This is a genomic window from Pseudoalteromonas sp. S558, from assembly GCF_005886635.1.
Classification (GTDB): Bacteria; Pseudomonadota; Gammaproteobacteria; order Enterobacterales; family Alteromonadaceae; genus Pseudoalteromonas; species Pseudoalteromonas aliena.
Genome location: NZ_PNDU01000027.1, coordinates 1 through 57,671, shown reverse-complemented (window position 1 = coordinate 57,671; position 57,671 = coordinate 1). Strand labels below are relative to the sequence as shown.

The following is a 57,671-nucleotide window of genomic DNA, read 5'->3' as shown; positions in this document are numbered from 1 at the left end:
GGCAATAAGCATATGAAAGCTATTTGAACCCAAATCAATAACTGCGTACACATTTTTTTGCGGTTTAAGTTGCCCCACCGTTCAAAAACCTCTAGTTACTACTACTTATACAAACGGTCGCTTACGACCGTCCTTTTTGGTAACTATTATTTGGACGACGTCCGCTGTTGTTACTGCGGTTACGTGGACCTGTTGAATAGTTGCGCTTTCTTTGAATAATAGGCTGTGTTAAATCATCTAACAATGCTGTTTTATCGTAATGCGATAAAGGAATGCTGTGCTCTATATATTCTTCAATTTCATGAAGATTGTATGCATACTGCTCACACGCAAAACTAATTGCATGCCCAGATGCACCAGCGCGGCCAGTACGACCAATACGGTGTACGTAATCTTCGCAATCGTCAGGTAAATCAAAGTTAAATACATGGCTCACTTCTGGAATATGTAAACCACGTGCTGCAACGTCAGTTGCCACTAAAAAGTCTAATTCGCCTTTACTGAACTGCGCTAATATACTTTGACGTTTTTTCTGATTTACATCACCAGTTAACATACCAACACGATGGCCATCAGACTTTAACCACGCATATACTGTTTCACAGCTGTGCTTGGTATTTGCAAACACGATTGCTTTCTCTGGCCATTCTTCTTCAATTAAGGTTAACAACAACTTAATTTTATCTTCTTGCGAAGGATGAAATAGCTCTTCTTGAATACGTTTACCCGTTTTAACGTCAGGTTCAATTTGAACGTGCTCTGGGTTTGTCATATGCTCAAACGCTAGTTCTTGCACACGATATGAAAGCGTGGCAGAAAATAATAAGTTTAAACGCTTCGATGTATCTGGCATACGATCGAACATATAGCGAATATCTTTAATAAAGCCTAAATCGAACATACGATCAGCTTCGTCAAGCACGACTACCTCAATTTCATTAAGGGTGTAACAGCCTTGCTTATACAGATCAATTAGGCGACCTGTAGTACCAATTAAAATATCAACGCCTTTTTCTAGTTGTGCACGTTGTTTTTCGTAATCTTCGCCACCATATACTAAACCTAAGTTAAGATTACAGTGCGGCGCTAAAATTTTAGCATCTTTGTGTATCTGAATCGCAAGCTCCCGAGTCGGGGCCATGATCAGGGCTCTTGGATGTTTACTAGGTGCTTTGCTAGATTGTAATAACCGATGGCACGTGGCAGTTAAAAACGCCAACGTTTTGCCTGTACCAGTTTGAGCTTGGCCCGCGATATCGCGTCCATCACAAATAAAAGGTAGGCATTTTGCTTGAATAGGTGTGCAATATTCAAACCCATTCTCGGTTAAACCGGCAACCACTTCCGGTGCGATAGCAAAGTCTGAAAACTTTTTATCGGTTAAATGTGTCTTAGTCATAGCGTTTAAGCATAACGTTTAAACTTGCAATAAGAAACAAGAGTGTTTAAATACGCACTAAATATTTCGCCTAACTAAATCGGAGAGCGCAATGAGCGAGAAAATAATCCAAATTACTGACGATAGCTTTGAAGCTGACGTATTACAATCAGACAAACCAGTACTAGTAGATTTCTGGGCTGAATGGTGTGGACCTTGTAAAATGATCGCCCCTATTCTTCACGAAGTTGCTGATGAATACGACAGCCGTGTGACTGTTGCTAAATTGAACATTGACCAAAATGCGGGCACACCGCCAAAATTTGGTATTCGTGGCATCCCTACTTTGCTTCTTTTTAAAGATGGCCAAGTAGCTGCAACAAAAGTAGGTGCACTTTCAAAAACTCAACTTATCGAGTTTTTAGAAAACAACATCTAATTGTAAGCTAGAACTATAAAAAAGGGTTTTTTTACCCTTTTTTAAATTTATTTTGTATAAAGACTGGACGCTTTGCCAGTGAACTGCTAGTTTATAAAGCCAACTAATCCTTAGTTATATTCAACAAACCTCACTCAACTATCAAAGCGATTTTGAGTATGACAACTGTAATAAAGAACCCACCAATATGCATTTACGCGAATTAAAAGACAAGTCCATTAAAGAGCTTGTAGACTTAGCTGAGTCCATGGGGCTCGAAAACGTAGCCCGCTTAAGAAAGCAAGATATCATTTTTGCCATTCTTAAATCCCATGCCAAAGGCGGAGAAAATATCTTCGGCGGCGGTGTATTAGAGATTTTACAAGATGGTTTTGGTTTCTTAAGATCATCAGAAGCCTCTTACTTAGCTGGGCCAGATGACATTTATGTTTCACCTAGCCAAATTCGCCGTTTCAGCATGCGTACTGGCGATTCAATATCAGGTCTTATTCGTCCACCTAAAGACGGTGAACGTTACTTTGCTTTACTTAAAGTAAATGAAGTTAACTTTGATAAACCTGAAAACTCTCGAACTAAAATTCTTTTTGAAAACCTTACCCCACTACATGCAAACGAACGTTTTCGTATGGAACGTGGTAACGGCAGTAAAGAAGATATTACAGCCCGCGTACTTGATTTAGCCTCACCTATTGGCCGCGGCCAACGTGGTTTGTTAGTAGCACCGCCAAAAGCGGGTAAAACAATGCTATTACAAAATATTGCACAATCAATTACACACAACCACCCAGATGCAACATTAATGGTATTACTAATTGATGAGCGTCCGGAAGAAGTAACAGAAATGCAGCGCCTAGTTAAAGGTGAAGTTATTGCATCAACGTTTGATGAGCCAGCTTCTCGTCACGTACAAGTTGCCGAAATGGTTATCGAAAAGGCAAAACGTTTAGTTGAGCATAAAAAAGATGTTGTTATCTTATTAGATTCAATCACTCGTTTAGCACGTGCTTATAACACCGTTATTCCTTCATCTGGAAAAGTACTAACTGGTGGTGTTGATGCCAATGCATTACACAAACCTAAGCGTTTCTTTGGCGCAGCACGTAATGTTGAAGAAGGTGGTAGTTTAACAATTATTGCGACAGCACTTATCGATACTGGCTCTAAAATGGATGAAGTTATCTACGAAGAGTTTAAAGGTACTGGTAATATGGAATTACATCTTAACCGTAAAATTGCGGAAAGACGTGTATTTCCAGCTATTGACTTTAACCGCTCAGGCACTCGTCGTGAAGAGCTACTTACTAAACCAGATGAGCTACAGAAGCTTTGGATTTTACGTAAGATTGTTCACGATATGTCAGAAATCGATGCTATGGAATTCTTAATCGATAAATTATCGATGAGTAAGACTAACGATGAATTTTTTGATTCGATGAAGCGCCAATAAGCACTCAAATCTAAAAAAGCGCCAATTGGCGCTTTTTTATTATCTAAGGTGTTTTATAAATACTTAACCTGATCTTAGGTTACTTATAAACTAACTTTCATTATATTTTTTAAGTACCGCTTGTAAGCTATACACCAGTTCTTCAACTTCCAATAAATTACGACTATTTGGCATTTTTAAAAGTGCTCTATCAAGATTTTTAGCAGCATGTGCTATTTCATCTAATCCAAACATTTGTGCCGCACCGAGTATTCGGTGGCTGTCTTTTTGAAGCGCATCTAAATCTTTATTTATGAAATGCTGTGTTATGGTTTTATTTTCTAAAGTAAAACTTTGTTTAAAGCTAACCACTAAATCACTGACATCAATATCACTTGGTATATCAGATTCATCGCTATCCACTAAGTCTAAATTTTCTGATAAGGCTTTATAAAATAAATCTTTATCTATGGGTTTTGCAAGATAGCCATCAAATCCTAGTGTGAGGTAATCGTCAATCTCATGACTCATCGCGTTCGCTGTTAATGCAAAAGTTGGCCGCTCAAAACCGCATTTTTTTAATAGCTCAAATGCTGCTCGCCCATCCATTATTGGCATTTGAATATCAAGTAAAACTAAATCAGGATACTCTTGCAAACATTGCTCTACGGCTTGCTCTCCGTTTTCTACTGCAATAACATCAAGTCCTAAAGAACGTAAATAGCGACTAATAAACCTACGGTTATCTGCATGATCTTCTGCAAGTAACACCTTGCCACTTAGCTGTTTATTAATCGTGTCAGTTTGCTGACTCTCATTTGTCTCTTTAGGTACTTGTATACAAGGCAAGAAAAACGAAAATTGACTGCCTTTTTTATATTCGCTCTGCACACTAATATATCCGCCCATCATGGAAGCGAGTTGCTGCGATAAGCTAAGACCCAAACCTGTTCCACCAAAACGACGACTTATACTATTATCTGCTTGGCTGAAGCATTCAAATATGAACTTTAATTGTGATGAGCTCATACCTATACCTGTATCTTTAACGCTCAGCACTAACCCTTGCTCTGTTTTATTTAACGCGACAATTACCTGTCCTGAGTGAGTAAATTTAATTGCATTTGCACACAAGTTAATAAGAATTTGCTTTAAACGGGTTGAATCAAGCTTGGTATAAAACTCATCCCCTATTTGATTGTCTAAAACTAAGTGTAAATCTTTTGCTTTAGCTTGCATGCTAAACATAGTGTGCACAGCACTAACTAATTGAACAATATCAAAACAAGAAATACTTAACTCTAATCTATTGGCTTCAATTTTACTCAAATCGAGCACATCATTAATTAAGCTTTTTAGATGATCGCTATGACGCTGTATTATTTTTAGTTCATCTTGAAGCTGCTCGGGCTCATAAAGCCCATTAATCAAGTCATCAGTTTGACCTAAAATGGCCGTCAATGGCGTTCTAATTTCATGGCTAATATTGGCTAAAAATTGACTTTTAACATCGTTCGCCTCTCTTAACTCTTGAGCTACCGCTTTTAACTCTGAAGTCCGCTGTTCAACCTGCTCAGCAAGATACTGCTTTGCACGCTTTTCTGAACCACGTCGATACAAGGCAACACCGGTCACGACCACCAAAAATAATAAGACAAAAATAAATACCGTCAACTGCGAACGTTGGTTCATTTTTAGCTCTTGCACTTTGCGGTCTTGTTTTAATTCTTTAATTTCTTGGTTTAATTGCGTAGCCTTAAATTGCTTTTCTAACACAGCCAAAGCTTGAATAATGGACTCACTTCTTAATTTACGCTGCTCAATCTTATACCTTTCGTGCTGCTGCATAGCATTTTCGTAATTTCCAAGCGCTCCCTCTATTAAAGCATAAGTACCAAGCCCTTCTCGCATAATACGATCATTACTATGCTCTTTAAGCAACTCAAAAACGCGCTCAATGTTAATTTTTGCATCATCTAACATCCCTTTTACAAACAAAACTTTTGCTAAGGCATGCAGCGCACTTAGCTCTAAATTATGGTTATCAATTTTTAATGCATACTCTATCGCTAAGTTTGCTTGCTCATACGCTACGTCTACCTTGTTTAAAGCAATATTTACATTTGCAAGGTTAATATACTGATTAGCTAACTTATTAAAGTCATCAGCAGATAAATAATAACGCAATGCTAATTGATAATAATGCAGCGCTAAATCTAGCTGATTACTCTCAAAATACGCCACCCCTATATTGTTATGAACGATGGCAATACCGAGATCATCCCCTATTTTTCGAAATATTTTTACGACATCCTGATAGATATTCATTGCATTTTCATAACGAGATAAGCGCATATAAACACCCGCTATGTTGAGTAAAATATCACTCTGATCTTGCTCACTACCACCTGCCTCATAGAGCGCTTTTGCCTTTAAATAGTATTCAAGGGTCATTACCAATTTGTGCATTTCAAAATAAGCTAACCCTATATTATTTAATAAGTTAGCTTGTTCTAATAATTTATTTTTTAGTTCTGCAATATCAAGTGCACGATCGTATTCAGCAATAGCGCGCTGAAACAAGCCTTGGTAAAATAGCGCAACACCTTGCATTTTTATTGCACGGAAGTGTTCATTAGGGAGAAATGAATCGGATGTTTGTAGCTCAAGTAATTGAAAGTAATTTAACGCATCGCCGTATTTACCAATAGAAAGCGCAGTATCGGCAAGCTCTGCATATACTACAACACGTTCTTGCGGTGTAACTTTTTGCTCATTGAGTAGCGTACTTCCTAATTGAAGCTTTGCATCCCATTGCTTTTGTTCCTTCAATTCCTCTAAGATTGAAGTAACTTGTTGACCATAACTTGGTATAAAGAGCAAACTGCATACAATGAATAAGAGGCATTTAAGCTTGCCTTGCATAGTTTCAATCCTTCAAATTGTTACTTATAACAATGTAATATCCATCGAAGATACACTAATAACTAGGGCGTAAACAATGCTTAACCCTCTGATAGACAAAATTTTTGACATAATATTAACAAAGAAGGTCTGGCAAGTTCATATTCTAGCATCAGAACTAATAAACTGCGGTGCAGTAAAATCATTGGATGAGAACCCTCAACGTGATTTATTTAAGCGTAACTTTTTAATCATGAATGCTTTATATCAGTTACAGGAGCAACTACTCCCACAAATTCTGTTAATCTCAACTTTACATATAGAACTCTTAGAAAAAAGTGTAACAAACCCAATTTCACACAGAACCAGTTTGAGAGACTACTATTTAGATTGGCAAAATTATGACACTTCAACACAAGAAGTTGATGCACTATTAAATGATTTTTGGGGACAATTTGAACGTGAATATACTAGACCAACTTTAACGCAAGAAGATTATCACGCACTTACAAGCAAGTGGCAATTACCAAACAACTACACATTAAAAGAGTTACAAAAATGCTGGAGACAACAGGCATTGAAGCACCATCCCGATAAGCCCGATGGCTGCGCCATAAAGTTTAAGCAAATAAAAGAGGAATACGAGCAGCTAAAAAACACTGCCCGTTAATGTCCTATTTAAGAATGTACTAGCGAGTAAGGCGGCGAGCGCGTATTTTACGCCCTTTAATATTGCCTTCGGTTAGTTTACGAAGTGCCGGCTTTGATGAGTTACGTTCAACAGCAACAAACGCTACATTATCAAGTACGTTAATTTTTCCCACTTGACGACCTGCAACCCCATCTTTACCTGTTAAAGCACCTAAAATATCCCCAGCGCGCACTTTCTGCTTTTTACCTGAATCTATCATTAAAGTAACCATTTCAGGGCGGTAAGGCGGCTTGTCTAATAAATTAAACGGAGGCATTTGCTCAGGCGTAATATCGCGTTCGTAATGTTCGCCAATTTGTGCAATTTTAAACGCTTCTGCTTCACCGTAAATCGAACATGCAATGCCCTTTTTACCAGCGCGACCAGTACGACCAACACGATGTACATGTGTTTGCGTGTCATGTGCTAAATGGTAGTTAATAACCATATCCATGTCATCAATATCTAAACCACGTGCTGCAACATCGGTGGCAACAAGTATTGAAGCACTCTTGTTTGAAAAGTGAATTAACGTACGTTCACGATCGCGTTGTTCTAAATCACCGTGCAGCGCAACTGCGCTAAAGCCCTCGTCGGCTAAATCATCACATACTTGTTGTGTTTCTACTTTGGTATTACAAAATACAACACAGCTTTGTGGCGTAAATTTAAGTAGCAATAATTTAAGCGTTGGATAACGCTGCTTATTATTATCCATTTTGTAGAAGTACTGCTTAATTGTGCTCTTGGCTTGCTCTTCTTCTACTTTAACCATTTCTGGATTTTTAAGTACACGCTTAGCAATTGCTTCAATAGCGCGTGGGAATGTTGCACTAAATAACAATGTTTGACGATTTTGTGGAATACGCTCAATAATTGCATCTAATGTGTCTTGAAAACCCATATCAAGCATTTGATCGGCTTCATCAAGTACCAACGTTTCAACATCATCTAAACGTAAAGTACCTTTACGAATATGATCATCAACACGCCCAGGGGTGCCAACGATAATGTGTGCGCCATGTTCAAGTGAGCCTATTTGTGGACCAATTGAAACGCCTCCACATAATGTCAATATTTTAATGTTATGAATGCCGCGTGCTAATTTACGCATTTCAACCGCAACCTGCTCGGCAAGCTCACGAGTCGGACACAACACTAAAGATTGAATACGAAAGCGTTTTACGTTTAATTTAGCTAATACACCCAAGCTAAACGCAGCAGTTTTACCTGAACCGGTTTTTGCCTGAGCAATGATGTCTTTACCAGCAAGTACAGGCGGCAAACTTTGCGCTTGTACAGGTGTCATGTGGGCATAGCCAAGTGTTGATAAGTTATCAACGAGTCCAGCTGGTAAAGCCAAAGATGAAAAAGCAGTTGAAGTCACAATAAATTCCATAGCAATAAAAATAACATGGGAGAAAACCCCACTGGATATGCCGCTAATAATAGCAGAATTCGTAATTGGCAACCATGAGCAAACACATTATAAATGTAGGTTAATAATAGTAGTTGAAAATGATAGTAGTTTTCATTAAGATCCCGATTATTTTTTACATAACAGCTCTGGAAGCAATAAATGAAACTGAATCCTCTTTACATAGCACTATTGGCAAGCATTACAACAAACGTATCTGCAACCACTACCGATCTTGAACACATAGAAGTAAAAGGTAGTTACTTTAATGACTACAAAGTAGATAACGCTAATGGTGCAATGAGAACATCAGCCTCATTACTTGAAACTGCACAATCTGTCACTGTAATAACGGATACTATTGTTAACGAGCAACTTGCCACAACCCTTGGCGAAGTGCTTACCAATGACGCAAGCTTAACTGCAGGCTCGCAACAACGTAACCGCGAAGTATTTAATTTACGTGGCTTTGAGTTAAGCTCATCAACAGGCTATTTACGCGACGGGCATCAGCATTGGTCACACTACCAACAACCAATCGAAATCCTGCAGCAAGTAGAGGTTATTAAGGGTCCATCAAGCATTTTATATGGTCAATCAGGCCCTGGTGGCTTGGTAAATATGGTAACCAAAAAACCAACTGCACAAACATTATTTAATGCCAGTGCCGATGTAGATCAGCATGGTTCTACTCGCTTTATGGTAGATGCTGCAGGCGCATTAACTGAATCGGAAGATTTACGTGCTCGCGGGATTTTAGTAAAGCAAGATGTTGACTACTGGCGTGAGTACCAAAACGGTGAAAACCGTGAACGCGACCGCTTTTTAGGTGCATTAGTTGTAGATTACGATATTAGCGACAACGCATTAGTACGTGTGCATTATGACCGCACAGATGATAAAGCAGGGTTAGATACTGGCGCTTGGATTGATGAAAATGCTAACGTAATTGGCGATGACAAAACAATTCGCGATATGTCTTGGGCATTTACCGATATAACGGTAGAAAACCTAGGTGTAGACCTAGAAGTATTTTTAACCGATAACTGGCAAGTAAAGCTTGGCTATAACGAACAAACGTTTGAACGCCAGCGTTTTGAATCAGCACCTCGTAAACCGTCTTCTTTTACTCAAGGTGATAGCTATGAATCTCGCCCTTATGATCGTTTTGATGACTGGCAGTTTACCACTGCATTTATTGACTTTATCGGTGAATTTGAAACCGCAGGCGTCCAACACCAACTATTGATTGGTGCAAATTCGCTTGATTATTACTATGGTCAATTACGCACTTCTAGTGACTCTATTACCTACTCTGCAGGCCAAATTGAGCCAGCTCGCCCAGACGTGAGTTACACAACGGATACAACCAAACGAGAATCTAAATATGACTTCTATGGCGTTTATTTTCAAGATTTGATGACATTCACACCAGAGTGGCAAGTATCTGTCGGTGGTCGATTTGACAAACAAAATAAAGAAGGCGCAGACAATGAGTCATTCGTGCCTAAGTTTGGCGTGTTATACCACCCGAATGCTTCAGCAACTATATATGGTAGTTATTCTGAAGGCTTTGAACCACAAAGTAGTGATACCTTAATCAATGAAAATGATGCTAATAACGGTATGAAACTTGATGCTGTTACTTCTGAGCAAAAAGAAATAGGCATTAAATGGCAATTATTTGATGATCGCTTAATGCTTAGCAGTGCACTTTTCGACATTAGCAAAACAGGCACCTTGATCACTGAGCAGTTAGATAATCCAGCAGGTAATATTGAAACAATTACAACACAGGCCGGTGAGCAACGCCACAAAGGTTTTGAACTAGGTGCACAAGGCGCAGCCACTGATCGTTTATTTGTCATGGCATCAACAATGTACATTGATGCTGAATATGTTCAAGGCAACGCACGTCCAACAGATACACCAAAATGGTCTGCATCTCTTTGGACTCGCTATGAGTTAAACGACGCCATTGCATTTAATGCCGGTGCTTTTTATGAAGGCGAACGTTTTGCTAATAGTAATAACACCATTACTAAGGACGCGTATACCCGCGTTGATATTGGTGCAACTTACAAATTTAATATAAACAATACTGATATCAACCTACGTTTAAACGTTAAAAACTTATTTGATAAAAACTACCTAGGTGGTGGCGGTACTAATAACGTAACTGTTGGAGAAGGTACAAATCTTCGTTTGGCTGCGCAATTTAGCTTTTAATTAAACGCTTAAAATATAGTTTTAAAATATAGCCCGCCTAAATTACGCGGGCTTTTTTATATCTAAACTTTTTATATATAACCTTATTAAACCTATAACAAAGTCTATTCATCTCATCTATTTTTTATCGTGTTTATTACATGCTCTAATAGTGTTAATTATTAAAAAGGCCTTCCAATATGAAAAAATTGATTACCGCACTCCTTCTTACCAGCAGTATGGCTGCAAACGCTAACAGCGCCGAATTTACCCAAAAACAACTACAACAAGTAGACGAAGTACGCAACTCAGCGCTCAACAGTGACTTAAGCTATCAATTACTGGAATCTCTTACCACTGAGATAGGCCCACGCCTTCCTGGTACAGAAAATGATAAAAAAGCCGTTGCATGGGCACAAGAAAAATTTAATGAACTGGGTTTTGATAAGGTATGGCTAGAAGAAGCAACTTTCCCTGAATGGCGCCGCTTCAGTGAAAGCGGTAAAATTCTTACCCCGAGTGAACAAACACTAAATTTAACCGCACTTGGTCATAGTGTGAGCACACCAAAAGACGGTATTACTGCTGAAGTTATATTATTTGAAACCCTTGATGAGTTGATCGCAGCCCCAGCAAACAGTTTAAAGGGTAAAATTGCCTATATTAACTACCGTATGAACCGCGACATTGATGGTAATGGTTATGGCCCTGCCGTTCGTGCACGTTCAACTGGTTCTGTGGAAGCCGCTAAAAAAGGTGCAATTGGTTATATGATGCGCTCAGTCAGTACTGCGCATCACCGTTTTGCACATACTGGTGGTAGCCACTATAAAGACGGTGTAACAAAAATCCCTAACGTAACAATTGCCAACCCTGATGCCGACCAAATTGCTCGCCTGATTGCGCTGGGCAAAAGCGTTACTGTAAATATTAATGTGCAAAATGAAGATCGTGGTCAAGGCACTGGTTATAACGTTATTGGCCAATTTAATGGTACCGAAAATCCCGAGCAATATGTGTTAATTGGCGGGCATTTAGATTCTTGGGACTTAGGGACTGGCGCATTAGATGATGGTGCAGGCGTTGCATTAACGATGGCAGCCGCTAAGCATATTAGCGATGTAAAACGCACTAAACGTAGTATTCGCGTGGTGCTTTTTGCCGCTGAAGAACTCGGCCTTTGGGGTGCTAAAGCTTACTTTGCACAGCACAAGGATGAGCTAAACAATATAGTTGCGGCCGCTGAGTCTGATTTTGGTGCCGATGTAGTCTATGGTTTTGAATCGAATGTAAGCGCAGAGTCATTACCAGTAGTACGTGCTATAGCAAAAGAGCTTGCGCCATTAAATATTGAACACATTGGCCAAAATGAAGCAAAAGGCGGACCTGATTTAATCCCTCTTAAAAATGCAACGTCAGCGCCTATTTTTGAACTTGCGCAAGATGGAACAGATTACTTTGATTACCATCACACAGCCGACGATACGCTTGATAAAGTAACACCCGCTAAGCTTCGTCAAAATACCGCTGCATACGCTGTATTTGCTTTAATGGCTGCCGATGCTAAAACAACGATTAAGCCTAAAGCTCAAAATAAATAACCTGAACTCTGGTTAAATAATAACAGACATACTTACTTACAGTTTGTAGCTTTAACTAACACGCTTCTTGTTTTACCTTTAGGTAATTAAACAAGGAGCGTGCTTTATGTTGCTTTTCAATACCAGCGAATCATTTCCACATTTTACACAACCAATACGCTGCCCCGACTGTCAAAGCGATACCTACCATTTAGTGAATAAAAGCCGCTACCTACGCTTTATTATTTTACCTATGCTTACCTTAAAATTGAGTTATAAACGCGAGTGCTATCAATGCGGAAAAAGCGAACCAGTTAAAATAACGCAACTACCGTTAATAGAAAAGATCAGCCTACCTAAATACTTTATTGGTGTATTTTTATTACTTTGGATTGTTTTATTTTTTTATCAGCAGCACCTTAATAGCGAGACTCGAAAGAAAAGCTATTTAAATACGCCTAAAATATATGATACCTACTTAGTACACGCCGACAAATTTACACACGAGCCCTGGACCCTAACCAACTTAAAAATTGCTCAAGTGTTAAATTTTGACGAACAATTTATTACCTTTCAGATAAGTAACTACAGCTATAAACGTAATAATAGTATTACTTTGGCAATGCGAACTAGCCAACTAATTCAAGACAATTACTTTTCCACTAAAACAATCACTCTCCCTCGTGATGAAGTAAAGCGTTTGTATAAAGACGAAGCTATTTACGACGTGTTGCGCCCTTATGCTAACATTCTTTATGGTGGGTTTGTGATGCATCCACCTAAACCTAAGCCACTATATAAAGGCTTAAAGCTCGATAAAAACAATCAACAAGGCATTATTTATTTTAAAGATGGATTATTTAACGAAGCACTTGATAGTTTTAAACTCGCCGCTGAATCAGGCTCTCAGTGGGGACAATTGAATTTAGCGCAAATGTATCGCGATGGACAAGGAACTGATCAAAGCTATCAGCAGGCTATTTATTGGTATAAGAAAGCAATTGAACAGAAAAATACTAAAGCACAATTTGAGTTAGAATCTCTTTGTGAAACAGTAAAATGTTAAGCTGTAGACCATAGTGATACCAATTTTATCAAAAACATGATCATTCTAGCGTATTAAATAACTCACTAATTCAATGCAATTGGTATGAAATGATAGATTTTAATAAGCTGGCGTACATAATACGCCAGCTTATTAGTTATTTTTTAAATAGCTTTGTGTAAGCTACATGTATAAGCACAACAACTAAACCAGCAGCAACACCTAGCAAACCATCAAATATTAGTGGCGCTAATATTTCTCCAGTGCCGCCAGCGACCGATTGAGCATAGCTTGTTACATCCAACTGTGTATGATGCAATACTTTAATACCGTGCACCAAAATACCGCCACCCACTAAAAACATCGCAACTGTGCCAGCAAACGCTAAAAACTGCATTAGCCTAGGTGCGGCAGCGAGCAAACCTTTACCTAGTAACTCTTTAAATTTATTAGCTTTTACCTTAGATTGGTTGAGTAAATAAAGCCCTGCATCATCCAATTTAACAATACCTGCAACTAAACCATACACACCAATAGTCATTACAATCGCAATCACGCATAGCACTAATGCTTGATTTATTAATGTCGCACCAGCCACTGTACCAAGTGTAATAACAATAATTTCAGCAGAAAGAATAAAGTCAGTTCTAATTGCGCCTTTTACTTTTTGTTTTTCATACTCAACTAAATCTAATTTTTCATCTTCATCTACTGCTTCATCATGATCAGGTAAAAACTTAGCAAATACTTTTTCCGCTCCTTCAAAACACAAAAATAAGCCGCCAATGATTAAAAGCGGCGTTATTAACCACGGTAACCACACACTGATTAGTAGTGCAGCTGGAACGAGTATCGCTTTATTTAAAAATGAGCCCTTCGCCACAGCCCAAACAACCGGTAACTCACGCTCAGCGGCAACACCTGTAACTTGCTGTGCATTAAGTGCTAGATCATCGCCCAATACACCAGCCGTTTTTTTAGTTGCCACTTTACTCATAGTCGCAATGTCATCGAGTAAGGTTGTAATATCATCTAGTAATGTTAAAAGATTAGTGCCAGCCATACAGCTTCCTAGCTCAAAAAATATTGCTGTAAACATAGCGTAAAGCGCTGCTTTCACCAACGGTTAATTTTATTTTGTTATTCCCTTATTAGAATTTAGGGGGAGACCAGTTAAAGGCGTTTATTTTAAAAATCACAGGAGGTAAAAATGAAACTGCACTTAGCATTTGTAATAAGCTTGCTTAGCTTAATTGCATGCAGTGACAAACAACTAAGTACACTCTATTCTTGCGATGTAAACACACTCGTTATCAAGCCTATCAACGATGAAAAAGCAAAACTCACTTTTAATCATCAAACACACTCTCTCGACTATGAAAAAAGCGCTTCAGGCAATAAATATATAAACGAAGATGTATTATTTTGAGGTAAAGGAGATAATGCAATGTTGATAATTGCAGGGAAAAAGCATCAGTGGAGCATTAATTAGTGGCGAACTAACAACCTATTAAAAATACTGCTACACTCAATAAAGTCTTAATTTTGCTGATGAAGTTATGCGTTCTATTGCCATAAAACATAAAATAATCTTAGCCTTTTCCGCCATTGGGCTATTAATGCTGACCAGTAGTTTGTTTTTTTACTGGTCGTTAAATCAAATTAGTACAACTACTTTGCGAATAGAAACCCTCGCAGTTCCTACGCAGCAAGTAAGTAAAGATTTAAGATTATCGCTCCTTTCAATTACCAAGTTTAATGCACTCGCTTATAGTCAAACTAAACCTGACTTACTATTACTAAATAAAACTCAAGCGCTCGCAGAACAAAAACAATTTTTAGTAATGCTAAATACGCTTAAACCTCAACTAGTGCAGCAGCAAAGCATGCAAACTCTGCTGGCTACAACAACTGGTAACTTTAATAAGTTAAATGCAATAAGTGCAGCAATGTTTACTGCCAAAGAGCAACGCTTTAAAGCACAAAGTACCACAGCAACACTTATTAAAAAGTTTGGCGATCAACTAAGTAACTTGAGTAATAACTTACTTGATATAGAGCTATTAACCGTTCCTGAAAAGCAACAACCTCTACTTAATTCTATGTTTGGCACAGCAACGCGTATTGATGATTTACTCTTTAACTTAAGTAACAACATTAAAAACATTACACAAACAACCAGCACTGACGAGCTAAACAACCTCCAGCAAGATACCTCTTTTTTACTAGATAATATTGAGCCTAACTTTAATTATTTAGAGCAACAGAGCACACCTTTTATAAATGATCTAAATGTCGCCCAGCTAATCACTCAGTTTAAAGATTTAAGAACCTTATTAAATGGATCAAGCGGTATTTACACCGAACAAAATAAAACACTCGAAAACAAAACTGCAGCACAACAAAGCTTTGAACGTTTTCAGCAGGAGTTTATAAATATTGAGAACCAGCTGCTTAAACTAAATGAGCTTGCCGATGAACGCTTTAATCTTCTTCAAGATAATGCTAAGTCAGCGATTAGTGTGGGGTCAAAATCAGTCATCATCACAGCCCTAATACTCATTGCTTTGCTAATTATAATTTCTATTTTTACAACCAACGCGATGCTTAAACCTCTTAAAAAAGTAAATCGTGACTTAACACGTATTGCCTCAGGAGATTTTTCTAAACGCAGCCATCCCCGTAGTAAAGATGAATTTGGTACTTTATTTAACAATATAAATAAGCTTAGTGATGACCTAAGTCATTTAATAAAAGCTATTAGTAACGATGCGCATGAACTGGATAAATCGGCCATTCAAACCAGTGAAAAAGGCCAACAAATGACCATAGTTGCACAACAACAATTAGAACGTAGCGCACAAGCCACCGCCCTTGCACAAAACATGTTAACCAACTCACAAGCGGTTTATGAACAAGCCGATAACACATCAAGTGAAATAACTAACGCCTCACAGTTTGCTAATGACGTAAACCAAATTGCAAATCAAAATAGCCTGAGTATTGAGGCACTATTGAGCCGTTTAGATAAAGCAGTTAGTAGCACAGAAGAGCTTGCTGAATTTACCGATCTCATTGGTGCCATTGTCGAGACAATTAGTAGTATTGCTGAGCAAACAAACTTACTTGCGCTCAATGCTGCAATAGAAGCAGCAAGAGCTGGTGAAAACGGACGAGGATTTGCAGTTGTCGCTGATGAAGTTCGATCACTAGCTGCGCGTACACAAAGCTCAACGAGCGAAATAAATACCATGATCCAAACATTACAACAACATACTAAAACAACACAAAGTGAAATTAACGATGGTCAACAACAGGCTAAACAATGTGTTGAAAACAGTACTGAACTAAACCAGGCCGTGGAGCGTATCAAGAGTACATTACTATCGGTTAATCAAATGAGTGAGCAAATTGCAAACGCCTCGCATGAACAATTGACTAATAGTAACGATATTCAAAAAATAATGGCAAAGGTAACAGAGCAAGCCACCTTAAATGCCAACAACGCAACAACCCTAGCAAGCGAAAGTGAAGACGTAAATCAACTTGCACACTCCTTAACAAGTGCCGTAGAGCGCTTTAAGTTTTAAGTGCAAGTAATGACTTGCCTTGCATGAAATGGGTATAATACTTTAACTCTTTTGCTTAATAGCGGCCCACAATGAAATATAAAGATCTACGTGATTTTATCGATTTGCTTGAAAAAAAAGGCGAACTTAAACGCATCACCCAAGAAATCGACCCGTATCTTGAAATGACTGAAATATCTGATCGCACATTACGTGCTAAAGGCCCTGCGTTATTATTCGAAAATCCAAAAGGCTACGATATGCCGGTGCTTACCAACTTATTTGGTACACCAAAACGCGTAGCAATGGGAATGGGCCAAACAGAGGTTAGCGAGCTACGTGAAGTAGGTAAATTACTCGCTTTTCTAAAAGAGCCTGAACCGCCAAAAGGTATTAAAGAAGCACTGGGCGCTATACCTATATTTAAGCAAGTGCTTAATATGCCTGCAAAAGAAGTAAAAAAAGCACCTTGCCAACAAGTGATTTTAGAAGGTGATGATGTAGATTTAACTAAATTGCCTATTCAGCATTGCTGGCCAGGTGATGCAGCACCATTAATTACTTGGGGTCTTACAGTTACTAAAGGACCCTATAAAAAACGCCAAAATTTAGGTATTTATCGCCAGCAATTATTAGGTAAGAACAAGATAATTATGCGTTGGTTGTCGCATCGTGGTGGCGCACTTGATTTTCAAGAATGGTGCAAAGAAAATCCAGGGCAACCTTACCCTGTATCGGTGGCACTCGGAGCCGATCCGGCCACTATACTAGGCGCAGTCACCCCAGTGCCTGACACGCTGAGTGAATACGCATTTGCCGGTTTATTGCGTGGCAGCAGAACCGAAGTGGTTAAATCTATTTCAAATGACTTACAAGTCCCTGCTAGTGCAGAAATCGTACTTGAAGGTTACATTATGCCCGGAGAAATGGCGCCTGAAGGCCCTTATGGCGATCATACTGGTTACTATAATGAAGTAGATGATTTTCCAGTTATGACGGTAACTCACTTAACGCATCGTAAAAACCCTATTTATCACAGTACCTTCACTGGCCGTCCGCCTGATGAACCTGCTATTTTAGGTGTCGCACTCAATGAAGTATTTGTGCCGATATTACAAAAGCAATTTCCTGAAATCGTTGATTTTTACCTTCCGCCTGAAGGGTGTTCATACCGCATGGCAATTGTAACAATGAAAAAACAATATCCAGGTCATGCTAAGCGCGTGATGATGGGAGTTTGGTCTTTTTTACGTCAGTTTATGTATACCAAGTTTGTCATTGTGTGCGATGACGATATTAATGCTCGTGATTGGGAGGATGTTATCTGGGCCATAACAACCCGAATGGACCCTGCTCGTGACACTACATTAATAGAAAACACACCAATCGATTACCTCGACTTTGCATCGCCGGTCTCTGGCCTAGGTTCAAAAATGGGAATGGATGCTACCAATAAATGGCCTGGCGAAACCACTCGCGAATGGGGCGAGCCTATTGTTATGGATAAAGAGACCAAAGACCGCGTAGATGATATTTGGGAAAGCCTTAATATTGTTTAAGTGTTTATATGTAAGTACATAACAGGCTATAAAATAACCCTGCAGATATGCTAGAATCGAGTCATTCGATTGCGTATCTGCTGTTAAAAGCGCTGCTAAAAGGTAAAAAATGCAAACATTAAAAGCTGAAGTTGTAGCTATCAGCCCACTTACAGAATTTGTTCATAAAGTAATTTTAAAGCCACAACAACCTGTGACCTTTGAAGCTGGCCAATACATGCAACTGGTATTGGGCGAAAAAGACAAGCGTGCATTTTCTATTGCTAGCCGCCCTTCGCAATGTGACGAAATAGAACTGCATATTGGCGCATCTGGTGCCGATTCGTATGCAATGCAATCGCTAGAGCATTTACGAAATGCTCATAGCAACGAGCAGTTAGTAGATATAGAAGCTGGACTTGGTATTTCGCAATTACGCCTGCAATGTAAGCGTCCTATTATTTTGCTTGCTGGCGGTACTGGTTTTTCATACGCCAAATCAATGGCTGATCACTTAGCCGAAATTAAATGCGACCGCCCTGTGCTGTTTTACTGGGGTGCAAAAGAAGAGTCTGCATTATACGCACACGCAGAAATGCAAACGTGGGCCGATAGCCACAAAAACTTTGAGTTTATTCCTGTGGTAGAAAACCCGTCAGCTAATTGGCAAGGTCATACCGGCTATGTACATAAAGCAGTAATGCAAGATATCGTATCCCTTGCACCATACGATATATACATGGCTGGGCGCTTTGATATGATAGGTATCGTCCGTGATGACTTCATTGCTCACGGTGCAATCCGCGAAAACATGTACGCCGATGCATTTGCATTTATCAAATAATTGAAATTAACTTTCAGTTATAAATAAAGGCACCTAATCGGTGCTTTTATTTTATATAACAACAAATATTTAATAGTTAGAACCTATCACACTCATCAATATAAACAATTTCCTAAATTCCTATCTATAAACCATACTTTGTGTAGAACATCAGCGGGAGAGACCCAAATGCTAAATACACAAGTAAAAGATTTTATGCAGCGTAAACTGCCAAACATAACACCGGATACAGAAATGACAACAGCCATAGCAGAACTACAAAAATTTAAACTGCTTGGTGCACCAGTGTTTGATAAAGATAAATGCCTAGTAGGATTTATTTCTGAGCAAGAGCTTTTAAAGCCACTGACACAAAGCAGCTATTTTTGTGATGGTATGGTTAAAGTTTCACAGCTTATGCAAACAGAAGTAGTTACTGTTAGCGGCGACACCAATATTATTGAGCTTGCAGAGCAAATGCAGCCTGGTAAACCAAAAAACTACCCTGTTGTAGATGGCACTAAAGTAATCGGCATGATCAGCCGAGCAGATGTACTTAAAGCACTTTACGATAATTACATAAGTTGCCAAACACACTAAATCTAAGTTACAGATACAAAAATGCCGCTTATATAAAGCGGCATTTTTAATACTCTTAAATTAACGTGCGCTAGCGAGTGCTGAAAGCTCTTTTTTGTCGCCATCGCTTAAAAATGCTATTTCTAATGCATTTGCTTGCGCTTTTTCCATATCAACTTGAGATAGGCCAGCCTTAGGCGCTGCAACGGTATATTCATACTCAATTTCAATTCCTTCAACCGCAGGGTCATCGGTATTAATACACGCTAAAATACCATGGTCTAAAAACTGTTTAAGCGGGTGTTTAGCTAAATCGTTTACTGTGCTGGTTTGAATATTACTTGTTAAGCACGACTCAATACCAATACGGTTATCGCGTAAATAATCCATTAGTTTTGGATCTTCAATTGCTTTAACGCCATGCCCTATTCGGCTTGCACCTAGCTCATTAATTGCTTGCCAAATACTTGGGGCACCAAGTGCCTCTCCAGCATGAATAGTCGATGCTAAATACGCATTTCGTACTTGCTTAAAGTGCTCTACAAATAACTCACCCGGAAAGCCAATTTCGTCACCGGCTAAATCAACCGCTACTAAATCATTTTTAAATGCAAGTAGTGCTTCAAGCTCTTTTTGACACGTTTTCACGCCATAGGTACGCGATAAAATGCCAATCAAGTTAGCTTTTATATTCACGCCCTTTGTGGCTGATTTAATACCATCAACAACCGCCTCTACAACCCCTTCAGGGTGTAAGCCTTGGCTTTGCGCCATATAATAAGGACTAAATCGAAGCTCTACGTAATCAAGGCCTTGTGCTTGTGCATCTTCAATGTTTTCAATCGCGATACGTCTGCATGCATCATAATCGCCAAGTACAGTAACGCCCCAATCTAATTTTTGTAAAAAAGCCATAAGGTTTGGCTCAGGGTCAATAACTTGAACATGAGGAATGAGTGCCTCAACGGTATCTGCTGGTAGCTCTATATTAAACTGACGACCAAGTTCTAATATGGTTTGCGCACGTACATTACCATCTAAATGACGGTGAATATCTAGCAAAGGTAATTTTCTATTTATCATAATAGCAACCCAGTTTAGTTAAATTTGCGCGCATGATACGCAGATAGTGTTATTTTTCAAGTCTATATGGTTTGCGTTAAGTTTAAGCGGTCATATGTCTGCTTTTTATGCAAAAATAACGCAACTTATCGATTAGACAAGTGATGCCCTATGCCCCAAAATTAAAAACCTACCGAGGGCGACCATGCAGAAATAGCATAACTATTTGTAGCAAGAAGAGGGTTACTAAAATATCCAGTAAAGAAGTAAGCACAAGCTAAGCTAGAAATTAATAATAAAAGCTTTTTCACTGCTTGTGCTTCCAAACTACAAAAACACTATGTAGTTGTTTATTGATACAAGACGAGCGCCTTTTCTGCTTGTGCACTGTTTTTATAGCTTAATGCTGCTTGCTGGGAGAATTGCTTTTTATTCTCTGGATTTAACGCTTTATCAAACACTCTGGCAGCAAGATCGTAATCACCTTGTGCATTGGCAAGACAAGCAAGCCCTAACAATAATGCATTATTATTGTCATCTTTTTTAAGGCGTTCCTGAATACTTGTTTGCAACTTAATTGCATTGCCATTAGTTGCACCATTTAATATAAAAGCCAGTTGTTCGTGTTGGTCATTGTGCTTAACCATTTTAATTAAATCGCCTTCAACCTCAATAAGTTGACCTGCCGAAGTCATTATTGCCAAATAAGCTGTGTGTGCGTAGGCTTGTAGCTTTTTAGGAAGTTGTTTATATTTACTCGTAATTTTATCAACTGGCTGAGCCGAAAAGTAAGCACTAAAAACACGCGTCCATTGCTCACTTGAAAATACTTTTTGGCGCAGTAATCGTGGTAAAAACTCTTCTAAAGCACTAAAGTGCTGTTGTTGCACTAACACCTCGGTATACAGTTTTAACTCAAGTGCAGTCGCTTTTTTAGATTCAGCACTCACACGCATTTGCGATTCAATCGCACTGCTGTCACCACTTGCCAACCATAACTTTGCTACTTTTAATTGATGCTCTGGGCTTATTTCAAATAAACGCTCAAGTGCTTTATCTGTTTGATTATTGGCAAGCGCTGCTTTTGCAAGTAAGGCTAAGCGAATATCGTCAAACTTATCTGGTACGCTATTACCCGATAAAGCCTGTTCTACATGCTCATAATCATCGTTAATAGCACTCCACAAAGCCTGCTCAATAGCTACTTGTTTACGCTCTTGACTACGTGCAAAAAAGCCATGTTTAGTGTTGTGATAAATCGATAAAAAATAACGTATTAGCTTGTATGTTAAATATAAAACAATAGCTGTAACTATCGCCATAATACAAAACGAAACTATCGTGCCCTCTATCGTTGTATTATTAAATGAAATAAGCACGTAGCCTTTTTCATCTAATGCAAACGGGGTAATCGCTATTACAGCAACAATAGCGACAATTAATATAATTAACCCTATCATTGCGCCCACTCCTTAACCTTTTGTGTACTTTGCAGTGTTACTTCTGGATTAAAGTTAAGTTGCTCTTTTTCAAGATTTGATAACGCTTTGAGTACTGACTTAGTTGCACCATCGTCTTGTTTGAAGTATTCAGCCACTAAGCGTTTTGCCTCGCTCAAAGCGTTAAAAAAAATACTTGCCTGCTTACTCATTAGTGCATCTTGTGCTTGGGTCAGGTTAAGTTTAATACGCTGATTAATTAGATGACGTTCTTGATCGGTAAGTAATGGCTCAATAGAAACGCCCTCATGCTGACGAACAGTGATGAAACTATCAACAATCTTATTCCAGCTATTGCTTAAATTTTGCTGCCAATCACTCACATTATCACTTAAAGCATTTTCGTCAATTACAGCGGCTTCTTGAGGTAAATTAACGGCGTTAAATACCAAGTCATCAATACTGGTTAGCACACTGTTTAGCTGTAAGTAAATAGCCTCTGTTGCAACAGACTTAAGGCTATCAAGTGTTTGTATATCTTGCATAATAGCTTGGCGAACTTCAACTGTACCTGGGTGCTCACTAAGTAATGCATCTAAGCGTTTTAAAACCGCACTAGTGCCTTGGTAATCTTTCTCAGCCCATAACTTAAACTCAGCCATACGTTGTAAGCTGGTTACTTCTTGTGGGTTTAAAGATGAGCCTTGTTGCTGCGCTTTTTGCAAAGCTGCTTTTAGTTCTTGCTGATTTTGAGCTGCATTTTCACTTAGTGCTGCGGCAATTTTTTTCTCACTATTAAACAACGCTTGTTGCAAATTAGATTGGGCTGACTTAAGTGCTTGCAGCTCTTGAGTAAGTAACTTATTTTGCTCATTCAAATCATTAACCGCTAGGTTTTGTGCTTTACCAGCATTTAATTTTTGATAAAACTCGTATCCAACACCAGAAGCGACAATAAGCGAAACAAGCAGCGCAAGTGTTGCCACCTTACTCACTTTTTGTTTATTTTTATCTGCGGCATTTTTTGCAGTTACTGGCTCTTGCTTCGTTGATTTGGCTGAAGCCGTGCTTGCTGTTGTTGGTGTGTTTTTTTCTGTCGTTATCGACTTTGACTGTTCGCTCATGGTGCTACCTTGCTGATTAATGCAGGCAAACATAGCGTCATCGCTAGCTCCTGCTGCAATATGTATATTAGCCAAGCTTACTTGTTGCTGTTGTAAATAGGCGGCTATGCGCTCGCTGGCAACATAAAACTGACACTGTTGTAACCATTGTTTTTGTGGTGCAGCGAGGGGAGTAAAAATGGCATCGACTGCTGCATTACTTGTTATGACTATACCGTGTACATTATTGCTTTGCCAGTGGTCTGTCCAGCTATTAACTAGCTCACTCACTGGTTCTCGTTTGTATACGACGCAATTATTTAAAAATGCACCACGCTCTTTAAGTACTTTAGCTATATCGGGGCGACCACCTTGCCCTTTAACTAACACTATATTACTGCCATCAACCTCAGCAAGTGACTTTAGCGCCAGTAAACCTTCAGAGTCATACTGCTTAGGTATCGCGGCTCGCACACCAAATGACGCGTATATTGTGTCGGCAGTTTGCTGCCCTACCGCATAAAACTGCGCTTTTGTATTTATATTTGGCTTTAATAGTGCAAGAGCATTAACCGCATCTTGCGAAATAAAAATAATTTTATCTGCATTTATTAACGGACTAAGCTGCGTGTTAGAAGGGGTTAAATAAGCTATTTTTAATACAGGGAATAAAGACGCCTGATAACCCGCTTGCTCAAGTTGCAGGGCAAGGGATACGCCTTTTCCTTCGGGCCGAGTTATCAGAATATGTGGCATTACGCGTCTCGATATACTTCAGCTAAAATTTTATCTGCACCTTGCGCAAGTAATTTTTTAGCAAGCTCAGTGCCTAATATTTCTGCGTCATTTATATGACCGGTTACTTCGTCACGTAAAATTTCGCTACCATCAATTGCGCCAACTAAACCGCGTAAATGTACCTGTTCGCCATCAACTAATGCATAAGCACCAATAGGTACTTGACAACCGCCTTCTAAGTGACGATTCATCGCACGTTCTGCATTCACACGAATACGTGTCTGCGTATGCTCAAGTGGGGCAAGTAACGCTTTTGTTACTTCGTCATCGATACGACATTCAATACCTACAGCACCTTGACCATTTGCTGGTAACGACACTTCTGGCTCAATGTAATCAGCAATACGATCCTCCATTTCCAAACGAATAAGCCCAGCAGCCGCTAAAATAATGGCATCGTATTGGCCGTCATCTAATTTAGCTAAACGTGTATTTACATTACCGCGCAAATCACGAATATCTAAATCAGGGCGAAGTGCTTTAATTTGGCACTGACGGCGTAAACTAGAAGTACCGACAATAGCGCCCTGTGGTAGCTCGCTTAAATTAGCAAAATTATTTGATACAAACGCATCACGTGGATCCTCACGCTCACAAATAGTATGCAGTGCTAATCCTTCTGGAAACTCTACGGGTACATCTTTCATAGAATGCACAGCAATATCAGCACGACCATCTAACATGGCTTGTTCAAGCTCTTTAACAAACAAGCCTTTGCCGCCAATTTTAGCCAGTGGGGTATCTAATATAATGTCCCCTTGTGTCGACATTGGGACTAATTCAACACGCACATCTGCATGAAAATGCTCTAGTTGTGCTTTTACAAACTCAGCTTGCCAAAGTGCTAAAGCGCTTTTACGAGTTGCGATGCGTACTAATTTTGTTTTTTCTGTCATAAGGGTATCCAATTAATTACTGCGTTTAGCTGTATTTAGTCAGCTAAAATTCTAAATTCTTTTTGGGCAATTAAATTACCTTGTTCGTCAACTACGTCTACACGCCAGTGACCGGCTTGTGTATCCATAATGTTTTTTGTTGAGTACGTTCTATAACGAGTAGATGTGACATTAAGCGAAATTTCTGCCATAACGCTGCCCTCAAAGGTCCATATATGCCTTACCTGCTGCCCTTGTAAACCTTTTAACTCACTAAAAAATGACAGTGAATCCTCAAACTGGCTCAAGCGAACATCAGCAGCAAACACATTGGTAGGCTCACGCTTACTTACTTTACGCGTCAATACCGCGCGGCTAATTTTATCCGTATCAATTTGTGCGCCCAATGCGACACTTGCAACCTGAGCTGTAGGCGAAAAACCTTCAGTGCCACTCAATGCGCCATCATCGTTTTCTAACTCTAAGAGTAAGTTACTCTGATTAGCAGGCTCTGTTGTATTTTGAGCTTCTGCGGTTTCTTGTTGCACTTCATTATCAAGATTTGAGTTTAACTCTGTATTAATGCTTTCGCTTTGATCAGTCACAATTTCGTTGTTAGCTAATAAAATCGTATCATTGTTTACAAAATCGACTTCGCTAGGTGTATTACTTGAAATGTTTTTTTGATTTTCATTTTGCAAAGCTAATAACGGTTCAATACTCATCTGTGTTATCTCTACAGACTCTTCAGGGATATTTGTTAGTTGCTTAGGCTCAACACCTGTTGCTTCATCGCTTGTCTGGCTCGCAGCGCTATTACTAAAACTTAAGAAGTGCTCTTGCTCATTTGGATGCTCGCCTTGCTCTGCACTGACAGACGCTGTTAAACCATACACAACAGCTGCAGAGGTCATTAATACCAACATAGCAATACTCACAATACGACGCCAATTCCACTCGTAGCTTACCGTTGGTACGCTCTCTTGTAGTTCGCGTTTAACATTTGCTTTAATAACTATTTTTTGACTCATATTGACCTCAGCGGTTGCAAAATTAACTTAAACGAGCAATTAACCATTGGCGGATAGCTTGCAGTTCTTCAGCGCAAACTTGATGAGCCATTGGGTATTCTTGCCAGCTTACATCCATGTTATGTGCTGTTAAAACTTCAAACGCACTTCTGCCCGCACTATGCGGTACTACGTTATCTTGGCTACCATGCGCCATAAATACATTTAAATCAGTATGCTTTGCTTCGTCAGAAAATTTTTGCGGCACACACATATAAGTAGACAGTGCCATAACACCTCCAAGCTTTTGCTCAAAACGCGGCGCTAAATGTAGCGACACAACACCCCCTTGAGAAAAGCCTGCTAAAATGATTTTATTAGCCGGTATGCCGTTAGCAATTTCTTGATTGACTAACGCTTCTACTTTCGCAGCCGAGTCTCTCACGCCCTGTTCATCGGCACGTTTATCTAACTCTATAGACTTAATATCGTACCAAGAGCGCATTTCCATGCCACCATTTATGGTGACCGGTTGAACTGGCGCATGCGGAAAAATAAACCGTATACCAAGCTCGCTTGGTAAATTTAGCTGCGGGGCTACTGGCGCAAAACCATCCCCAGAGTCACCTAAACCATGTAACCAAATAACCGTTGCTTTGTGTTCACTTTGGGCTGGGTATTCTACAAATTCTAAACTCATAGTGTTGATTGCCATTTAACTTCTTGGCCAGCTTGGCGCGTTGACGCTTCATTAATAAATGCCCAGAACTCTGCACCAGAGCGATTATCAATCCATAACCCATCGCGCATTTCAAAATGGTGACCGTTAAACTTAGTTGCAACCCACACTTGATGAAGAGGTGCTTGCTTGTTGATCACTATTTTACTTTTGTCAGGAAAAATAATTTCTAAAATACCTTGTGCCGATTCATAATCTAAATCAGCTTCGCAATCATCAACCTGCTCTTCAATAGTGAACATAAGAGCTTCGGCTAATTGGTGATATTCGTGTTCAGTCATTGTTATTTCCTTTGCAGGCGAGCCGCCTAATATTGGGTACGTTTTAGCTTTGAATTAACTTTAAAAATGTGCAGCTAGTGTAACAGGAATAAAATCATCCGCGAATAGCTGCATTTTTTAGATATTCTGTTACTCTGCGATTATAAAGCCAGCAACCGTATTAATCTAATGAAAGCGACACATACCTTACAATTAAAAAAACTATTAATAAGCACTGTACTGTTAAGCGCCTTAGCTGGCTGCGGACAAAGCGGTCCGTTATATTTACCAGAGCAACAAACAGAGCAAAATCAACCCCAAGATACAGCTAAACCCGCTATTGTCGAAGAGCAGGTAAATACACAAGTAAAACAGGAGCAGTAAATGGATTTTTTTAACTATAAAAATAATCAACTGTTTGCTGAAGAAGTAAGTATTGCAAGCATTGCACAGCAGTACGGTACGCCCTGTTATGTGTATTCACGCGCCACATTTGAACGCCATTATTTAGCATTTGCTAACGCCACTAAAAACCATAAAAGTTTGGTCTGCTATGCGGTCAAAGCAAACTCTAATATTGCCGTGCTTAATATATTGGCGCGCTTAGGATCGGGTTTCGATATTGTTTCTAAAGGCGAACTTGCGCGAGTTATTAAAGCAGGTGGAGACGCTTCTAAAGTGGTTTTTTCAGGCGTTGCTAAAACATCTGATGAAATAGCGTATGCATTAAAACTTGGCATTAAATGTTTTAATGTAGAATCTGTCTCTGAACTTGAGCGTATCTCTGAAGTTGCGTGCGAACTTAATTTAGAAGCGCCTATTTCTATTCGCGTCAATCCCGATATCGATGCAAAAACACATCCGTATATTTCTACCGGTTTAAAAGAAAATAAGTTTGGCATTGATATTCAAACTGCCGTGAGTGTTTATCAACAAGCAGCGGCTTTACCTGGTTTAAAAATTATTGGTGTTGATTGCCATATTGGTTCGCAATTGACTGAAGTTAGACCATTTTTAGAAGCCCTTGATAAATTAATGGCGCTTATTGATGAGCTAAAAACCAACGGTATTGAGCTAACGCACTTAGATATTGGTGGCGGTCTAGGCGTGCCATATAACAACGAGCAACCACCACACCCAAGTGAATATGCAGCGCAAGTTACCGAGCGCTTAGCAAACTATAAACACCTTGAACTTATTTTTGAACCAGGACGCGCTATTGCTGCGAACGCTGGTATTTTAGTGACTCAAGTTGAATTTATTAAACAAAACCAAGACAAATTTTTTGCTATTGTCGATGCAGGTATGAACGACATGCTGCGCCCTGCACTTTATCAAGCGTGGCAAAAAATTATTCCGGTATCCGTTCGCGACGACGAAACACCTACTCACAACTTTGATATTGTGGGTCCGGTGTGCGAAACGGGCGACTTTTTAGGAAAAGATCGCGAACTTGCGCTTAAACAAGGTGATTTACTTGCACAACGAAGTGCAGGTGCATATGGCTTTACCATGAGCTCAAACTACAACTCGCGCCCGCGTGCCGCAGAAATAATGGTAGATGGCCAGCATCATCATCTTATTCGCGAACGCGAAACTATCGAAAGCCTTTATCAAGGTGAGAAAATTTTACCATAAACGTTTTTGTCTACTAGCTGCTCTGTGGCATGATTAGCACAGAGCAAAACCGAATTAGAGCGCTATGTTAGTTAATTTTTCCAAAATGCACGGCTTAGGCAACGACTTTGTTGTGATTGATAACATTACACAAAATGTTTTTTTGTCGCGAGATCAAATCAGAAAACTGGCAGATCGCCATTTTGGTATTGGCTTTGACCAATTACTGATGGTTGAAGCGCCATATTCGCCTGATCTCGACTTTCATTATCGAATTTTTAATGCCGATGGTACTGAGGTTGAGCAATGTGGTAACGGCGCACGCTGTTTTGCTCGCTTTGTACGTATGAAAGGCCTTACTAACAAACACAAAATTACTGTCTCGACCAAGTCGGGCAACTTAACCCTGTATATCGAAAAAGACGGCCAAGTAACCGTAAATATGGGTCACCCTAATTTTGAGCCAAGCAAAATACCGCTCAAAGCCAGTAAACGCGAACTCACTTATATTATTAGAGCACAAGAGCACACCGTATTTAGTGGCGCGGTCTCTATGGGTAACCCACATTGTGTACTAGAAGTTGACGATATCACTACTGCGCAAGTGGATATATTGGGTCCGCTGCTGGAAAATCACGAACGCTTTCCGCAACGCGCTAACATTGGCTTTATGCAAGTTGTATCGCAAGAACATATTAAATTAAGAGTATGGGAGCGCGGTGTTAACGAAACACTCGCTTGTGGTACCGGCGCCTGTGCAGCAATGGTCATTGGCCATATGCAAAATAAGCTATCGAGTGCCGTTCAGGTCGATTTACCTGGTGGTAGTTTACAAGTTCGTTGGAGTGGCGAAGGCCATCCAGTACGCATGACAGGCCCCGCAGAGCATGTATTCGACGGACAAGTAGCCCTATGAGCGAGCTAAGTAAAAAGCAGGTTATTGATTATTTGCAACAACACCCTGAATTTTTAGTTCAACATCCTGAGCTACTTGCCCAACTTGAGTTACAACAGCAAGCTCAAGGAACAACATCGCTGGTACATATTCAGCAACGACAGTTACGCGAACACAACTCGCGTTTAAAAAACCAAATAGACACTATGAGTAAGCACGCTACTCAAAACGAGCTGGTGTATCGTTTATTTACTCAATGTCACCGTCAACTTTGGAGTAATTACGACTTCAATACGCTCGCCAGTAACTTACAAAATATTATTTGTACTAACCCAGATATTGACGATTGCAGACTAATAAAATACGCCGCCAAATATGATGGACTGGTTAAACACAGTTTGTCTAATGCAAGCTATTATTTGGGGCGCATTCACCAGCAAGAACGTGATTTACTGTTTAGCGAGACTACCCAGTCCGTTGCTATCTATTTAATTGGTGATACAAAAAAACCAACCGCAATTTTGGCTTTTGGTAGCAATAACGCAAACCACTTTGCACCCGAACAAGACAACTTATTTGTACTCGACTTTGTACGTTCGTTACAATTACGGCTGCTGGAACTCGCATGAATGACGACGCGCCCAACACGAGTGAATTGAGTGACCGTTGGCGTACACCTATTGCTTTATTTAGCGATTATTTAAAATTTGAAAAACAATATTCAGCACACACCGTAAATCAATATGTAAGCCAACTTAGCTTTGCAGCGCTTTATTTTAATAAGTTATGCGACGATTGGTTTAGCGTTCAGGGCGAGCATATTCGGCGCTACAGTATGGCGCTACGTTCAAAGCAATTAAGTGGGCGGACTATTAGCTTAAAGCTCAGCTGTATTCGCAGTTTATATAAGTTTTTAAAAGCGAAAAACATTGCAGAGCAACCCCATTATCATAATCCTGCAGTAGGTATAAAAGGCCCTAAGTTTGCAAAGCCTTTACCTAAAAATCTCGATGTAGATCAGATGGCACGCTTACTCGAAACCCCCAGTGACGAACCTCTTGCGATCAGAGATAAAGCAATGATGGAACTTATGTACTCTTCTGGATTACGTATTAGCGAGTTAGTTGGTGCTAACATACGCGATATTAGCACTGCTAATGGCGAAATTTTGGTCCGTGGTAAAGGCAATAAAGAGCGGTTAATTCCAGTAGGAAAAAAAGCGTTAGACGCATTGCAAAGATGGTTAATAATACGCCCTCAATATGCAAAACCTGACGAAATAGCGGTATTTTTAAGTAGCCAAAAAAATCGTATTTCGGTTCGTCAAGTCCGCTTACGCATGCAAGAGTGGGGAATAAAACAAGGCATTAGCTCACAGGTTCATCCGCACAAATTACGCCACTCATTTGCTTCGCATATTTTAGAGTCATCGGGGGATTTACGTGCTGTGCAAGAATTATTAGGACACAGTAGTCTATCGGCCACCCAAGTATATACACATTTAGATTTTCAGCATTTAGCCAAGGTGTACGACAACACGCACCCACGAGCAAAAAAACAAACCGATTAGGAAAATAAATATGATCCGCTTTAATCGTGCTATTAAGCCATTTTCTGTACTTAGTTTTGACCTAGACGATACCCTTTACGATAACCGCCCTATTATTAAAGCCGCAGTGAAAGCACAAGCCGACTACCTAAACAAACTCGCTGGATATAAAGAAAAAGGCCCACAGTATTGGCAATATTGCCGAGAACTTGCTGTACAACAACAACCAACCCTTGTTGACGATGTAACACAATGGCGTAAACAAACACTGCGCTTAGCACTATCACAGCTTGGGTTTAACCAAAGCGACATGGAGCATCATGCAAAAGGCGCTTATAATGCTTTTGCTGATGCACGTAGCAATATTACAGTGAGCGATGACATACTTGCCCTGCTGGATAATTTAAGTAAGCAATATACATTAATCGCAATTACCAACGGTAATGCAGAAGTAGAACGTTTTAATTTAAATAACAAGTTTGCCCTTGTGTTACAAGCAGGTTTACATGGGAAAGCAAAACCGCACAGCACATTGTTTGACCAAGCAGCGGTACACTTAGGTGTTAATAAAAACGCTATTTTACACATAGGTGATAGCCTTGATAGCGATGTACAAGGTGCTAATAATGCAGGTTGCCAATCTGTTTGGTTGAACAACCAAACGACTAATTATGCTTATAAAGGTCTGGCTGATATAGAAATAGCCGATATTCACGCTTTAACGCATTTAATTAAAAAATAAGAGGTTAAAATGAGCCACTATACCAAGCTAATTACCTTGCTATTAATTGGCTCACTTAGCCTTAACGCTTATTTATTGTGGCCACAAAAAGCGCCTATTAAAACCCAAAAAATTGTAAAAAACGCATCACCAAAGCAACAAAATCCACTGCTAAGTATCGCCAAATTACAATTTAAGCAACACCAATTTAATGCAGCACTAAATAGTTATCAGCAGCTAAAAAGCACTCACCCAGAAAGTGCAAAAAACCTTTATTCATCGTGGCTTGTACAACTTAAAATATGGCTAAATAACGATTTATTACTCAGCGAATCACTTATCAATGCGTTATTAAATAACAGTCCTTATAACGTAGAATTACTTAATTTACAGGTGGAGTATTTAATTAATAGCGAGCAAACACAAAACGCCATTATTGCTTTATTTGAACTGTTCCCGCTGCTATCTGCTGATCAGAAAAACAACGCAAATACACGCTTAAATACGCTCACTCAAAGCGAATTAAACGCATTAACAGAGCAACAAAACTGGCAAGCTATTATTGAGAACATACAAATTTGGCTCGATTATAAAAGCGATAACGCACAATTTTTATATCCACTTGCGTATGCCTACTATCAACAAAGCGACTTAATTAGTGCACAAGCAACACTTGATCGTATGCCAAGCCAGCACAACTTAAAAACACAAGTGCAAACACTACATGCCATGATTGATAAAGCACTGTCACCTAGCGACTACGTAACCCTAGCCCCTTACGGCGCGCACTATTTAATAACCACCGAAATAAATAGTAATTTATCCACTGAACTAATGATCGATACAGGCGCAAGCGTAACCTCACTACCTACAAATATTATTGATCAAATTTCGCCACAGCCTTTGTATTTAGGCGATGTAACGGTAAACACAGCTAATGGTCAAATTGTTGTAAAGCGTTATCAAATTGAATCGTTTAAAGTGGGCGAACAAATAATTTATGGCTTTGAAGTACTGGGTATTGAAAATGTACGTGGACAAGGTTTATTAGGGATGAACTTTTTATCGAGATTTAAATTCAATATAAATCAGCAAACAGATGAGCTAGAGTTGAGCGCTAAATAATTAAAAATCCAAAGGTAACACATGACACTAAATAACTATTTAAAAGCACTTGCTGAAAATCCAAAAAGCATTCAATTTACCGATACAATGGCTGTGATTGAAGCAAATTACGACTTTACTGCATGTGGCTTCAATAACCATGGATTACTTAGTTCTGCAAGTGAGAACAACGGCTCGTGTAAAATTTTTGCATTTGCTAAATTAAACGATTTAAGTAAACAAAATACCTTAGATTGCTTTGGTAAGTTTTACCGAGACGACGTGCTGCAAAACCCTAAAGAGGATGATCACATGAACATTCGCACCTTTATGTTAGCACCAGAGGCAACACCTTTTTTAGGTATTACCTTTGAAGGCAAGCCACTAAAAGAAAAATAGCCAACAAAAATTAAAGTGGCTTTTCCATAAAGTAACGCGTCCCTGAGCGTGGGTAATTATTAAGTTGATACTTAACACTATAACCGCGCTTTTCATAAAAGGGTTTTGCCTGAAAATCAAGTGTATCAAGCTGAGCAGTTGTTGCACCTAGCTCAATAGCAGCTTGTTCAAGTGCCGTTAGCAGTTTATCTGCAAGCCCTTTACCTCGTGCCATATCACTACACCAAAGCCAACTAATCATCAGCCAATTTCCAAATACACACCCACTAATACCGGCAACTAGCTCGCCTTGCTCATCAGCAAATTTATAACCTAATGGCACTCTTTGCGCATCAAAATGCTGGGCGTTAAATTCAACCGTTTGCGCGCGAAGCGCTACGTTTAACGCATCAGTATTATCTACTGTTAATTGATACATGTGCCGCCCTTAAAGAGCTGATACTAGCAAACTAGCTCAATCAATACAGGTTATTTTTACCAAATGGGACTTCAAGCATATTACTGGCTGTTTTTTCGGGTTGACCGCACATTTCATCGTAAGCACTTGTATGGCGTAGCATCATTTGTGCATAGGCTATTTTTTCAAAACGCTTTTGAATATGCAGTGGGCTTAGTGCTTTTATAAACTCACCATTTTCCTCTGTCACGTAATATTCAACATTATTTATAATTACAGAGACTTGGTATAATGCCATTTCAAGAGAATGCGCAACCACCTTTTGTAATGGCTCATGTTTTTTTAATTCTGAGAATTTCATACCCATAACAACCACCTTTTTTAAAAGTAACCTCATAGATACGCAGCTTTGCTATAATCGCGATCAAATTTTTATTGGCCGCTGACATCATACGTTATGAGTACAAAAATCCGACTAGCTAAATATATTGCCCATTCAGGTATTTGTTCTCGCAAACAAGCCTCGCGTTTAATTGACGAAGGCGTTGTGACTGTAAATAATCGCCCAGCTAATCACATTGATCACGTTGATGAGCAAGACACTGTAATAGTGAACGAAAAAGAAATTAAAGGTGCTGCCGATTTAGTTTATTTTGCGTACCACAAACCAGTAGGTATTGACTGTAAATTAAATATTGATGACCCAGCCAGCCTTATTCACCATTTGCCCACACTCACCCGTGTTTACCCTATTGGTCGATTAGATAAAGACTCTCGCGGTTTGCTTATTTTGACCAACGATGGGGATTTTTGTAATCAACTAATACATCCTGACTTCCACCAGCCTAAACATTATTTAGTCACCGTAAATAAGCCTTTAGACGATGCTTTTTGTAAAAAAATGGCAGCAGGCGTACCGGTTGATAAACACGTAACCCTGCCTTGCGAAGTTAATAAAATAGCTAGCAATCAATTTAGTATTGTTTTAAAGCAAGGGTTAAACAGGCAAATACGTAAAATGGCGCATTACTGCGGCTACAAAGTAATTGATTTATTTAGAGTGCAATTTAGTGACCTCACCCTTTCAAAACTAAACCTACCTGAAAACCAATATATACAAATTAATAAAAACGATATTTCAAAAATCTAATACCAAGTCACTTAACTACATCTCAAAAAGTTAAAAAATAAACTTGCAATTACAGATTACAGGTGTAGTCTTTAATTAAAGATTACAGTTGTAGGCAATAGCATGATTGAGTTATCAAAAGCAGAGTTTGACGTGCTCGACGCACTTTGGATTAACTACCCCGCCACCGCGAGCCAAATAATTGAGCGCTTAAGCGACGATAAACAATGGCACGAAAAAACCATTAAAACCTTACTTGGTCGTTTAGTAAAAAAAGGCGCACTAACATTTGAAAAAGACGGTCGCCAGTATATTTATATGCCTTGTATGGAGCGCGCCGACTACACCTTAAAAGAAAGCCAAAACTTTATTGAGCGATTTTTTAGTGGGCGTATTGCGCCACTTGTGAGTGGCTTTGCTAAATCGGAGCAGCTTTCTCAGCAAGACATAAACGAGCTTAAAAAAGTTATAGATGACTGGGAAAAAAGCCAAAAGTAAGGAATTAACATGGTTATTCAAATTGGGTTTAATTGGTTAATTGAGCAACAGTTATTATTAAGCACTTTATTTTGTGGGTTTATTTTACTCGAGCGATTTGGTTTAAAAGCCCTTGGCTCGCGATTTGTATATAAATTAGCATGGCTATTACCTGCGGCATTGGTTATCGCTAATTTACCAAACGCGATTAAACCACTGCAAAACAGTGATATTAGTCACTACTTAATCACCCCCAACCAACCTTTTACAAACGAGGTAGGTATTAGCTGGGCGCTCATGTATGCACTTATTACCGCAGGGTTATTAATAGCTAGTTTTATTACACATACCCGTTTTGTTAAAAGCCTGCAGTTAACTGAATTAACCCAATTTGAAGGCACTCTTACCGCTGGTGTTAAAACCTATATCAGTCAATATGTGGCCACGCCAATGGTGGTCGGTATTTTAAACAGTAAGCTGGTATTACCGAGTAACTATAATACCCAGTTTGATAAAGCCACATTAGCGCTTATTTTAGAGCACGAAAACGTACATATTAAACGCAAAGACAACTTAACAAACGCACTTATATTACTGCCTACTATTTTACTGTGGTTTAACCCACTAGCTTGGTTTTGTTACGCAAGCATCCGCCGACTACAAGAGCTGACTTGTGATGAACGGGTATTAGCCGATAAAAACACACAACAACACATTTTATACAGCAAAGCCTTAATAAACTGCGCGGCGAATGCGCCCACAGGGCTTATGGCTTATTCACACTACGGAGATAAAAAAACGATGCTACAACGACTTACTAATATAAAACACAGCACAGAACGTTCAAAGTTTGCTAAAGGTGGCTTATTACTTGTAGCAGCAAGTATGCTAAGTGGATTGGCGATTGCAAAGCAACCAGAGGCAATGACTAAAGAGGATCACATTTCACCGACAATGCGTATTGAACCCCTTTATCCAATACAAGCAGCTCAACAAGGCATCAGCGGCTCAGTGGTATTAAAGTACGATATAACTCCCAATGGTGAAACCGCTAATGTTTCTGTTGTTAGTGCAAAGCCTGAAGCCATATTTGACAGTGAAGCTAAAAAGGCGCTAAGACAGTGGCAATACAAACCCTCATCAATGGGTTATCAAAACGTACTTGTACAGCTCGATTTTGCAATAAACAATGAAGTTGCTAATACCGATTTAATAGAGCGAATTAAAGTATCGCACTAACTTTATTAGATTTTTCAAGACTACAAAGCAAGCGCCCTTTTAGGCTGCTTGCTTTGTGGTTTTACGCTATAAAGTTATAAGCTCACCACAATCATGGCAATGGCTGACCCCAAACCAATAAACCACACTAATGAGCGAATTATATCTAGGTTCATATAGTAAAATACGCAATACAAAATACGCGACACAATATGCGTAACCGCTAGCGTTTCTGTCATTGCACCTACAGAGTTAGTGCCCAGTACAACTGCAATAGCAACAGCAAAAACAGCAAGCGACTCAAAGCAATTTTGATGAGCAGCGAGCGCCCGTGCACCAAAGCCGGTTAATTTTGATTGCTGCGCCCTTGGGTGTTTATTGTCGTATCGACCTAATTTTGCCATTGCTATAGCTACTGGCACTTTTGCAAAGTAAGGCATTAATACCACAAGTAATGCACATACAACTAATGTTGTCATAATTTATCCTTTTGATGTTTCGGATAATTTAGCATAAGCGGACAAAAAAAACCGCCAGAAACGTTTGATAACAAACGCAGGCGGCTAGCAATAACATCAGGCTTATTATAGCTAAATTCGCCCCTAAACCCGTGCGACATAATGTCGCAGATGATGAATATTCAACATCATAGTTAATGCATCGCTTTACTTCACAAAGCTTGTTAACTTTACTGCCTTACATTTTAACGATGACGACCATGACCTGGATATTTTTCACTTTTTTAGCCGCCTTCATGCAAGCCTGGCGTAATGCCTTGCAAAGTAAATTAAACAACGACATGAGCGTTGCTGGCGTGTATTTATATGGTTTGTATCAATATCAAGATACAGCCATGCCTACGTTTAATAATGCCTTTTGGGGATTTATTATAGGCGCAAGTGTGATGCAAATACAGGCAAACTAGACAGCTACCTTAATTAAACAAATAAAACTGGTGTTCACAAAGTGTGAATATTAGGTTGGATGTCTAGGTTTATTGACCACTACAAATTCATGGTTCGATTAAGTTGAATTCAAAAGGAGAATCAATACGAAAAAAAATTAACTGATGGTGATCAGTTAAGCTAATTTAAAAACGGCTCTACAAAATGATAAATCAAGTGATCAAAGCTGATGAGAATACGCAGAAAAAAACACGCAATATGCAAAAATCTAAAGTTAAAACTTTAATATCTTTATTTATTCCAAACTATATGTAGAATAAATTTCATACTAACATTTTAATTACTATACCAACAACAGCGCTGTAAATAACTAACCTGAAAGGAAGACATGTGTTAGAAGACTCCGATAGTCTAAGAATATTTATAAAAAACTTATATCCCAGTTTCGTCATTATGGATGTTGCAAAAAAATCAGGTCAAAGAGTAGTTTTCTTTGGTCGCTTTACTTCGAAAAAAAAATACGAACCAGATAAATGTAACGCTTGGGGCGAAGTAGTTCTGAAAATAAGTGAGGCAACTTCAAGAACAGCAATCTCATATATCCAGAAAGAGGCTGAAGTTCTTAATTCACTGGAAAGTATTTGCTTCCCTAAGTTATTGTTTACTGAAGTAATAGCAAAAGATCCAATTACAGATGACCCCATTTCTCCAATAAGGTTTATAAGTATCGAAGAGAAAATAGATGCGACTCCCTTATCAAATCTTATGATTCAATATAATAATGAAAAAAAAGTGGTTAATTTTTTGACTCAAATATTAACAGCAATGAAAGAATTATGGGAACATCCAAAAAAACTTGTACATCGTGATTTGAAGCCAGATAACCTATTAATAAAAGATGATTATTCTTTGGTAATTATTGATTTAGGTATTTTGAGAGAGGAAGGCTCGGAGGGTGTTACTAATAGCTTATTCCCTATAGGACCTTGCACACCATTTTATGCAAGCCCAGAACAAGCAATTAATGACAAGAAGAATATTTCATTTAAAAGCGATCAGTTCTCAATAGGGACTATTTGTTATGAAATGCTTTCTGGACAAAAAGCTTTTTTCAATAACGATGGTAATAATTTGGTTGATGAAATTCTTGAGAGAGTTTGTTCTATGCTCCCGCTAAGACTTGAAGACTACGGTGTATCTAAAGAGCTATCAGGTATAATTTCTAAGATGATGAACAAAGAACCATATAAAAGATATAGAACTACAGATAAATTGATTTGTGATATCAATAAACTTAAGGAAAAACAATGCCAATAAAATTACTTCATCAAGTTGGTCACAATTCAAATTGGAATCGTGACTCCTTTGAACAAGACAAAATCGGTACTGGTTTAATTTACAGCCCAGTTCATACCCTTTCTAATAAACTTAGAGATCTACCAAAGAGCTTAAAAGAAACATCTATTTTTGATCCTCAATTTTATTTACCAAGCTCTGAGAAACCAAAATTTAAGTCTTATGACTTTTTTCCTAATACAATTCTTGGGGAGCAGGGATTCAATACTATTGACTATAATTCAGTTGCAAATGAATCAGCTAAAAGATGCATTTCTTTCCAAGTTGAAAATAATTTTAAAGATATTGTTATACCAGCTCGTTTTTATGAGCAGCTTAACCCAAAGTATACTGAACAGCAAAGTGAACTATTTGTGAGTCCATTCCTTAATGCTATTAGAAAGTCTGGGGTTTTAGGCATAAAAGAGATATACCTTACTGTGCCGATAACGTCTCATATGCTTAATATACAAGAATATAAAACAAACATATTGAATTGGCTCACGAGTTACCCTGAAATTGATGGGGTTTATTTTATTTGCCAATTTGATAGACAAAAAAAACAAATTGATGATGCTAAATTTCTAATAGAATATATGAATGTAATTCGCTCAACTATAGAAGCTGATTTAAAAGTTATAGTGGGATATACGAACACTGAGTCCTTACTTTACTCATTGGCAGGTCAAGATCTTTCTCTAACAATCGGCGCTTTTGAAAACACTCGTATCTTTTCACTAGACAAGTTTGTTGTATCTGATGAAGAAAGACGAGGACCAAAAGCAAGAATCTATATGCCAAAGTTATTAAATTGGATTAATTTTGAAGATGCAAAATTAATTAAAGAGCATAGCCCTGAGGTTTGGAATGAAATATATACGGAAACAGATAATTCAGAAAAAGCGCTCAAATTGACTAAGTCACCGACATTTAATAACCCGATACTTTACAAACATTACTTTCAAACATTCTCTGAACAACTTAATAAATTATCCGCCTTAGATTTAATAAGTAGATATGAATTACTCAAAAACTGGATACAAGAATCACTAGAGTTACACAAACTTATAGATAATATAAACATCCAGCTAGATAAACATGGTGATGATTCTCACTTAATACCGTGGAAAAATGCAATTGAGATATTTAAAAAAAATCATCTTTAGCTATTAAGGATTTAGCTAATAAAGTATTTGCTCGCCATAAAGCAAAATCCGATTTATGTGCTTCTCTTTTAGGGGAGAAGTGCACTTCATAGCAACCTTTAGGAGAAAATGTTGCGAGTCCAGTATTGAACCTTTTAAACTCATGTAAATTTTTAATGGCTGCACTGGAGTGTTTTTTATCTAACAAAACCCATGATTCATTGGAGAATATTTTGTATCTGTTTGCTTGCCAAATAGCCTTTTTCCAATCCCTAAGCTTAGCTTCAATTGCTATCATAGATGTACAAAGCAACTTTGGTTGACGAAGTTTAACGTAGAGCCCATTACTTCTTCCTTCGCAATACCCTGCCTCAATGAACTTTTTAAGTGCTTTTTTTGACACAGCTAAAGAGGCTCCTGACATTTCAGCCAAAAGGTACACATCAAAATTTTTTCTATATGGTAGTGATTTTAAAGTATAGGCCCAGTCGTCTTGAATTTTTGATAAATCAAGTAATGAAGAATCACTTTTATAGTTAAATATTACTGCATCCGCAATCCCATAACCACAATCAAACTCACGCTCAACCAGCACTTTTTTGTGAGAAAATACATCAAGCAATTTTTCAAATTTATCAACTAGTTCTAATTCAGTTGTAAATGGCTCAGGTTTATCATCAAACACATAATCACAGCCTATTGTTTTAACTGATAAATCCATTTTTAAATTTTCTTGTTTAAAGTAAATATTTGAAGGGTTATTATAGGCTATTAAGCTATGAATTTCTATAAACCTAGTCACTAGTGAGTATCTTTATGTATACGAGCCCTCCAGTAAAATGCCATGAGTATTTTCCCGAAAATAAAAAAGGGAGTGATTTTTTTGTTGGTGATCTACATGGCGCATTTAAAGAACTGCAACAATTACTTAAACAAATTAACTTTAATTTCTCTAGTGATAGACTGTTTGCAACTGGAGATTTAATTGACCGAGGAAACGACTCCCTCAAATGCTTGAAGCTTTTAAATCAAGATTGGTTTTTTTCTGTATTAGGTAACCATGAACTTTTTTTGTTGGAATACGATGATGATAATTTATATAAAAACATGATCTGGAAAAAAAATGGCGGGAGCTGGTTTCACTCCATTACAGATGAAGAAAAGATCTTATCAAGGCAGTTAATAGTAAATAATATGAAATTGACTTTAACTATTAATACCCGTATGGGGCTTGTCGGTATTATACATGCTGAGTACCCCTTTAGAACTTGGCCCAAGGAAGATTTAAGTGAATTCAATAAGGAGCTTTTACATCAAGCACTGTGGGGAAGAAACATTATAAAGAACAAGTTAGTATTTTATACAAAAGGAGCTAAGCTAATAATTTCAGGCCATACTAGTGTCGCTCTTCCTGTTTTACTTGGTAATCAATTATTCCTTGATACTGGCGCTGGCTCTCCTCCAAATGAAAGCATTTATTCACCTCGCTTAAGCATATGTGAAGTAAGTGAAAAACATCTAAAACTACATTCTTTAGGTTATGAGCCAAAATATATTTCAATAGATGTTTGAAATCCAATCACTTTATAGAGTTGTATTGCCGCTGTTAAGCCTAAATTACACACATAAAAATGGTTGCATGATTGCAGTTGTGATTTATTACTGAATAGTTTTACTTAGTCGTTTAAGTTTACGCTAGTAGCTTTTCGTAGTTACTGATATTCGCTCACACTTTTCTGTTTAAATTTTCACAGTAACTTATTTGTGAACTAGGCATGCCTACTGCGCCATGAAATACGCGTGTAAATTAAGTGGTGATTTTTAACCAGTTTTCAGGGGGTATATTTAGTCTTTCGAGTAAAGGAAGGTTTATATTATCAATATACCCGCGTTTATCCTCTCGCATTATTCGCCCTGTTAATTAAACGAGTTCAAGGTACGATGTTCGCTCAAACAGCAACCCTTTTGGTATAATCTGGCGCGGCATCCCAGCAAAGCGAAGCAGTTATTTTGGTTGCTTGCCATCTTTGCCGGATGTTAGCCGTTGGTTGGTATTGTCTGACTCTTCTGGTGCTTTTGCCATTTGACCTCTAATCGGGTTTAAATCGACATACGCCATACAGGCGGCAAGTGCGGCTTCGTCCAAAAGCGTTTGTTAATTCTCACGATAAGAAATAACTCTATAACTAGGCAACTATCTATGTAGATTTATTTAGGTATAAGCGTAATAGTAAATCCGCCAGATACGTTTTATGACAAACTCTGGCGGCTAACAATAACATCAGACCTACTATAGCTAAATTCGCCCCTAAACCCGTGCGACATAATGTCGCAGATGATGAATATTCAACATCACAGTTAATGCATCGCATTAATAACTAAAGATTGTTAACGTAAAGACCTTATTTTTAATCGACAAATACCATGACTTGGATCTTTTTCACTTTTTTAGCCGCCTTCATGCAAGCATGGCGTAATGCCCTGCAAAGTAAATTAAGTAACGATGTGAGTGTTGCTGGCGTAACCCTCTCTCGCTTTATTATTGCAGGCCCTATTGCGGCTGTGTACTTATATGGTTTGTATCAATACCAAGATACCGCCATGCCTACGTTTAATAATGTCTTTTGGGGATTTATTATAGCCGCAAGTGTTATGCAAATACTCGCTACGGGCTTGATGGTTAAACTATTTCAAATGAACAATTACGCAGTAGGCGCGGGTCTTGCCAAAAGCGAGGCGTTAGTGGCTGCTATTTTAGGTGTATTGTTTTTTGGTTCTGCCCTTTCTTTACTTGGTTGGCTTGGTGTATTTTTTGGCGCTATTGCCGTGTTACTGCTCAGTGGTATAACAAGCGTTAAACACTTTAATGCTAAAACGGCGTTACTAGGACTTGCTTGTGGTACTTGCTTTGCACTTACATCGTTGTGGGTACGAGAAGCGAGCTTAAATTCAGGATTATTATTTCCACACTCAGCCGCTTGGGTTTTGCTGTTTGTAATTAGCCTACAAACACTAATACTACTTGGCTATTTATTATTAAAAGAGCCAAAAACGCTCAGTAAACTTTGGCAATACAAAGGCACTACAGCCGCAATTAGTGTTTTTAGTTGTATCGGCTCTATTGGCTGGTTTAGTGCAATGAGCTTACAACATGTTGCTTATGTTAAAACGCTTGGACAGATTGAAGTGTTTTTTACTATGTTAATTGCCGTATTTTGGTTAAAACAGCCACTTAAAAAACAAGATACTGCAGGCTTAATACTTATAGCTATTGCTGCTATTTTGGTTATGCTGCCGAATTAATGGCAGCATAAAAAAGCGCAGGCTTTTATACCTGCGCTATTCATAATTAAGCGTTTATTCGAATTACCAATTAAGAGCTGATTTTTAGGGTTATCACACCACTAATAATCATTAATACTCCCGCAATACGACCAAACGTTGCGGCATCGTTATAGAACAATATGCCGACTAAAAACGTACCTGCAGCGCCAATACCTGTCCATACGGCGTATGAGGTGCCCATTGATATTTGCTTTTGCGCAAGCCACAACATAAAGCCACTAGCAACCATAAATGCAATAGCTATGGCGATGCCTTGCCATCGGGTTTCTGGGTTTTGCGATATTTTTAAGCCAATCGGCCAGCCAATTTCAAGTAAACCAGCAATAATTAAGTACATCCACGCCATTAAGCATCTCTCTTTTTCAATATAACTTCGTATAAATCTTCACGGCGATCTTTTAAGTTACGCACTGTGCCTTCGCTGTGAAGAATTTTTAACTTATCCATATCAAGATCGCTAAATAATAGCATTTCGGTGTTTGGCGTGGCTTCGTTAAGTGTTGCATCGTGCGGGAATGAAAAATCTGATGGCGTTAATACAGCTGATTGCGAATATTGCACATCAAGGCTTTCTACTTGAGGTAAGTTACCTACCGAGCCTGCAATAACCACATAACATTCGTTTTCTATTGCACGGGCTTGTGCACAATGGCGAACACGTAGGTAGCTGTTTTTAGTGTCAGTCCAAAATGGTACAAACAGAATATCTAACCCTTGTTTGGCCAATATGCGTGAAAGCTCAGGAAATTCTACGTCATAACAAATTTGAATACCTACACGACCTGCATCGGTTTCAAATACAGCAATTTTGTCACCGCCTTGAATAACCCAATCGTTTTGTTCATGCGGGGTAATATGTATTTTGCGCTGCTCGTCTATTTTACCGCTGCGGTGGCATAAATAACTCACGTTATAAATTTTATCATCTTCGGCCAGTGGCATAGAGCCGGTAATAATATTGGCGTTATATTCTATTGCCATACGCGACATCGCGTTTTTAAACGTCTCGGTGTATTCAGCTAAATAGCGAATCGCCTCAGTTTGGTTACTTTGATTTCCTAGCCCCATTAATGGCGCGTTAAAAAACTCAGGGAATAGTATAAAGTCACTTTTGTAGTCAGATACGGTATCTACAAAGTATTCAACCTGCTTTAGCATTTCTTCAACTGATTCAACACAACGCATTTGCCACTGCACAGCACCTACGCGCACGATTGATTTAGTTGACTCAAGTACCGTGTCGGTTGGCTCATACATAATGTTATTCCACTCAAGTAAAGTGGCGTAACCAACTGACTCTTGATCCTCTGGTAAATACTTTTTAAGTAAACGCTTTACCTGAAAATCATTAGATAACTGAAAACTTAAAATAGGATCGTATAGCTCTCTCTGATCTACTTTTGCAATGTATTCCATTGGCGTCATTTCACTGCTGTGATTGTAATAACACGGAATACGCCCACCCGCTAAAATAGCACGTAGGTTATATTGGCGGCACAGTTCCTTACGGGCATCATAAAGGCGACGGCCTAAACGCATACCTCTGTGGGTTTCACTAATGGCAACATCTAAGCCGTATAGTGCATCGCCGTCGGTATCGCTAAATACACGGTCGTGACCATCTGCAATGTCTTCGTAGGTATGCGGGTTTGAAAAACGTGTGTAATCAACTTGTACGCTCAGCGCTAAGCCCACCAGCACGCCGTCATCTACAATACCTATTTGCCCTTCAGGAAATTGGTCTATTAATCTAAAAATGGTATGACTTGGCCACGCACCACCTAAGTCGGGATACGCTTGATCCATCAAGGTTTTAATTTGCGGATATTGCTCTCTGGTTAAGTTACAAATTTCAAGATGGGTTTTTTCTGCCGACATACACAACTCCTTTAGGCGTAAGAAAATAAAAGCCGAATGCATGCTCGATTAAATCAAGAATACACTCAGCTTTGTATCATGTTTTTTACTTTAGATGTACTACTTTAAGCTGCGATAAAAAAGTGTGGTTACTTTCTCTTTTGGTAACCAGCCTGCGTATTCAAGACCAAGTTCTGCCAATGGATCGGCTTTAAGTACTTGCTCTAAGCTGGCATTATTTTGCATTGCTTTTAGCATTACGTCTTTCGCGTTTTGAACTAGCTTACCATACGCTATCAGTCCTGAACGGTCACTTACCTTACCGTGTCCTGGTATTACTTTCGTGTTGTCGTCAATTTGTTTAACTACATCGTTTACTGCCGCTAAAATACCATCAACACTGCCACCGCTATCTACGTCAACAAACGGTAAGCTGCCAAAATTAAAATAAATGTCGCCCATGTGTACTATGTTGTCGTTACTGAAAAAGATAACCGAATCACCATCGGTATGTGCATGTTCATAATGCACCACATGCGCGTGTTCGTTATTAAAATGCAGCTTTAAATCATGACCAAAGCTGATCCGTGGTAGAAAGTCTGAACCTTCTCCATGCTTTTCTTTTAAGCGTTTATGTACGTTATCGTGGGCTATAACATGCGCGCCCGCTTTAGCAAAATTTTCGTTGCCGCCAGTGTGATCGCCATGATGATGGGTATTAATAACAAACTCTGCGCTGCCTGGTTTTAAATCGCTAATGGTTTTTTTAATATCATCTGAGAGTTTGGCAAACTGATCATCAATAATATAAATGCCATCTTCACCTACACTGGCCGCAATATTACCGCCTTGCCCAAATAATACGTATACATGGTCACTTAATTTTTGTGCTGTTACTGGACCTTCATCGGCTTGCGCTGATGTGCTTAGTAATAAACCTGTTATTAATGCGGGTAGTATTTTTTTCATTTTAGTTCTCTGTTGTATGAATTAATTAATATAGAACGTGTTTAGCTATACTTTAGTTCATTGCGTAGGCTCTATTACTATTTGATGTATTAATTCTTGCGGCAGTAAAGGCGTATGTTTGCCCTCAACATAATCATTAAACCCCGATCTATAAAATTCAGAAAGGGGATGCCCCGATTGCCCACCAGGAATAGCCATAATTGCATGCTCTAAATGCCCAGGTTGAGCAATAAAGCGCTGTGATGCGCCAAAACTACGCCCTTGTACGGCGGGCATGTAACTATCGCCAAAACCTTGTGCTGTAGGCATATTGAGTAACTTAGCAAGTAACGGCATTTGCTTTGCAAACGGATGCTCTATCACTAACTCATTTACCTTGCCCCACTGCCAACTTTGTACGTTATTACCAAATTGCTCAGTAAGTTTAGTGATAGTTTGGTTAAATGCACCGAGCAATTGCGCATCCCAACTTTTAAATTGTGAGTTTAACCACGAGTCGGGTTTGTTATTAATAAGCCGCCAAACTGCGGGCTCTAAATCTCGTTTTACGTATTTAAGTGTGCCTTGTTGTTTATTTAACTCGTCTTCCATATTACTAAATAAAATATTAATCACTTCATTGCGGTAGCGCTTAACTAAGGTATACCCTGTGGAGGTTGAACACGCACATTGCTGCCAATTTTCGAGCGCGGTTATATATTGCTGATTTTTAGTTTTATCGGCTTTTAATTGCTTTAATAGCAAAGCATGCCAAGGCATTAAAAAGCGAGCTTGATTATCGAGCTGTAGTGCGTAAAAGTCGCTCTCTGCAAATGTTTGTTTTTCAAATAATCTATCGCGAATTTGACTCGAACGTGCACCGAGTGCATAGCCACCATTACCAAAACGCGCGTTATCCTCAGCCGATACCACGCGAGAATTACCAGTCCATAATCGCCCACTTTGTGGGTTTTTAACAAATGGCCGTTCTAATTCATTTTCCTGCCAAAGCACGCTGTAATCATCGGCATTTACGCCAAGTTCGCTCGGCGTTTTACGAGCCGGTATACCACCGATATTTTTCCACGCTGCGCTACCTTGGCTATCTACCACCATTAAATTTTGCACCGGAATGCCCACATCGCTAGCTACGCCAAGTGCATCATCTACATTTTTGGCTTGCTCTAATTTTAATAACTGCATATTAACAGCATAAGGTTGATGTGCGGCCCAGCTAAGTGCATAAGGTTTTTCGTTAATGTATTTTACAGGACCGTATTGGCTGAGTATTAATGAGTAGTTTTCGACCTCCCCATCGGGTAATGCAATCGATTCATCAACTTGCCATGTTTTACTCTCGTCATTTAAAGCAATCCAATCGGCAGTATCTAGATAGCCATTCGTAAATCCCCATGCAATATTATTGTTTGTGCCCACTACAATTGCTGGTGCTCCGGGTAGCGACACGCCAGTTACCTGGGTAGGCGCTCCATTTTGTATGTAATTTAGCTGCGTTCTGTACCAAATAACCGGTACTGCCATCGATAAATGCATATCATCCGACAGCATACCAGCGCCTGTTTTAGTAAGCGCCCCCGTAACTGCCCAGTTATTACTGCCACGCTCTTGGTTGGCTTCAATACTTTTAACTGCGAGTTGTGTTTGAGTTGGTAAAGTAGGTATGCCGCCGCTATAAGGCGTTAATTTGCTGCCATCAAGTGCAGCTTGGTATTTACTCGGCTGCGTTAAAAAATCAACCATTTGCTTTGTGTACGCTTGCTCGATTTGAATGAGTGCTTGGTCGCGCTCAAATGTGGCGCTTTGTAAATCAAGGTACATGCTAAATATCACAAGTAGGCTGTCTTCACTTTGCCATGCCTTTTGTGTTGCACCTGTTAGTAAATATTCAAAGCTTGAATACCCTACTTGCGCTAAGCCTTCGTTTACACCTTGCGCATAAATTTTAAGTAATTGCTTATCTGCCTCTGGCAGCGTTTGTAAAATAATTTTGCTGCGTTTACGCAATTGATGAAAACGCATTTTTTTATCGAGCCCCAGCGCTGCTTCGCCAAATAACTCACTTAACTCACCTGCGGCATTACGCCTTAGTAAATCCATTTGAAAAAATCGGTCTTGCCCATGCGCATAACCTAAACCATAGGCAGCGTCGTTTCGGCTATTTGCGTTTATAACCGCTTGCCCTAATGCATCGCGCGAAATTTTTACAGGCTCTACTACCGCGTTACTACGCCCGTTACCATCAAGGGCTGGTAAACTTAAGCTAAGTACGCCATAAACAACGGCGGTACTCGCCAACCCTAAAATAACAGTCAATAGCAGTAACCATTTGATTAATTTAAACATCGACCTTTCCTTTGATAATTTTCATCAAGCGTTGAGAGCATATAATAACCACAGTTTTATTAAATAATAATGTTCTTGCTCGCAAAGGGTGAAATAAACATCAAAATCCACGATAATGTCAGCTCCACACATCGTGCAGAACTAGTTGAGATCAATATGACTGAAAAAACATTTATCAAAGGTAAAGACCGCGACCTAGAATCGTCAATCTCTACCATGCAAAACAAGCTTAAAGCCCTAAACATTAATGTTGAAGAAGCGCTTTGGCTTAACCCTGTAGCTAACTGTTATTCGGTTCATATAAAAGACAGCGACTGCGGTGTTATGTTTACCAATGGTAAAGGCGCAACCGACAAAGCATCTATTGCTTCAGCACTCGGTGAATACTTTGAGCGCTTAAGCTGTAACTACTTTTTTGCAGACTTTTATCTAGGTGAAGAGTTTGCCAATGGTGAGTTTTCTCATTACCCAACTGAAAAATGGTTTGAAGTTGAAGGCGATGAAGTACCACAAGGCATTATGGATGAGAGCTTATGGGATTATTTTGACCCAGAGCGTGAGCTGAACGCATCACACCTTTTTGATTTTAACTCAGGCAATGATGATCGTGGCATTTGTACCCTGCCCTACACTCGCCAACGCGATAACCAAGATGTATACATTCCAGTAAACGTTATAGGTAACATTTTTGTATCTAACGGTATGAGCGCAGGCAACACAAAGTTTGAAGCGCGCGTACAAGGTTTATCAGAAGTATTTGAACGCGCTATTAAAAACCGCATCATCGCCGAAGGTATTTGTTTACCAATCGTGCCTGAAGATGTTGTTAAGCAATATCCTAAAATTCACGAAGCGTGTGAAGAGCTTCGCAGCCATGGTTTTCATTTACGTATTGCCGATGCATCACTTGGTGGCAAATACCCTGTAATGAGCGTAACGCTTATTAACCCAACAGATGGTTCTGTATTTGCTTCTTTTGGTGCTCACCCATCATTTGAAGTTGCGCTTGAGCGTACCGTTACCGAATTATTACAAGGTCGTCGTCTTGATCAACTAGATGTATTCCAACCTGCTACCTTTGATAACGACGAAGTAGCAACGCCTGAAAACATTGAACTGCACTTTATTGATTCAAGCGGTTTGATTTCGCATGATTTCTTCCGTGCAAAAGCTGACTTTGAATTTGTACACTGGGACTTTAGCGGCACAACTGAGCAAGAATATAACTTCTGTACTGACCTAATTCACAGCATGGATCACGATATCTACATCATGGATTACACGCACCTAAACGTATACGCATGTCGTATTTTAGTACCTGGCATGTCAGACATTTACCCTGTTGATGAGCTTATTTGGCGCAACAACAACGAAGGCGCTAAATTCCGTGAAACATTCCTATCGCTTGATCAGTACGATGCAGAGCAATGGATGGAAATTTACGACAGCCTTGAAGAAGCAGGCCACAGCGATATTATCCGCGCCGCAGAATTTATTGGCTTAGCAACTGATGCCGACACACCATGGCACACACTGCGTATTGGTGAACTTAAAGCGCACCTATGTTTAGCCGCAGGCAGCGAAGAAGCCATTGATTGGGTTGACTGGATACTTCATACAGGCCAAGTAAACGAAGAGGCAATGCGCCACTTCCGCTGCTTAAAAGCAGTTCTTGAAATAAAATACGATGACGAGCGCGAATACGCAGATTACCAAGATGCACTAGGCTTAATGTTTGGCGCTAATAACGTAACGCTTGCTATTGAAATTGCCGAAGGTGAAAAGCAGTTTAACGGTTTAACTTTCCCTGGCTTATCGCTTAAAGGCTTTAAAAAGCATGCGGCATTACTTGATGGTTACCGCAAGTTACACGTAGCAAAGCAAAATCATTGGGCACGTGAAGTTAGCGATAGCTAAACTACTAATTATAAAAATAAAATGGCGCATATTGATCGGCGCCATTTTCATTTGTGTAATAAATTAGCTATAGTTGAATTGCCTAAATTAACACCACGATGTAGCTAATGTCGCCACCGACTAACAGTAAAACAAATGTCCATAACTTTAAGCTTGCCTTTTGGTTATCGCTGACGCTAACAATCTTAGTCGGTGTTGTACTTGATAATATTAACTATAACCGTGTTAAAGATGCCTACCGCCTACAAATCCTGTCAGAAGTCAGTACCTATCGCGCTCAACTCGAGTCCACTTTAGTTTCTAATATTCAATTAGTACGTGGTTTAGCCGTTGCAGTTGCCGCAGAGCCTAATTTAAAACAAGAACGCTTTGAACAAATTGCCGCTCCTTTGTTCGATACATCAAATGAACTACGTAATATTGGCGGCGCACCCAATATGATTATCCAGATGACTTACCCTTTAAAAGGAAACGAAAAAGCAATCGGCCTTAATTTTTTAGCTAATAAAAATCAACGTGCAGATGCGATTAGAGCACGCGATACGAACACGATCATTATGGCGGGGCCATTAACATTAGTACAAGGCGGCGAAGCATTAATAGCCAGAGTACCTGTGTATACGCCACCTAATCATGAGTTTTGGGGCTTGTTATCAGTGGTACTCGATATTAGCAAAGTTTATGGCAACTCAGGGATTTATGAACTTGAAAAAGAGTACTTAGTTGCAATACAAGGACGCAATGGCTTAGGTAAAAAAGGGGAGTTTTTTTATGGCGATCCACGCATTGTTGAACAAACCCCCCTCGAATTTGCTTTAAACTTTCAAGGCGGGAGTTGGCATTTATATGTTGCACCAAAAGCCGGTTGGAGCCCTCCAAGCTCAGCTATATGGCCTTTACGCTTGGCCGTGATGATTATTTGTGGGTTATTAATTTTGGCATTTATGTTCTTTTTAAAAATGCTTAATCGCCAACAACAAAATGAAAAAATGCTCGAAACAATGAGCGACCTAGCTCAAATAGGTGCATGGTCATTTAACTTAGAGACTAAACAAGTGTATTGGTCCGATATGACCAAAAAATTATTCAAATATCCTCTGCAAACCCAACCTGAATGGCCCAAAGATTTAAGTTACTTTAAAAAAGGCCTAAGCAGAGAAACAATCAAACATTTAATTGAACGTGCCATAAAGCATGGTGAAAGCTACGAAGTTGAGCTAGAAGTCATAACTGCTGAAGGCGAATCTGTTTGGGTGCTTGTAAATGGCGAAGCTGAGCGAAAAAATGGCCGTAGTACGCGTATTTTTGGCTCATTACAAAATATCGACATCCGTAAAAAAATTGAATTAGAAAATAGCAAAACCGCGCTGCACAATGAAATTTTAGCCTCTCTTACCGTTAATAAATTAATCTTAAATGGGCAACTAAGCCAATCAAAAGACATTATTACCCAATCAATCTGCCAAGCATTCGATATTAAACGCGCGAGTATTTGGTTTTTTAATGACGATAAAACTCAACTAAGTCCTTTTGCCATACACAGTACACATGCACCGAGTGATAACATTGACCCTATTTGGCTCAGAAAAAACATTCCCGATTTTTTTAACGCAATAGATCACCTTGCGGTATTTAATGCCCCTAACGTCTTGGAGCACCCAACACTTGCACCAATCAAAAATCACTATTTAATACCATTAGAAATTAAATCAATGTTGTGTGTGATTATTCCCGCAGGCAGTGGGGCAATCGGGGTGGTTTGTGCAGAGCAATGCCAATTAAGACGCTATTGGTCTAAAAACGAAGAAAGCTTTTTAATTGCTGTTGCTGCCTTAATTGGCAGCTTACATTCAAGCCAACAACGAATAGAGACAGAGCAAAAACTAGTAACAGCCAAAGAGGCTGCAGAGCAAGCCGTTGCTGCAAAAAGTGAATTTTTAGCCAGTATGAGTCACGAAATTCGCACCCCAATGAATGGCGTTTTAGGCATGCTTAACATCATAAAACAAAGTCAATTAGACCAGCAACAAGAGCACCATATTGAGCTTGCGCAATCATCTGCTCAATCATTACTGAATATAATTAATGATATTTTAGATTTTTCAAAAATTGAAGCTGGTAAACTAAACATTGAAAATGTGCAATTTAATCTCCCGAGATTGTTAGGAGAAGTGGTTGAATCATTTGCTTTAAAAGCTGAACAAAACAATACCAAACTTATTTTAGATGCGACGCAAATTACTGTCAGTGAAATAATTAGTGATCCAAATAGATTACGCCAAATTCTAAATAACTTGATTGGTAATGCGGTAAAGTTCACTTTAAATGGCGAAGTAATAATAACCGCAAGAGTTGAGGAAGCAACAAATGGTTCATTCTTACAATGCTCAGTAATCGATACTGGCATTGGCATTGACTCTAAAAAACAAAGTTCATTATTTGAATCATTTACACAAGCAGACGCATCGACTACGCGTCAGTTTGGTGGCACAGGGTTAGGCCTTGCGATAGTTAAACAGCTTTGTGATCTTATGGGTGGCGAAGTGAGAGTAACCAGCGTTAAAGGCCAAGGCAGTACATTTTCTTTCACAATAGAGATACAGCCTAGATTGAGTAAAGAGCAAGACTTACCAAGTCATTTAATTAAAAACAAACGTATTTTAATTATTGATGAGTGCTACTTAAATACTAATACAGCAAATAAACAGCTCATTATCTGGGGAGCAAACGTTGAATGCATAAGTAATTACCAGCAAGTTTTTGATTATTTACACACGGTAATAAATGGTCCTGAAGCAATTTTAATTGATTATTACTTTTTTGAAAAAGCGCCTCAATCACATATAGCCTCGCTTAAAAAATTTATAACAATGCAAAGTTGTAAACTAATTATTATGGCGCCAATGAGCTATTCCCAAGAAGATTCAAAGTTAGAAATGGATTTTGATTGCATGATTTTCAAACCGCTTACCCCTTCTGACTTGTTTGATTCACTCACCAACGATAAATACATTGAGCAGCAACAGCATCAAGCACAATTAGAGAATAAATTAACGAAAGCGCTAATGCCTGATTCATCAGCACCACAACTATTATTAGTTGAGGACAATAAAATAAATCAAGTCGTTGCCTCTGCTTTGTTAAAGCAAATGGGGATAATTTTTGATATTGCCGACAATGGGGTTGAGGCAATTAACAAACTGACGGCAAAGCAAGGCGAACCTTATAAGCTCATTTTAATGGATTGCCAAATGCCAGAAATGGATGGCTATCAAGCAACACACGCAATTAGAAAAGGCGATGCAGGCAAGCATAATAAAAAGATTACAATAATAGCCTTAACCGCAAATGCGATGCAGGGTGATAAAGAAAAATGCTTAACTGCGGGAATGGATGACTATTTAAGTAAGCCACTAGATTTAGCAGATCTAAAACCCAAACTTCAGCAATGGCTTGGTACTCGATAAAAGTGTAAGCTAATAAAATACGTCATTCATTTAAGATTATTTATGCAGTTATCAGCAAATCAACAACGTATTATTGGTTGTTTATTAGAGAAACAAAGTACAACACCAGAGCATTATCCACTGTCTTTAAATGGGCTAACGAATGCGTGTAATCAAAAATCTAATCGCGATCCTGTTTTAAACCTTACAGAAAATGATGTACAAAATGCACTCAACGAACTAATTGAAATGCGCTTGGTTACAATAGATGAAGGGCTTTCTGGTCGCGTAAATAAATACGACCACCGTTTTTGTAATACCGAGTTTAGTAATCTGCAATTTTCTGAGCAACAACGTGCGATAATTTGTTTATTACTTTTACGTGGTGCACAGACCCCTGGGGAGTTAAGAACCCGCAGTAATAGACTCGCCGATTTTAGTAACGTAAACGAAGTAGAAAACGCGTTAAATGAACTTATAAAAAATGATTACGTAAATAAACTAGACCGTGAGCCTGGTAAACGTGATAGTCGTTACGTACATTTATTTGGTGATCAAGCATCGAACTTAACAACTAATGAGACAATACGAAGAGTTGATACGCTTAAAAATAATGAATTAGACGAGCTACTTGCAGAAATAGACGAATTAAAAGCAGAGCTTCGCCAAATAAAAGATCATTTAGGGCTTTAACTAAAATACGCTAAGTCACATAATAAATTTATTGCGTATAAACTGATTTAACAATAAGGAGCTGGCAATGCGCGCCGAAATTATGGCTGAAATGAAGGTTCAGCCAACGATTGATGTAAATGCTGAAATAACTCGTCGAGTAGGTTTTATTAAAACACGTTTAGTAGCAGCTTATTCGCGATCGTTAGTACTTGGGATTAGCGGCGGTGTTGACTCATCAACCTGTGGCCGTTTATGCCAATTAGCCGTAAACGAACTGAATAAAGAACAAAACACTCACAAGTACCAATTTATAGCAGTACGCCTACCTTATGGCGTACAAGCCGATGAAGACGAAGCGCAAATGGCGGTTGATTTTATTCAACCAAGCAAACGTATGACGGTAAATGTTCAGCCAGCAGCCGATGCTCTTCATGAGCAAGCTATAGCGGCTGTAATTGGCTGTGGTGAAACACTACCCGATCAAGCGCAAATCGACTTTATTAAAGGTAATGTTAAAGCACGCCAACGTATGGTTGCTCAGTACGAAATTGCAGGTTTTTGCCAAGGCTTAGTCGTAGGTACTGATCACAGTGCTGAAAACATTACTGGTTTTTATACAAAATTTGGTGACGGTGCATGCGATTTAGCGCCGCTTTTTGGTTTATCTAAACGTCAGGTGCGTGCACTTGCAACAGCATTGGGTGCACCTGATTTGCTAGTTAATAAAGTCCCAACTGCTGATTTAGAAAGTGATCGCCCTGGACTTACAGATGAAGAAGCTCTTGGTTTAAGCTATGAGCAAATTGATGACTTTTTAGAAGGTAAATCAATATCTGAAGATGTTGAAGAAAAACTTGTTAGCATCTATCAGCGAACGCAACATAAACGTCAACCGATTCCGACAATTTACGATTAATGTTCAACTAATAAAATAAAGCAATTAGCGCTCGGTGCGATTAATTGCTTTTTTGATCGACAGATCAAGAGACTGCGTATATTTTATTAAATTAACACGCTAATATTTATTAATTACCCGCCAAAGAGAACACTGCATTATATGACATCGCCCATTTTAATTACCGGCGCAGGCCAACGTATTGGTTTAGCGCTAGCTCAGCATTATATAGCCCAAGGACAAGACGTTATAATTACATACCGTACTCGCCATGATGCGGTTGATAAACTCGAGCAGCAAGGTGTGGTGTGTATTTATGCTGACTTTAGTACCGATGCAGGAATTAATACATTTATAGAGACGCTTAATACACGCACGCGGTCATTACGCGCAATTGTGCATAATGCATCAAGCTGGGATTGTGAAAGTAATAATCCTGACTATGCCGAACTGTTTGACAACATGATGCGTATACACGCTAAAACACCGTATTTAATTAATATGATGTGCGCAGAACTTCTTTTAGCGCACCAAAAGGTAACGGAGACTCCGGCCGATATCATTCACCTTACTGACTACGTAGTTGAAACAGGCAGCCCTAAGCATTTAGCTTACGCGGCAAGTAAAGCAGCTCTTGAAAACCTAACTAAATCGTTCAGCGCTAAATATGCGCCAAATATAAAAGTAAACTCGGTGGCTCCATCACTCATTATTTTTAATGAGCATGACGATGAGCAATACCGCGCAAAAACCCTAAAAAAATCATTAATGGGCATTGAACCAGGATGCCAAGAAATTATCAATAGCATTGATTTACTACTGCAAAGCCATTACATCACCGGGCGCTCTTTGCCTATTGATGGTGGTCGTCACTTAAAGTAAATAAGCTAAATAAAATGAGATATTTATGCATAATGAATTAAAAGAAAGTTACCAAAAAATAATCACCGCAGTAGGCGAAGACGTTAACCGCGAAGGTTTACTTGATACGCCAAAGCGCGCAGCAAAAGCAATGGAGTATTTAACCCAAGGATATCGCCAAACGCTTGATGAGATAACCAATAAAGCAGTGTTTACGTCTGATGCTGACGATATGGTTTTAGTGCAAGATATAGAGCTGTACTCTATGTGTGAGCATCATTTGCTGCCTTTTATTGGCCGTTGCCATATTGCTTATATCCCAAACGGTAAAGTATTAGGCTTGTCTAAATTTGCTCGTATTGTTGATATGTTTTCACGCCGTTTTCAAATTCAAGAACAACTAACGCATCAAATAGCTAAAGCAGTTGAAGAAGTTACTGGCGCTAAAGGTGTCGGTGTTATTGTTGAAGCAAAGCACATGTGTATGATGATGCGTGGTGTAGAAAAACAAAATTCAAGTATGCGAACGTCAGTAATGCTAGGTAACTTTAGAAGTGATCCTAAAACGCGTAACGAATTTTTGCAGCTTATAAAGGGTTAACCTATGGCTAATGCAATTATTAACGTTACTAATTTACGCCTACGTACTTTTATCGGCTTTAATCAAGAAGAACGTGAAAAAAAGCAAGACGTAGTGATAAACTTAGAGATCCACTACCCTGCAGATGATGCCTGTAAAAACGATGAAGTAGAGCAAGCACTTAATTATAAAGTGATCACAAAAGAAGTAATTAGTTTAGTAGAGCAAGGACACTTTTTATTGCTGGAAAAATTAGTTGCCGAAATTCTTGCTGTTTGCCATACCCACCCAAGTGTTCATTACGCAAAAGCCCGTGTTGATAAACCACATGCATTGCGTTTTGCTGATTCAGTATCGCTTACGCTTGATTGGGCGAAGTAACTTTTGTATCTAAATGAGTTGTTCGAATCCAACGGCAAGGGCGATAACCGCTAAATAGCGCGCGCCTTTGCCTAGTGTTACTAATAATAAAAAAAGACTAAATCGTACTTTAAATATGCCTCCGATCACCGTTAGCGGATCTCCTACTATCGGTAACCAAGCAAATAATAAACTATAGACACCGTATTTATTAAATTGCTTTTGTGCGCTTTCAAGGCCGCTTTCAGACACCGGAAACCACTTTTTATCTTTAAATCGCAGCACCTGCGTACCCAACCAATAATTAACGCAACTCCCGAGTACATTGCCAAATGTTGCTACGCACCACATAAGCCATAAATTAACTTCACCTTGAGTAATCATCCCCACCATGATCACCTCAGAAGAGCTGGGCAGTAATGTGGCAGAGATAAACGCACTAATAAATAACGTGAGATACAACATAATGCCCTTATGGCTAAACGTAAAAACCCAGCCTATAGCTGGGTTTATAATACCAATTTTATTAAAAACATGATCATTCTAGCGTATTAAATAACTCACTAACGACGTTAAAAATTATTTATATAGAACAACTATGTATCATAATTTTAGCCTTGTTATTGCGCTATTTTCTTATCGCTATAAT

At 39.0% G+C, this 57,671-nt stretch carries 54 protein-coding genes and 2 pseudogenes (1 of these 56 running past the window's edge); 34 read left to right on the top strand and 22 right to left on the bottom strand.

From position 1 onward, the window contains the following. Positions 1–78 carry the 5' portion of a guanosine-5'-triphosphate,3'-diphosphate diphosphatase gene (gene gppA, locus CWB66_RS02595; protein ID WP_138584235.1) on the bottom strand. It extends 1,416 nt beyond the left edge of the window, so only the first 78 of its 1,494 coding nucleotides appear in the window; it begins with the start codon at positions 76–78; its stop codon lies beyond the left edge, outside the window. Positions 79–121: 43 nt separating this feature from the next. Beyond that, entirely contained in the window at positions 122–1,399 is a 1,278-nt protein-coding gene (gene rhlB, locus CWB66_RS02590) for an ATP-dependent RNA helicase RhlB (RefSeq protein ID WP_077536631.1), read from the bottom strand. A 91-nt stretch (positions 1,400–1,490) separates the two neighbouring features. Between rhlB and trxA the strand changes: the two genes are divergently transcribed. Further along, the gene (gene trxA / locus CWB66_RS02585; RefSeq protein WP_002960942.1) at positions 1,491–1,817 is read left to right on the top strand and encodes a thioredoxin TrxA; all 327 of its coding nucleotides are present in this window, start codon (positions 1,491–1,493) and stop codon (positions 1,815–1,817) included. Positions 1,818–2,004: 187 nt separating this feature from the next. After that, positions 2,005–3,264 (top strand): transcription termination factor Rho, encoded by a 1,260-nt coding sequence (rho, locus tag CWB66_RS02580; protein ID WP_011326839.1) that lies wholly within the window; start codon positions 2,005–2,007, stop codon positions 3,262–3,264. A 90-nt stretch (positions 3,265–3,354) separates the two neighbouring features. Here rho and CWB66_RS02575 read toward each other — a convergent pair whose 3' ends face one another. Further along, entirely contained in the window at positions 3,355–6,168 is a 2,814-nt protein-coding gene (locus tag CWB66_RS02575; RefSeq protein WP_138584234.1) for an ATP-binding protein, read from the bottom strand. Between the two features lie 76 nt (positions 6,169–6,244). On the opposite strand from CWB66_RS02575, the gene CWB66_RS02570 reads away from it, so the two are divergent. Next, positions 6,245–6,817 carry a DNA-J related domain-containing protein gene (locus CWB66_RS02570; protein ID WP_077536629.1) on the top strand — a complete coding sequence of 191 codons (573 nt, stop codon included), beginning with the start codon at positions 6,245–6,247 and terminating at the stop codon, positions 6,815–6,817. A gap of 19 nt (positions 6,818–6,836) precedes the next feature. Here the strand turns inward: CWB66_RS02570 and dbpA are convergent, their stop codons facing one another. Further along, positions 6,837–8,225, bottom strand: coding sequence for an ATP-dependent RNA helicase DbpA (dbpA, locus tag CWB66_RS02565; RefSeq protein ID WP_165743273.1), 1,389 nt, complete (start codon positions 8,223–8,225; stop codon positions 6,837–6,839). Between the two features lie 192 nt (positions 8,226–8,417). On the opposite strand from dbpA, the gene CWB66_RS02560 reads away from it, so the two are divergent. The 3 genes from CWB66_RS02560 to CWB66_RS02550 all read left to right on the top strand — a co-directional run bounded on the left by CWB66_RS02560 (position 8,418) and on the right by CWB66_RS02550 (position 13,109). Next, the gene (locus tag CWB66_RS02560; RefSeq protein ID WP_138584233.1) at positions 8,418–10,484 is read left to right on the top strand and encodes a TonB-dependent siderophore receptor; all 2,067 of its coding nucleotides are present in this window, start codon (positions 8,418–8,420) and stop codon (positions 10,482–10,484) included. 179 nt (positions 10,485–10,663) lie between these two features. Beyond that, positions 10,664–12,064, top strand: coding sequence for a M20/M25/M40 family metallo-hydrolase (locus CWB66_RS02555; RefSeq protein WP_138584232.1), 1,401 nt, complete (start codon positions 10,664–10,666; stop codon positions 12,062–12,064). A 106-nt stretch (positions 12,065–12,170) separates the two neighbouring features. Then, on the top strand, positions 12,171–13,109 hold the full coding sequence (locus CWB66_RS02550) for a tetratricopeptide repeat protein (RefSeq protein ID WP_138584231.1): 939 nt from the start codon (positions 12,171–12,173) through the stop codon (positions 13,107–13,109). Between the two features lie 136 nt (positions 13,110–13,245). Here CWB66_RS02550 and CWB66_RS02545 read toward each other — a convergent pair whose 3' ends face one another. Further along, positions 13,246–14,151, bottom strand: coding sequence for a DUF808 domain-containing protein (locus tag CWB66_RS02545; RefSeq protein ID WP_138584230.1), 906 nt, complete (start codon positions 14,149–14,151; stop codon positions 13,246–13,248). 147 nt (positions 14,152–14,298) lie between these two features. Here CWB66_RS02545 and CWB66_RS02540 point away from each other — a divergent pair, with 147 nt between their 5' ends. The 5 genes from CWB66_RS02540 to CWB66_RS02520 all read left to right on the top strand — a co-directional run bounded on the left by CWB66_RS02540 (position 14,299) and on the right by CWB66_RS02520 (position 19,618). After that, positions 14,299–14,517 carry an MliC family protein gene (locus tag CWB66_RS02540; protein ID WP_138584229.1) on the top strand — a complete coding sequence of 73 codons (219 nt, stop codon included), beginning with the start codon at positions 14,299–14,301 and terminating at the stop codon, positions 14,515–14,517. Positions 14,518–14,647: 130 nt separating this feature from the next. Beyond that, on the top strand, positions 14,648–16,678 hold the full coding sequence (locus CWB66_RS02535; RefSeq protein WP_138584228.1) for a methyl-accepting chemotaxis protein: 2,031 nt from the start codon (positions 14,648–14,650) through the stop codon (positions 16,676–16,678). Between the two features lie 71 nt (positions 16,679–16,749). Beyond that, positions 16,750–18,216: a 4-hydroxy-3-polyprenylbenzoate decarboxylase gene (gene ubiD / locus CWB66_RS02530; protein WP_138584227.1), complete on the top strand. Its 1,467-nt coding sequence runs from the start codon at positions 16,750–16,752 to the stop codon at positions 18,214–18,216. Between the two features lie 109 nt (positions 18,217–18,325). Further along, positions 18,326–19,039: an NAD(P)H-flavin reductase gene (fre, locus tag CWB66_RS02525; protein ID WP_138584226.1), complete on the top strand. Its 714-nt coding sequence runs from the start codon at positions 18,326–18,328 to the stop codon at positions 19,037–19,039. A 168-nt stretch (positions 19,040–19,207) separates the two neighbouring features. After that, the gene (locus CWB66_RS02520) at positions 19,208–19,618 is read left to right on the top strand and encodes a CBS domain-containing protein (protein WP_138584225.1); all 411 of its coding nucleotides are present in this window, start codon (positions 19,208–19,210) and stop codon (positions 19,616–19,618) included. A 60-nt stretch (positions 19,619–19,678) separates the two neighbouring features. Here the strand turns inward: CWB66_RS02520 and add are convergent, their stop codons facing one another. The 7 genes from add to cyaY form a co-directional block, all read right to left on the bottom strand. Beyond that, complete coding sequence (gene add / locus CWB66_RS02515) at positions 19,679–20,680, bottom strand: adenosine deaminase (protein WP_138584224.1); 1,002 nt, start codon at positions 20,678–20,680, stop codon at positions 19,679–19,681. Between the two features lie 329 nt (positions 20,681–21,009). Beyond that, a complete protein-coding gene (locus CWB66_RS02510; protein ID WP_138584223.1) occupies positions 21,010–22,119 on the bottom strand; it encodes a heme biosynthesis HemY N-terminal domain-containing protein in 1,110 nt (369 codons plus the stop codon). Then, complete coding sequence (locus tag CWB66_RS02505) at positions 22,116–23,957, bottom strand: uroporphyrinogen-III C-methyltransferase (RefSeq protein WP_138584222.1); 1,842 nt, start codon at positions 23,955–23,957, stop codon at positions 22,116–22,118. The genes CWB66_RS02510 and CWB66_RS02505 overlap by 4 nt, the downstream gene beginning before the upstream one ends. Continuing rightward, positions 23,957–24,895 carry a hydroxymethylbilane synthase gene (hemC, locus tag CWB66_RS02500; RefSeq protein WP_138584221.1) on the bottom strand — a complete coding sequence of 313 codons (939 nt, stop codon included), beginning with the start codon at positions 24,893–24,895 and terminating at the stop codon, positions 23,957–23,959. The genes CWB66_RS02505 and hemC overlap by 1 nt, the downstream gene beginning before the upstream one ends. 35 nt (positions 24,896–24,930) lie before the next feature. Further along, on the bottom strand, positions 24,931–25,905 hold the full coding sequence (locus CWB66_RS02495; protein WP_138584220.1) for a DUF2914 domain-containing protein: 975 nt from the start codon (positions 25,903–25,905) through the stop codon (positions 24,931–24,933). A gap of 22 nt (positions 25,906–25,927) precedes the next feature. Next, on the bottom strand, positions 25,928–26,584 hold the full coding sequence (locus CWB66_RS02490) for an alpha/beta hydrolase (RefSeq protein ID WP_138584236.1): 657 nt from the start codon (positions 26,582–26,584) through the stop codon (positions 25,928–25,930). After that, positions 26,581–26,904: an iron donor protein CyaY gene (gene cyaY / locus CWB66_RS02485; protein WP_007377335.1), complete on the bottom strand. Its 324-nt coding sequence runs from the start codon at positions 26,902–26,904 to the stop codon at positions 26,581–26,583. Before cyaY ends, CWB66_RS02490 begins: the two co-directional genes overlap by 4 nt. A gap of 168 nt (positions 26,905–27,072) precedes the next feature. Here cyaY and lptM point away from each other — a divergent pair, with 168 nt between their 5' ends. The 8 genes from lptM to CWB66_RS02445 all read left to right on the top strand — a co-directional run bounded on the left by lptM (position 27,073) and on the right by CWB66_RS02445 (position 33,168). After that, a complete protein-coding gene (lptM, locus tag CWB66_RS02480; protein ID WP_077536612.1) occupies positions 27,073–27,267 on the top strand; it encodes an LPS translocon maturation chaperone LptM in 195 nt (64 codons plus the stop codon). Continuing rightward, on the top strand, positions 27,268–28,521 hold the full coding sequence (gene lysA / locus CWB66_RS02475) for a diaminopimelate decarboxylase (protein ID WP_138584219.1): 1,254 nt from the start codon (positions 27,268–27,270) through the stop codon (positions 28,519–28,521). It abuts the gene before it with no gap. Positions 28,522–28,585: 64 nt separating this feature from the next. Beyond that, positions 28,586–29,416 carry a diaminopimelate epimerase gene (gene dapF, locus CWB66_RS02470; RefSeq protein ID WP_077536610.1) on the top strand — a complete coding sequence of 277 codons (831 nt, stop codon included), beginning with the start codon at positions 28,586–28,588 and terminating at the stop codon, positions 29,414–29,416. Further along, positions 29,413–30,024: a DUF484 family protein gene (locus CWB66_RS02465; RefSeq protein ID WP_138584218.1), complete on the top strand. Its 612-nt coding sequence runs from the start codon at positions 29,413–29,415 to the stop codon at positions 30,022–30,024. The genes dapF and CWB66_RS02465 overlap by 4 nt, the downstream gene beginning before the upstream one ends. Continuing rightward, positions 30,021–30,965, top strand: coding sequence for a tyrosine recombinase XerC (locus CWB66_RS02460; RefSeq protein WP_138584217.1), 945 nt, complete (start codon positions 30,021–30,023; stop codon positions 30,963–30,965). Before CWB66_RS02465 ends, CWB66_RS02460 begins: the two co-directional genes overlap by 4 nt. A gap of 10 nt (positions 30,966–30,975) precedes the next feature. Then, on the top strand, positions 30,976–31,686 hold the full coding sequence (locus tag CWB66_RS02455; RefSeq protein ID WP_138584216.1) for an HAD-IA family hydrolase: 711 nt from the start codon (positions 30,976–30,978) through the stop codon (positions 31,684–31,686). A gap of 9 nt (positions 31,687–31,695) precedes the next feature. Next, a complete protein-coding gene (locus tag CWB66_RS02450) occupies positions 31,696–32,790 on the top strand; it encodes a retropepsin-like aspartic protease (RefSeq protein ID WP_138584215.1) in 1,095 nt (364 codons plus the stop codon). 21 nt (positions 32,791–32,811) lie between these two features. Further along, entirely contained in the window at positions 32,812–33,168 is a 357-nt protein-coding gene (locus tag CWB66_RS02445) for a HopJ type III effector protein (RefSeq protein ID WP_138584214.1), read from the top strand. 10 nt (positions 33,169–33,178) lie between these two features. Here the strand turns inward: CWB66_RS02445 and CWB66_RS02440 are convergent, their stop codons facing one another. Both CWB66_RS02440 and CWB66_RS02435 read right to left on the bottom strand, forming a co-directional pair. Then, positions 33,179–33,586 carry a GNAT family N-acetyltransferase gene (locus tag CWB66_RS02440; protein WP_138584213.1) on the bottom strand — a complete coding sequence of 136 codons (408 nt, stop codon included), beginning with the start codon at positions 33,584–33,586 and terminating at the stop codon, positions 33,179–33,181. Positions 33,587–33,626: 40 nt separating this feature from the next. Further along, positions 33,627–33,932, bottom strand: coding sequence for a DUF6482 family protein (locus tag CWB66_RS02435; RefSeq protein ID WP_024607733.1), 306 nt, complete (start codon positions 33,930–33,932; stop codon positions 33,627–33,629). A gap of 90 nt (positions 33,933–34,022) precedes the next feature. Between CWB66_RS02435 and CWB66_RS02430 the strand changes: the two genes are divergently transcribed. From CWB66_RS02430 to CWB66_RS02420, 3 genes are all read left to right on the top strand, one after another. Further along, complete coding sequence (locus tag CWB66_RS02430; RefSeq protein WP_101217672.1) at positions 34,023–34,715, top strand: pseudouridine synthase; 693 nt, start codon at positions 34,023–34,025, stop codon at positions 34,713–34,715. A 102-nt stretch (positions 34,716–34,817) separates the two neighbouring features. Further along, positions 34,818–35,192, top strand: coding sequence for a BlaI/MecI/CopY family transcriptional regulator (locus CWB66_RS02425; RefSeq protein WP_138584212.1), 375 nt, complete (start codon positions 34,818–34,820; stop codon positions 35,190–35,192). Between the two features lie 9 nt (positions 35,193–35,201). Next, entirely contained in the window at positions 35,202–36,410 is a 1,209-nt protein-coding gene (locus tag CWB66_RS02420; RefSeq protein ID WP_138584211.1) for a M56 family metallopeptidase, read from the top strand. A gap of 74 nt (positions 36,411–36,484) precedes the next feature. Here the strand turns inward: CWB66_RS02420 and CWB66_RS02415 are convergent, their stop codons facing one another. Further along, a complete protein-coding gene (locus CWB66_RS02415; RefSeq protein WP_138584210.1) occupies positions 36,485–36,868 on the bottom strand; it encodes an MAPEG family protein in 384 nt (127 codons plus the stop codon). A gap of 239 nt (positions 36,869–37,107) precedes the next feature. On the opposite strand from CWB66_RS02415, the pseudogene CWB66_RS22175 reads away from it, so the two are divergent. The 3 genes and pseudogenes from CWB66_RS22175 to CWB66_RS02400 all read left to right on the top strand — a co-directional run. Continuing rightward, positions 37,108–37,308, top strand: a pseudogene (locus CWB66_RS22175) (multidrug transporter); the annotation flags it as partial. A gap of 376 nt (positions 37,309–37,684) precedes the next feature. Then, positions 37,685–38,611: a serine/threonine protein kinase gene (locus CWB66_RS02405; RefSeq protein ID WP_138584209.1), complete on the top strand. Its 927-nt coding sequence runs from the start codon at positions 37,685–37,687 to the stop codon at positions 38,609–38,611. Further along, positions 38,602–39,795 (top strand): hypothetical protein, encoded by a 1,194-nt coding sequence (locus tag CWB66_RS02400; RefSeq protein ID WP_138584208.1) that lies wholly within the window; start codon positions 38,602–38,604, stop codon positions 39,793–39,795. The genes CWB66_RS02405 and CWB66_RS02400 overlap by 10 nt, the downstream gene beginning before the upstream one ends. Here the strand turns inward: CWB66_RS02400 and CWB66_RS02395 are convergent. Beyond that, a complete protein-coding gene (locus CWB66_RS02395; protein ID WP_138584207.1) occupies positions 39,776–40,576 on the bottom strand; it encodes a hypothetical protein in 801 nt (266 codons plus the stop codon). The genes CWB66_RS02400 and CWB66_RS02395 overlap by 20 nt on opposite strands. 14 nt (positions 40,577–40,590) lie before the next feature. Here CWB66_RS02395 and CWB66_RS02390 point away from each other — a divergent pair, with 14 nt between their 5' ends. Further along, on the top strand, positions 40,591–41,346 hold the full coding sequence (locus CWB66_RS02390; RefSeq protein WP_138584206.1) for a metallophosphoesterase: 756 nt from the start codon (positions 40,591–40,593) through the stop codon (positions 41,344–41,346). A gap of 154 nt (positions 41,347–41,500) precedes the next feature. Here CWB66_RS02390 and CWB66_RS02385 read toward each other — a convergent pair. Next, positions 41,501–41,929: pseudogene (locus CWB66_RS02385) on the bottom strand (transposase); the annotation flags it as partial. Positions 41,930–42,198: 269 nt separating this feature from the next. On the opposite strand from CWB66_RS02385, the gene CWB66_RS02380 reads away from it, so the two are divergent. Beyond that, positions 42,199–43,077, top strand: coding sequence for an EamA family transporter (locus tag CWB66_RS02380; RefSeq protein WP_171037451.1), 879 nt, complete (start codon positions 42,199–42,201; stop codon positions 43,075–43,077). 70 nt (positions 43,078–43,147) lie between these two features. Here CWB66_RS02380 and CWB66_RS02375 read toward each other — a convergent pair whose 3' ends face one another. The 4 genes from CWB66_RS02375 to CWB66_RS02360 form a co-directional block, all read right to left on the bottom strand. After that, on the bottom strand, positions 43,148–43,465 hold the full coding sequence (locus CWB66_RS02375; RefSeq protein ID WP_138584204.1) for a DMT family transporter: 318 nt from the start codon (positions 43,463–43,465) through the stop codon (positions 43,148–43,150). After that, positions 43,465–44,997, bottom strand: coding sequence for a carbon-nitrogen hydrolase family protein (locus tag CWB66_RS02370; RefSeq protein WP_138584203.1), 1,533 nt, complete (start codon positions 44,995–44,997; stop codon positions 43,465–43,467). Before CWB66_RS02370 ends, CWB66_RS02375 begins: the two co-directional genes overlap by 1 nt. Positions 44,998–45,096: 99 nt before the next feature. Then, the gene (locus CWB66_RS02365) at positions 45,097–45,945 is read right to left on the bottom strand and encodes an MBL fold metallo-hydrolase (protein WP_138584202.1); all 849 of its coding nucleotides are present in this window, start codon (positions 45,943–45,945) and stop codon (positions 45,097–45,099) included. Between the two features lie 57 nt (positions 45,946–46,002). Beyond that, positions 46,003–48,288: a penicillin acylase family protein gene (locus tag CWB66_RS02360; RefSeq protein WP_138584201.1), complete on the bottom strand. Its 2,286-nt coding sequence runs from the start codon at positions 48,286–48,288 to the stop codon at positions 46,003–46,005. Between the two features lie 156 nt (positions 48,289–48,444). Between CWB66_RS02360 and ycaO the strand changes: the two genes are divergently transcribed. The 7 genes from ycaO (at position 48,445) to folX (ending at position 57,043) form a co-directional block, all read left to right on the top strand. Next, on the top strand, positions 48,445–50,205 hold the full coding sequence (gene ycaO, locus CWB66_RS02355) for a 30S ribosomal protein S12 methylthiotransferase accessory factor YcaO (RefSeq protein WP_138584200.1): 1,761 nt from the start codon (positions 48,445–48,447) through the stop codon (positions 50,203–50,205). A 107-nt stretch (positions 50,206–50,312) separates the two neighbouring features. Further along, on the top strand, positions 50,313–53,672 hold the full coding sequence (locus CWB66_RS02350) for an ATP-binding protein (protein WP_138584199.1): 3,360 nt from the start codon (positions 50,313–50,315) through the stop codon (positions 53,670–53,672). Between the two features lie 42 nt (positions 53,673–53,714). Then, positions 53,715–54,344: a YceH family protein gene (locus CWB66_RS02345; RefSeq protein ID WP_138584198.1), complete on the top strand. Its 630-nt coding sequence runs from the start codon at positions 53,715–53,717 to the stop codon at positions 54,342–54,344. A 67-nt stretch (positions 54,345–54,411) separates the two neighbouring features. Next, the gene (nadE, locus tag CWB66_RS02340) at positions 54,412–55,242 is read left to right on the top strand and encodes an NAD(+) synthase (RefSeq protein WP_138584197.1); all 831 of its coding nucleotides are present in this window, start codon (positions 54,412–54,414) and stop codon (positions 55,240–55,242) included. A gap of 141 nt (positions 55,243–55,383) precedes the next feature. After that, complete coding sequence (gene folM, locus CWB66_RS02335) at positions 55,384–56,103, top strand: dihydromonapterin reductase (RefSeq protein WP_138584196.1); 720 nt, start codon at positions 55,384–55,386, stop codon at positions 56,101–56,103. A 25-nt stretch (positions 56,104–56,128) separates the two neighbouring features. Then, positions 56,129–56,683, top strand: coding sequence for a GTP cyclohydrolase I FolE (gene folE / locus CWB66_RS02330; protein ID WP_077536590.1), 555 nt, complete (start codon positions 56,129–56,131; stop codon positions 56,681–56,683). Positions 56,684–56,686: 3 nt separating this feature from the next. After that, positions 56,687–57,043: a dihydroneopterin triphosphate 2'-epimerase gene (gene folX, locus CWB66_RS02325; RefSeq protein WP_077536589.1), complete on the top strand. Its 357-nt coding sequence runs from the start codon at positions 56,687–56,689 to the stop codon at positions 57,041–57,043. Between the two features lie 9 nt (positions 57,044–57,052). Here the strand turns inward: folX and CWB66_RS02320 are convergent, their stop codons facing one another. Further along, a complete protein-coding gene (locus CWB66_RS02320; protein WP_138584195.1) occupies positions 57,053–57,487 on the bottom strand; it encodes a YqaA family protein in 435 nt (144 codons plus the stop codon). Positions 57,488–57,671: the final 184 nt, after the last annotated feature.

Excerpts from the sequence above, each read along its gene's own strand:
- rhlB (WP_077536631.1), bottom strand. The coding sequence starts at position 1,399 with ATGACTAAGACACATTTAACCGATAAAAAGTTTTCAGACTTTGCTATC.
- trxA (WP_002960942.1), top strand. The coding sequence starts at position 1,491 with ATGAGCGAGAAAATAATCCAAATTACTGACGATAGCTTTGAAGCTGAC.
- rho (WP_011326839.1), top strand. The coding sequence starts at position 2,005 with ATGCATTTACGCGAATTAAAAGACAAGTCCATTAAAGAGCTTGTAGAC.
- CWB66_RS02575 (WP_138584234.1), bottom strand. The coding sequence starts at position 6,168 with ATGCAAGGCAAGCTTAAATGCCTCTTATTCATTGTATGCAGTTTGCTC.
- CWB66_RS02570 (WP_077536629.1), top strand. The coding sequence starts at position 6,245 with ATGCTTAACCCTCTGATAGACAAAATTTTTGACATAATATTAACAAAG.
- CWB66_RS02560 (WP_138584233.1), top strand. The coding sequence starts at position 8,418 with ATGAAACTGAATCCTCTTTACATAGCACTATTGGCAAGCATTACAACA.
- CWB66_RS02555 (WP_138584232.1), top strand. The coding sequence starts at position 10,664 with ATGAAAAAATTGATTACCGCACTCCTTCTTACCAGCAGTATGGCTGCA.
- CWB66_RS02550 (WP_138584231.1), top strand. The coding sequence starts at position 12,171 with ATGTTGCTTTTCAATACCAGCGAATCATTTCCACATTTTACACAACCA.
- CWB66_RS02545 (WP_138584230.1), bottom strand. The coding sequence starts at position 14,151 with ATGGCTGGCACTAATCTTTTAACATTACTAGATGATATTACAACCTTA.
- CWB66_RS02540 (WP_138584229.1), top strand. The coding sequence starts at position 14,299 with ATGAAACTGCACTTAGCATTTGTAATAAGCTTGCTTAGCTTAATTGCA.
- CWB66_RS02535 (WP_138584228.1), top strand. The coding sequence starts at position 14,648 with ATGCGTTCTATTGCCATAAAACATAAAATAATCTTAGCCTTTTCCGCC.
- ubiD (WP_138584227.1), top strand. The coding sequence starts at position 16,750 with ATGAAATATAAAGATCTACGTGATTTTATCGATTTGCTTGAAAAAAAA.
- fre (WP_138584226.1), top strand. The coding sequence starts at position 18,326 with ATGCAAACATTAAAAGCTGAAGTTGTAGCTATCAGCCCACTTACAGAA.
- CWB66_RS02520 (WP_138584225.1), top strand. The coding sequence starts at position 19,208 with ATGCTAAATACACAAGTAAAAGATTTTATGCAGCGTAAACTGCCAAAC.
- add (WP_138584224.1), bottom strand. The coding sequence starts at position 20,680 with ATGATAAATAGAAAATTACCTTTGCTAGATATTCACCGTCATTTAGAT.
- CWB66_RS02510 (WP_138584223.1), bottom strand. The coding sequence starts at position 22,119 with ATGATAGGGTTAATTATATTAATTGTCGCTATTGTTGCTGTAATAGCG.
- CWB66_RS02505 (WP_138584222.1), bottom strand. The coding sequence starts at position 23,957 with ATGCCACATATTCTGATAACTCGGCCCGAAGGAAAAGGCGTATCCCTT.
- hemC (WP_138584221.1), bottom strand. The coding sequence starts at position 24,895 with ATGACAGAAAAAACAAAATTAGTACGCATCGCAACTCGTAAAAGCGCT.
- CWB66_RS02495 (WP_138584220.1), bottom strand. The coding sequence starts at position 25,905 with ATGAGTCAAAAAATAGTTATTAAAGCAAATGTTAAACGCGAACTACAA.
- CWB66_RS02490 (WP_138584236.1), bottom strand. The coding sequence starts at position 26,584 with ATGAGTTTAGAATTTGTAGAATACCCAGCCCAAAGTGAACACAAAGCA.
- cyaY (WP_007377335.1), bottom strand. The coding sequence starts at position 26,904 with ATGACTGAACACGAATATCACCAATTAGCCGAAGCTCTTATGTTCACT.
- lptM (WP_077536612.1), top strand. The coding sequence starts at position 27,073 with ATGAAAGCGACACATACCTTACAATTAAAAAAACTATTAATAAGCACT.
- lysA (WP_138584219.1), top strand. The coding sequence starts at position 27,268 with ATGGATTTTTTTAACTATAAAAATAATCAACTGTTTGCTGAAGAAGTA.
- dapF (WP_077536610.1), top strand. The coding sequence starts at position 28,586 with ATGTTAGTTAATTTTTCCAAAATGCACGGCTTAGGCAACGACTTTGTT.
- CWB66_RS02465 (WP_138584218.1), top strand. The coding sequence starts at position 29,413 with ATGAGCGAGCTAAGTAAAAAGCAGGTTATTGATTATTTGCAACAACAC.
- CWB66_RS02460 (WP_138584217.1), top strand. The coding sequence starts at position 30,021 with ATGAATGACGACGCGCCCAACACGAGTGAATTGAGTGACCGTTGGCGT.
- CWB66_RS02455 (WP_138584216.1), top strand. The coding sequence starts at position 30,976 with ATGATCCGCTTTAATCGTGCTATTAAGCCATTTTCTGTACTTAGTTTT.
- CWB66_RS02450 (WP_138584215.1), top strand. The coding sequence starts at position 31,696 with ATGAGCCACTATACCAAGCTAATTACCTTGCTATTAATTGGCTCACTT.
- CWB66_RS02445 (WP_138584214.1), top strand. The coding sequence starts at position 32,812 with ATGACACTAAATAACTATTTAAAAGCACTTGCTGAAAATCCAAAAAGC.
- CWB66_RS02440 (WP_138584213.1), bottom strand. The coding sequence starts at position 33,586 with ATGTATCAATTAACAGTAGATAATACTGATGCGTTAAACGTAGCGCTT.
- CWB66_RS02435 (WP_024607733.1), bottom strand. The coding sequence starts at position 33,932 with ATGGGTATGAAATTCTCAGAATTAAAAAAACATGAGCCATTACAAAAG.
- CWB66_RS02430 (WP_101217672.1), top strand. The coding sequence starts at position 34,023 with ATGAGTACAAAAATCCGACTAGCTAAATATATTGCCCATTCAGGTATT.
- CWB66_RS02425 (WP_138584212.1), top strand. The coding sequence starts at position 34,818 with ATGATTGAGTTATCAAAAGCAGAGTTTGACGTGCTCGACGCACTTTGG.
- CWB66_RS02420 (WP_138584211.1), top strand. The coding sequence starts at position 35,202 with ATGGTTATTCAAATTGGGTTTAATTGGTTAATTGAGCAACAGTTATTA.
- CWB66_RS02415 (WP_138584210.1), bottom strand. The coding sequence starts at position 36,868 with ATGACAACATTAGTTGTATGTGCATTACTTGTGGTATTAATGCCTTAC.
- CWB66_RS02400 (WP_138584208.1), top strand. The coding sequence starts at position 38,602 with ATGCCAATAAAATTACTTCATCAAGTTGGTCACAATTCAAATTGGAAT.
- CWB66_RS02390 (WP_138584206.1), top strand. The coding sequence starts at position 40,591 with ATGTATACGAGCCCTCCAGTAAAATGCCATGAGTATTTTCCCGAAAAT.
- CWB66_RS02380 (WP_171037451.1), top strand. The coding sequence starts at position 42,199 with ATGACTTGGATCTTTTTCACTTTTTTAGCCGCCTTCATGCAAGCATGG.
- CWB66_RS02375 (WP_138584204.1), bottom strand. The coding sequence starts at position 43,465 with ATGGCGTGGATGTACTTAATTATTGCTGGTTTACTTGAAATTGGCTGG.
- CWB66_RS02370 (WP_138584203.1), bottom strand. The coding sequence starts at position 44,997 with ATGTCGGCAGAAAAAACCCATCTTGAAATTTGTAACTTAACCAGAGAG.
- CWB66_RS02365 (WP_138584202.1), bottom strand. The coding sequence starts at position 45,945 with ATGAAAAAAATACTACCCGCATTAATAACAGGTTTATTACTAAGCACA.
- CWB66_RS02360 (WP_138584201.1), bottom strand. The coding sequence starts at position 48,288 with ATGTTTAAATTAATCAAATGGTTACTGCTATTGACTGTTATTTTAGGG.
- ycaO (WP_138584200.1), top strand. The coding sequence starts at position 48,445 with ATGACTGAAAAAACATTTATCAAAGGTAAAGACCGCGACCTAGAATCG.
- CWB66_RS02350 (WP_138584199.1), top strand. The coding sequence starts at position 50,313 with ATGTCGCCACCGACTAACAGTAAAACAAATGTCCATAACTTTAAGCTT.
- CWB66_RS02345 (WP_138584198.1), top strand. The coding sequence starts at position 53,715 with ATGCAGTTATCAGCAAATCAACAACGTATTATTGGTTGTTTATTAGAG.
- nadE (WP_138584197.1), top strand. The coding sequence starts at position 54,412 with ATGCGCGCCGAAATTATGGCTGAAATGAAGGTTCAGCCAACGATTGAT.
- folM (WP_138584196.1), top strand. The coding sequence starts at position 55,384 with ATGACATCGCCCATTTTAATTACCGGCGCAGGCCAACGTATTGGTTTA.
- folE (WP_077536590.1), top strand. The coding sequence starts at position 56,129 with ATGCATAATGAATTAAAAGAAAGTTACCAAAAAATAATCACCGCAGTA.
- folX (WP_077536589.1), top strand. The coding sequence starts at position 56,687 with ATGGCTAATGCAATTATTAACGTTACTAATTTACGCCTACGTACTTTT.
- CWB66_RS02320 (WP_138584195.1), bottom strand. The coding sequence starts at position 57,487 with ATGTTGTATCTCACGTTATTTATTAGTGCGTTTATCTCTGCCACATTA.